At 38.2% G+C, this 52,075-nt stretch carries 52 protein-coding genes, 10 pseudogenes and 1 other annotated feature; of the genes and pseudogenes, 8 read left to right on the top strand and 54 right to left on the bottom strand.

The genetic code is table 11. The features are described 5' to 3' along the window. From C1G57_RS09070 to C1G57_RS09030, 8 genes are all read right to left on the bottom strand, one after another. Nucleotides 1–241, bottom strand: a 241-nt coding sequence (locus C1G57_RS09070; RefSeq protein ID WP_161941143.1) for a DNA cytosine methyltransferase, incomplete at its 3' end; no start/stop codon positions are given. A 148-nt stretch (nucleotides 242–389) separates the two neighbouring features. Then, nucleotides 390–1,208 carry a replication initiator protein A gene (locus C1G57_RS09060; RefSeq protein ID WP_105114623.1) on the bottom strand — a complete coding sequence of 273 codons (819 nt, stop codon included), beginning with the start codon at nucleotides 1,206–1,208 and terminating at the stop codon, nucleotides 390–392. Between the two features lie 2 nt (nucleotides 1,209–1,210). Further along, a complete protein-coding gene (locus C1G57_RS11280) occupies nucleotides 1,211–1,378 on the bottom strand; it encodes a hypothetical protein (protein WP_105114622.1) in 168 nt (55 codons plus the stop codon). A gap of 198 nt (nucleotides 1,379–1,576) precedes the next feature. After that, complete coding sequence (gene rplL, locus C1G57_RS09050) at nucleotides 1,577–1,942, bottom strand: 50S ribosomal protein L7/L12 (protein WP_105114621.1); 366 nt, start codon at nucleotides 1,940–1,942, stop codon at nucleotides 1,577–1,579. Between the two features lie 67 nt (nucleotides 1,943–2,009). After that, nucleotides 2,010–2,504, bottom strand: coding sequence for a 50S ribosomal protein L10 (gene rplJ, locus C1G57_RS09045; protein ID WP_024532817.1), 495 nt, complete (start codon nucleotides 2,502–2,504; stop codon nucleotides 2,010–2,012). Nucleotides 2,505–2,530: 26 nt separating this feature from the next. Further along, nucleotides 2,531–2,665: a sequence feature (ribosomal protein L10 leader region), on the bottom strand. A gap of 112 nt (nucleotides 2,666–2,777) precedes the next feature. Then, nucleotides 2,778–4,871 carry a type I DNA topoisomerase gene (gene topA, locus C1G57_RS09040; RefSeq protein WP_105114620.1) on the bottom strand — a complete coding sequence of 698 codons (2,094 nt, stop codon included), beginning with the start codon at nucleotides 4,869–4,871 and terminating at the stop codon, nucleotides 2,778–2,780. 92 nt (nucleotides 4,872–4,963) lie between these two features. Beyond that, nucleotides 4,964–5,806, bottom strand: coding sequence for a DNA-processing protein DprA (gene dprA, locus C1G57_RS09035; RefSeq protein WP_105114619.1), 843 nt, complete (start codon nucleotides 5,804–5,806; stop codon nucleotides 4,964–4,966). Between the two features lie 60 nt (nucleotides 5,807–5,866). Beyond that, nucleotides 5,867–6,424 (bottom strand): sugar O-acetyltransferase, encoded by a 558-nt coding sequence (locus tag C1G57_RS09030; protein ID WP_105114618.1) that lies wholly within the window; start codon nucleotides 6,422–6,424, stop codon nucleotides 5,867–5,869. Nucleotides 6,425–6,547: 123 nt separating this feature from the next. Here C1G57_RS09030 and C1G57_RS09025 point away from each other — a divergent pair, with 123 nt between their 5' ends. The 3 genes from C1G57_RS09025 to trhA all read left to right on the top strand — a co-directional run bounded on the left by C1G57_RS09025 (nucleotide 6,548) and on the right by trhA (nucleotide 8,295). Further along, nucleotides 6,548–6,859 (top strand): rhodanese-like domain-containing protein, encoded by a 312-nt coding sequence (locus C1G57_RS09025; protein WP_105114617.1) that lies wholly within the window; start codon nucleotides 6,548–6,550, stop codon nucleotides 6,857–6,859. A 349-nt stretch (nucleotides 6,860–7,208) separates the two neighbouring features. Continuing rightward, nucleotides 7,209–7,655, top strand: a complete 447-nt coding sequence (locus C1G57_RS09020) for a DUF1836 domain-containing protein (RefSeq protein ID WP_105114616.1) — start codon at nucleotides 7,209–7,211, stop codon at nucleotides 7,653–7,655. Beyond that, on the top strand, nucleotides 7,645–8,295 hold the full coding sequence (gene trhA / locus C1G57_RS09015; RefSeq protein ID WP_105114615.1) for a PAQR family membrane homeostasis protein TrhA: 651 nt from the start codon (nucleotides 7,645–7,647) through the stop codon (nucleotides 8,293–8,295). The genes C1G57_RS09020 and trhA overlap by 11 nt, the downstream gene beginning before the upstream one ends. Before the next feature lie 34 nt (nucleotides 8,296–8,329). On the opposite strand, the gene C1G57_RS09010 is transcribed toward trhA, so the two are convergent. The 6 genes from C1G57_RS09010 to C1G57_RS08985 form a co-directional block, all read right to left on the bottom strand. Next, nucleotides 8,330–9,340: a YdcF family protein gene (locus C1G57_RS09010; protein ID WP_105114614.1), complete on the bottom strand. Its 1,011-nt coding sequence runs from the start codon at nucleotides 9,338–9,340 to the stop codon at nucleotides 8,330–8,332. Between the two features lie 2 nt (nucleotides 9,341–9,342). Further along, entirely contained in the window at nucleotides 9,343–10,116 is a 774-nt protein-coding gene (locus C1G57_RS09005) for a ribonuclease HII (RefSeq protein ID WP_105114613.1), read from the bottom strand. Further along, complete coding sequence (ylqF, locus tag C1G57_RS09000; RefSeq protein ID WP_105114612.1) at nucleotides 10,103–10,954, bottom strand: ribosome biogenesis GTPase YlqF; 852 nt, start codon at nucleotides 10,952–10,954, stop codon at nucleotides 10,103–10,105. The genes C1G57_RS09005 and ylqF overlap by 14 nt, the downstream gene beginning before the upstream one ends. A gap of 346 nt (nucleotides 10,955–11,300) precedes the next feature. After that, complete coding sequence (locus tag C1G57_RS08995) at nucleotides 11,301–12,452, bottom strand: iron-containing alcohol dehydrogenase (RefSeq protein ID WP_105114611.1); 1,152 nt, start codon at nucleotides 12,450–12,452, stop codon at nucleotides 11,301–11,303. Between the two features lie 184 nt (nucleotides 12,453–12,636). Further along, on the bottom strand, nucleotides 12,637–13,185 hold the full coding sequence (locus tag C1G57_RS08990; protein WP_238597136.1) for a hypothetical protein: 549 nt from the start codon (nucleotides 13,183–13,185) through the stop codon (nucleotides 12,637–12,639). A gap of 10 nt (nucleotides 13,186–13,195) precedes the next feature. Next, a complete protein-coding gene (locus tag C1G57_RS08985; protein ID WP_105114609.1) occupies nucleotides 13,196–13,669 on the bottom strand; it encodes a hypothetical protein in 474 nt (157 codons plus the stop codon). Nucleotides 13,670–13,799: 130 nt separating this feature from the next. On the opposite strand from C1G57_RS08985, the gene C1G57_RS08980 reads away from it, so the two are divergent. After that, nucleotides 13,800–14,600: an XRE family transcriptional regulator gene (locus C1G57_RS08980; protein ID WP_105114608.1), complete on the top strand. Its 801-nt coding sequence runs from the start codon at nucleotides 13,800–13,802 to the stop codon at nucleotides 14,598–14,600. A 574-nt stretch (nucleotides 14,601–15,174) separates the two neighbouring features. Here the strand turns inward: C1G57_RS08980 and mutY are convergent. The 10 genes and pseudogenes from mutY to C1G57_RS08935 all read right to left on the bottom strand — a co-directional run bounded on the left by mutY (nucleotide 15,175) and on the right by C1G57_RS08935 (nucleotide 24,165). Then, nucleotides 15,175–16,320, bottom strand: coding sequence for an A/G-specific adenine glycosylase (gene mutY / locus C1G57_RS08975; protein ID WP_161941142.1), 1,146 nt, complete (start codon nucleotides 16,318–16,320; stop codon nucleotides 15,175–15,177). A gap of 185 nt (nucleotides 16,321–16,505) precedes the next feature. Beyond that, nucleotides 16,506–16,946, bottom strand: a complete 441-nt coding sequence (locus C1G57_RS08970) for a VOC family protein (RefSeq protein ID WP_105114606.1) — start codon at nucleotides 16,944–16,946, stop codon at nucleotides 16,506–16,508. A gap of 81 nt (nucleotides 16,947–17,027) precedes the next feature. After that, nucleotides 17,028–17,639 carry a TIGR01906 family membrane protein gene (locus C1G57_RS08965; protein WP_105114605.1) on the bottom strand — a complete coding sequence of 204 codons (612 nt, stop codon included), beginning with the start codon at nucleotides 17,637–17,639 and terminating at the stop codon, nucleotides 17,028–17,030. Next, nucleotides 17,629–18,402 carry a TIGR01457 family HAD-type hydrolase gene (locus C1G57_RS08960; RefSeq protein WP_105114604.1) on the bottom strand — a complete coding sequence of 258 codons (774 nt, stop codon included), beginning with the start codon at nucleotides 18,400–18,402 and terminating at the stop codon, nucleotides 17,629–17,631. The genes C1G57_RS08965 and C1G57_RS08960 overlap by 11 nt, the downstream gene beginning before the upstream one ends. 9 nt (nucleotides 18,403–18,411) lie before the next feature. Next, nucleotides 18,412–18,741: pseudogene (locus C1G57_RS08955) on the bottom strand (NUDIX domain-containing protein); the annotation flags it as partial. Between the two features lie 104 nt (nucleotides 18,742–18,845). Then, the gene (locus C1G57_RS08950) at nucleotides 18,846–20,282 is read right to left on the bottom strand and encodes a recombinase family protein (RefSeq protein WP_105114603.1); all 1,437 of its coding nucleotides are present in this window, start codon (nucleotides 20,280–20,282) and stop codon (nucleotides 18,846–18,848) included. Then, nucleotides 20,275–21,879, bottom strand: a complete 1,605-nt coding sequence (locus C1G57_RS08945) for a recombinase family protein (RefSeq protein ID WP_105114602.1) — start codon at nucleotides 21,877–21,879, stop codon at nucleotides 20,275–20,277. Before C1G57_RS08945 ends, C1G57_RS08950 begins: the two co-directional genes overlap by 8 nt. Continuing rightward, complete coding sequence (locus C1G57_RS08940; protein WP_105114601.1) at nucleotides 21,879–23,453, bottom strand: recombinase family protein; 1,575 nt, start codon at nucleotides 23,451–23,453, stop codon at nucleotides 21,879–21,881. The genes C1G57_RS08945 and C1G57_RS08940 overlap by 1 nt, the downstream gene beginning before the upstream one ends. A 100-nt stretch (nucleotides 23,454–23,553) precedes the next feature. After that, nucleotides 23,554–23,694 (bottom strand): hypothetical protein, encoded by a 141-nt coding sequence (locus C1G57_RS11275; protein ID WP_165865314.1) that lies wholly within the window; start codon nucleotides 23,692–23,694, stop codon nucleotides 23,554–23,556. A 267-nt stretch (nucleotides 23,695–23,961) separates the two neighbouring features. Beyond that, complete coding sequence (locus C1G57_RS08935; RefSeq protein WP_105114600.1) at nucleotides 23,962–24,165, bottom strand: helix-turn-helix domain-containing protein; 204 nt, start codon at nucleotides 24,163–24,165, stop codon at nucleotides 23,962–23,964. Between the two features lie 190 nt (nucleotides 24,166–24,355). Between C1G57_RS08935 and C1G57_RS08930 the strand changes: the two are divergent. Together C1G57_RS08930 and C1G57_RS08925 are read left to right on the top strand one after the other, a co-directional pair. After that, a pseudogene (locus C1G57_RS08930) lies at nucleotides 24,356–25,698 on the top strand (IS3 family transposase). 75 nt (nucleotides 25,699–25,773) lie between these two features. Beyond that, nucleotides 25,774–26,636: pseudogene (locus tag C1G57_RS08925) on the top strand (IS982 family transposase). A gap of 363 nt (nucleotides 26,637–26,999) precedes the next feature. On the opposite strand, the gene C1G57_RS08920 reads toward C1G57_RS08925, so the two are convergent. Both C1G57_RS08920 and C1G57_RS08915 read right to left on the bottom strand, forming a co-directional pair. Further along, complete coding sequence (locus tag C1G57_RS08920) at nucleotides 27,000–27,935, bottom strand: glycosyltransferase family 2 protein (RefSeq protein WP_105114599.1); 936 nt, start codon at nucleotides 27,933–27,935, stop codon at nucleotides 27,000–27,002. A gap of 1 nt (nucleotide 27,936) precedes the next feature. Further along, entirely contained in the window at nucleotides 27,937–29,643 is a 1,707-nt protein-coding gene (locus C1G57_RS08915; protein WP_238597133.1) for a hypothetical protein, read from the bottom strand. 49 nt (nucleotides 29,644–29,692) lie between these two features. On the opposite strand from C1G57_RS08915, the gene C1G57_RS08910 reads away from it, so the two are divergent. Together C1G57_RS08910 and C1G57_RS08905 are read left to right on the top strand one after the other, a co-directional pair. After that, the gene (locus tag C1G57_RS08910; RefSeq protein ID WP_330847346.1) at nucleotides 29,693–31,315 is read left to right on the top strand and encodes an ABC transporter ATP-binding protein; all 1,623 of its coding nucleotides are present in this window, start codon (nucleotides 29,693–29,695) and stop codon (nucleotides 31,313–31,315) included. 1 nt (nucleotide 31,316) lies between these two features. Continuing rightward, on the top strand, nucleotides 31,317–32,114 hold the full coding sequence (locus C1G57_RS08905; RefSeq protein ID WP_105114597.1) for a hypothetical protein: 798 nt from the start codon (nucleotides 31,317–31,319) through the stop codon (nucleotides 32,112–32,114). Nucleotides 32,115–32,253: 139 nt separating this feature from the next. Here C1G57_RS08905 and C1G57_RS08900 read toward each other — a convergent pair whose 3' ends face one another. From C1G57_RS08900 to C1G57_RS08750, 28 genes and pseudogenes are all read right to left on the bottom strand, one after another. Beyond that, nucleotides 32,254–34,131: an SAG1250 family conjugative relaxase gene (locus tag C1G57_RS08900; protein WP_105114596.1), complete on the bottom strand. Its 1,878-nt coding sequence runs from the start codon at nucleotides 34,129–34,131 to the stop codon at nucleotides 32,254–32,256. Beyond that, nucleotides 34,118–34,483, bottom strand: coding sequence for a MobC family plasmid mobilization relaxosome protein (locus C1G57_RS08895; RefSeq protein WP_105114595.1), 366 nt, complete (start codon nucleotides 34,481–34,483; stop codon nucleotides 34,118–34,120). The genes C1G57_RS08900 and C1G57_RS08895 overlap by 14 nt, the downstream gene beginning before the upstream one ends. A 2-nt stretch (nucleotides 34,484–34,485) precedes the next feature. After that, complete coding sequence (locus C1G57_RS08890) at nucleotides 34,486–34,848, bottom strand: SAG1252 family conjugative relaxosome accessory protein (RefSeq protein WP_105114594.1); 363 nt, start codon at nucleotides 34,846–34,848, stop codon at nucleotides 34,486–34,488. 343 nt (nucleotides 34,849–35,191) lie between these two features. After that, a complete protein-coding gene (locus C1G57_RS08885; protein ID WP_105114593.1) occupies nucleotides 35,192–35,434 on the bottom strand; it encodes a hypothetical protein in 243 nt (80 codons plus the stop codon). A gap of 53 nt (nucleotides 35,435–35,487) precedes the next feature. Continuing rightward, nucleotides 35,488–36,555, bottom strand: coding sequence for an Abi family protein (locus C1G57_RS08880; protein ID WP_105114592.1), 1,068 nt, complete (start codon nucleotides 36,553–36,555; stop codon nucleotides 35,488–35,490). A 177-nt stretch (nucleotides 36,556–36,732) separates the two neighbouring features. After that, a complete protein-coding gene (locus C1G57_RS08875; protein WP_161941140.1) occupies nucleotides 36,733–37,029 on the bottom strand; it encodes a hypothetical protein in 297 nt (98 codons plus the stop codon). 49 nt (nucleotides 37,030–37,078) lie between these two features. Then, nucleotides 37,079–37,468 carry a DUF5945 family protein gene (locus C1G57_RS08870; protein WP_044675506.1) on the bottom strand — a complete coding sequence of 130 codons (390 nt, stop codon included), beginning with the start codon at nucleotides 37,466–37,468 and terminating at the stop codon, nucleotides 37,079–37,081. Continuing rightward, entirely contained in the window at nucleotides 37,465–37,692 is a 228-nt protein-coding gene (locus C1G57_RS08865) for a DUF5965 family protein (protein WP_105114590.1), read from the bottom strand. The genes C1G57_RS08870 and C1G57_RS08865 overlap by 4 nt, the downstream gene beginning before the upstream one ends. Before the next feature lie 53 nt (nucleotides 37,693–37,745). Next, on the bottom strand, nucleotides 37,746–38,822 hold the full coding sequence (locus C1G57_RS08860; RefSeq protein WP_105114589.1) for a toprim domain-containing protein: 1,077 nt from the start codon (nucleotides 38,820–38,822) through the stop codon (nucleotides 37,746–37,748). Nucleotides 38,823–38,861: 39 nt separating this feature from the next. Then, nucleotides 38,862–39,500 (bottom strand): hypothetical protein, encoded by a 639-nt coding sequence (locus tag C1G57_RS08855; protein WP_014636296.1) that lies wholly within the window; start codon nucleotides 39,498–39,500, stop codon nucleotides 38,862–38,864. A 94-nt stretch (nucleotides 39,501–39,594) separates the two neighbouring features. After that, complete coding sequence (locus C1G57_RS08850) at nucleotides 39,595–39,885, bottom strand: DUF5966 family protein (RefSeq protein ID WP_000893083.1); 291 nt, start codon at nucleotides 39,883–39,885, stop codon at nucleotides 39,595–39,597. 13 nt (nucleotides 39,886–39,898) lie between these two features. Next, nucleotides 39,899–40,198 carry a DUF5962 family protein gene (locus tag C1G57_RS08845; protein ID WP_014636295.1) on the bottom strand — a complete coding sequence of 100 codons (300 nt, stop codon included), beginning with the start codon at nucleotides 40,196–40,198 and terminating at the stop codon, nucleotides 39,899–39,901. A 70-nt stretch (nucleotides 40,199–40,268) separates the two neighbouring features. Next, nucleotides 40,269–41,228: pseudogene (locus C1G57_RS08840) on the bottom strand (hypothetical protein); the annotation flags it as partial. Then, nucleotides 41,195–41,542 (bottom strand): annotated as a pseudogene (locus tag C1G57_RS08835) (DUF4368 domain-containing protein); the annotation flags it as partial. The pseudogenes C1G57_RS08835 and C1G57_RS08840, both read right to left, overlap by 34 nt. Nucleotides 41,543–41,687: 145 nt before the next feature. Beyond that, nucleotides 41,688–41,828 (bottom strand): annotated as a pseudogene (locus C1G57_RS08825) (zeta toxin family protein); the annotation flags it as partial. A gap of 76 nt (nucleotides 41,829–41,904) precedes the next feature. Next, nucleotides 41,905–41,973: a 23S rRNA methyltransferase attenuator leader peptide ErmL gene (locus tag C1G57_RS08820; protein ID WP_011100846.1), complete on the bottom strand. Its 69-nt coding sequence runs from the start codon at nucleotides 41,971–41,973 to the stop codon at nucleotides 41,905–41,907. Between the two features lie 63 nt (nucleotides 41,974–42,036). After that, nucleotides 42,037–42,120, bottom strand: a pseudogene (locus tag C1G57_RS11610) (MLS leader peptide); the annotation flags it as partial. Nucleotides 42,121–42,408: 288 nt separating this feature from the next. Then, nucleotides 42,409–43,536: a dihydrofolate reductase family protein gene (locus tag C1G57_RS11535; RefSeq protein ID WP_269088240.1), complete on the bottom strand. Its 1,128-nt coding sequence runs from the start codon at nucleotides 43,534–43,536 to the stop codon at nucleotides 42,409–42,411. Nucleotides 43,537–43,664: 128 nt separating this feature from the next. Further along, nucleotides 43,665–44,410 (bottom strand): annotated as a pseudogene (locus tag C1G57_RS11420) (helix-turn-helix transcriptional regulator). Nucleotides 44,411–44,485: 75 nt separating this feature from the next. Further along, nucleotides 44,486–44,617: pseudogene (locus C1G57_RS11415) on the bottom strand (HTH domain-containing protein); the annotation flags it as partial. A 275-nt stretch (nucleotides 44,618–44,892) separates the two neighbouring features. Beyond that, nucleotides 44,893–45,687: an aminoglycoside O-phosphotransferase APH(3')-IIIa gene (aph(3')-IIIa, locus tag C1G57_RS08785; RefSeq protein WP_001096887.1), complete on the bottom strand. Its 795-nt coding sequence runs from the start codon at nucleotides 45,685–45,687 to the stop codon at nucleotides 44,893–44,895. A 92-nt stretch (nucleotides 45,688–45,779) separates the two neighbouring features. Beyond that, a complete protein-coding gene (gene sat4 / locus C1G57_RS08780; protein WP_000627290.1) occupies nucleotides 45,780–46,322 on the bottom strand; it encodes a streptothricin N-acetyltransferase Sat4 in 543 nt (180 codons plus the stop codon). Continuing rightward, a complete protein-coding gene (locus C1G57_RS08775; RefSeq protein WP_001255866.1) occupies nucleotides 46,319–47,227 on the bottom strand; it encodes an aminoglycoside nucleotidyltransferase ANT(6)-Ia in 909 nt (302 codons plus the stop codon). Before C1G57_RS08775 ends, sat4 begins: the two co-directional genes overlap by 4 nt. A 32-nt stretch (nucleotides 47,228–47,259) precedes the next feature. Next, complete coding sequence (locus C1G57_RS08770; RefSeq protein WP_000662263.1) at nucleotides 47,260–47,994, bottom strand: class I SAM-dependent methyltransferase; 735 nt, start codon at nucleotides 47,992–47,994, stop codon at nucleotides 47,260–47,262. After that, nucleotides 47,975–48,853, bottom strand: a complete 879-nt coding sequence (locus C1G57_RS08765) for a nucleotidyltransferase domain-containing protein (protein ID WP_027974273.1) — start codon at nucleotides 48,851–48,853, stop codon at nucleotides 47,975–47,977. The genes C1G57_RS08770 and C1G57_RS08765 overlap by 20 nt, the downstream gene beginning before the upstream one ends. A 29-nt stretch (nucleotides 48,854–48,882) precedes the next feature. Then, nucleotides 48,883–50,802, bottom strand: coding sequence for a tetracycline resistance ribosomal protection protein Tet(O) (tet(O), locus tag C1G57_RS08760; RefSeq protein WP_014636291.1), 1,920 nt, complete (start codon nucleotides 50,800–50,802; stop codon nucleotides 48,883–48,885). A 366-nt stretch (nucleotides 50,803–51,168) separates the two neighbouring features. Further along, the gene (locus C1G57_RS08755; RefSeq protein ID WP_001140406.1) at nucleotides 51,169–51,543 is read right to left on the bottom strand and encodes a TnpV protein; all 375 of its coding nucleotides are present in this window, start codon (nucleotides 51,541–51,543) and stop codon (nucleotides 51,169–51,171) included. A gap of 41 nt (nucleotides 51,544–51,584) precedes the next feature. After that, nucleotides 51,585–51,845: pseudogene (locus tag C1G57_RS08750) on the bottom strand (topoisomerase DNA-binding C4 zinc finger domain-containing protein); the annotation flags it as partial. Nucleotides 51,846–52,075: the final 230 nt, after the last annotated feature.

The following is a 52,075-nucleotide window of genomic DNA, read 5'->3' as shown; positions in this document are numbered from 1 at the left end:
AAAATGCTTGGCAAGGAAATCCCCCGCAGATGATGTCCACTTGCCCTCTAAATTGTCTAAAGTCATGGTCTGTGACCTCTTTAATGTCATGGTATTCTATTTCCCCTTCTGTGATAAACATAGCTTTATAAGATGTTCTAGCGAATTTATCAATTTCACAAAAGCCCAGGCATTTATGACCCTGTGATTCCATCCCTAGCCTAAAACCGCCTATCTCAGCAGATAAATCTAAAAATTTCATTTTTCCTCTCTTTCCAACTAAAAAAGAGCCTTACACTTGTAAAACTCTTGCTTATATATGATCATCCATTTCTGGTGCACGGATGATTTCAACAATCAAAATGACGATAGAAATCAGATAGATTCCACCTAGTATCCACCAAATCACCTTATTCACCTCCCTTTACTTCTTGTCGTCTCAGTTGCTTGGTCCACTCTGACAGCACACCATTAAATACGTATTCAGCTATTACTTCCGCTGACCGAGCAAATCGCATATGTTCCAAAGCATACTGATAACGGTCACTAAAATAAATCATGGCATAGTCACTAGCTGACTGAGATAGACCCGTCTGTCTTAACTGGTCATGAACCAAACCCCAAATATAGTCTCGATCGTACTTGGTCACGTCATCGACTTTTGAAGTGAAGTTCTCTTCTTGTTTCTCATCTACTAGCTGCCTCTCCTCCTCGTCCTCAATAAGGAAATCACTCCCTTCAGTTTCACTATATTCAGTTTCACTTCCTTCAGTCTCACTAGGGGCTGAATTTAAGACCGGCCCCGTCTTTCTTTGAGCCCCCCCTAGTGTTTTTTTAACACTAGCCCCGTCTGTATGTAAGACTGGGGTAGGCATATGTTCTAATTCCCCCAAGTAAATTTTATTTGCCATTCGACCTCTTTCACTAGAGGACTGTTGGACTTCATCGATTAAGCCATATTCGCGTAAGGTTTTCTTGATAGAGAGTAGTTTTGACTTTGAACAGCCTAAAAGTGCCATCAGATTTGAATTGGAATAAATCAAGTAAATTGCTCCATCCTCATCAATCCAGCCCTTACTCAAAGACAGCTCCAACCTATCTTTTAAAACCGCGTAGGCTACCTTAACTTCCAGCTTCATATCCTTATAACGTTCACTCTCAAACAAGACTTTTGGGAGTTTATAATAACGCTCTGATGTCTGATATTGATTAGCGGTAATACGTTTCATGATTATCCCTCCAAGACTAAAAGTCCAACATTTCCGAATTCATCAAATCGGATTAAACCTACTTGTTCCATTTCATCAATTAGCTGAATTGCTTTCTCAATATCAACTCCCAAGATAGTCACGAGATGACACATCACCATTTGACGTGATGATTGTTCCTTCTTTTGCATAATTACCTCCAAAACGCAAAAAAGGGGTAGACAATTTAATGTCTACCCCCGATAATTTATTAAAACAAAAATCCTGCCAAAGAAATTTTGGCAGGATTTTTGGCAGGAAACCAAATCAATTTATCAGTTTCTATCAATCGCTTATCGCTCTCAAAGACTGGTAAATAGGGATTCCGCAATCTAATTATGATGTGACTCTTATTTAAGAGTAACTGAAGCTCCAGCTTCTTCAAGTTTAGCTTTGATTTCTTCAGCTTCTGCAGTTGCAACGCCTTCTTTAACCATAGCTGGTGCGCCGTCAACAAGTTCTTTAGCTTCTTTAAGACCAAGACCAGTGATTTCGCGAACAACTTTGATAACGCCAACTTTTTTGTCGCCAGCAGATGTCAATTCTACGTCGAATGAATCTTTAGCTTCTTCAGCAGCAGCACCAGCTGCAGCAACAGCTACAGGAGCAGCCGCAGTTACACCAAATTCTTCTTCGATAGCTTTTACAAGGTCGTTAAGCTCAAGGATAGTAGCTTCTTTAATTTCAGCAATAATGTTTTCAATGTTCAATGCCATTGTGATTTTCCTCCAATTTAGGTTTTTTTAAATAGTTTGTAGCACTAAGCAGCTACGCTCTGACGCATTAAGCAGCGTCTTCTTTTTCTGCAACAGCTTTGACAGCGTATGCAACGTTGCGAACTGGCGCTTGAAGTACAGAAAGCAACATAGAAAGCATGCCTTCGCGGTTTGGCAATGTAGCAAGTGCCTCGATTTCTTCTTTAGAAGAAACTTTACCTTCTACAGCTCCACCTTTGATTTCAAGAGCATCAGCAGTTTTCGCGAAATCGTAAATTGTTTTAGCTGGAGCAACTGCATCGTTTGAGAATGCAACTGCAGATGGACCTACAAACAATTCTGTAAGACCTTCAAGACCAGCTTGCTCAGCAGCACGACGCAAGATTGAGTTTTTGATAACTTTGTACTCAACTTCTGCACCACGCAAGTTACGACGAAGAACTGTATCTTGTTCTACTGTCAAACCACGAGCGTCTACTACAACGATAGATGTTGCAGCTTTCATTTGCTCAGCAACGGCATTTACTAATTCCGCTTTTTTAGCGATAATAGCTTCACTCATTTTTTTACCTCCGTTTTTATTTTGGGCTAGGCACAAAAAAATCGCACCTAAACCTAGACACGAAAGTACAAATACGTTTATCTCAATAATCGTTTTGTGCCTCGGTAGGATGTTTATGAGTCCAGCTCCCCTACTGTCTTAGGTCAGTTTTTTCAAACCTCAATTATCATAACACAGTATTTTTTAGAATGCAAGACTTTTCTCTTATTTTTTTAAAATTTTTTTCTCAAGATGAAAAATAACTGCCATTCCCTTGAGAATAGCAGTTTAATCTTATTTAATCTTGTCTTCTTCGTAGTCGCCATTTGGGCAGACAACTTGTTTCCCACCACCACGAACTTTTTTCTCAACTAGATAATGGTCACATTTTGGACAGGTACGACCGACTGGCTTATCCCATGAAGTAAATTCACACTCTGGATAACGATCACAACCATAGAATAGACGATTGCGTTTGCTCTTGCGTTCAATGACCTGACCTTTTTGGCAAACCGGACAAGTCACACCAATTTCCTTTGTGATTTGCTTGGTATTGCGGCAATCTGGGAAATTGCTACATGCGTAGAATTTTCCAAAACGACCTAGTTTAATGACCATTTCATGTCCGCAGACATCACAATCAAAACCAGCTGGCTCATCCTTGATTTGGATTTTCTCCATCTGGTCTTCAGCCTTAGATAATTCCACCTTGAATGGCTGATAGAAACCGTCAATGACTTTTTGCCACTGCTCTTTACCAACCTCAACGTCATCCAACTTCTGCTCCATTTCAGCCGTAAAGGTGACGTTGACGATGTCTGGGAAGAATTCGACAATCAGTTTGTTGACAATCTCGCCCAATTCTGTCGGTTCAAATCGCTTAGCAGCAAGCTTAACATAGTACCGTTTTTGAATGGTTTCAATGGTTGGTGCATAGGTTGACGGACGACCGACACCATTCTCTTCCAAGGTCTTAATCAAGGTTGCTTCCGAATAACGAGCCGGTGGTTGCGTGAAATGTTGTTCAGGATTGGTTGAACTACGGATAACGGTGTCCCCTTGCTCCATATCTGGCAACATCTTATTCTTATCAGAGTCGTTGTAAACCGCCATATAACCATCAAACTTGACTTGGCTACCATTGGCTGCGAAAATCACCCCATTCTGACCTAGGCGGACACTCATGGTATCAAAGATTGCCGCAGTCATCTGACTAGCTACAAAACGATTCCAAATCAAGGTATAGAGACGAAGTTGGTCCTTATCCAAATACTTGGCAATGGACTCTGGTGTCAAGTGAACATTTGACGGACGAATGGCCTCATGGGCATCCTGGGCTCCTGTCGCATTCTTGACCTTGCTACCATGTTTTGAATAGGTTTCGCCAAAACGCTCCGTGATAAATTCTGCTGCCTGAGCCTGTGCAACAGGGCTAATACGGGTTGAATCTGTACGCATATAGGTAATCAAACCTTGAGTACCGCCTGTTCCAAGACTAACTCCTTCATAGAGCTGTTGGGCAACCATCATGGTTTTACGGGTACGGAAGTTGATTTTATTGGCCGCATCCATCTGCATGGTCGAGGTTGTATATGGAAGTGGTGCATTACGCTTCCGTTCCTTCCGCTCAACCTGTTCTACCAAGAAATCATCTCCGTTTAGACGTGCCAAAATCTCCTTGACTTGCTCATTGTTTTCAACCTTGACTTTTTTACCGTCTAGCCCATAGAAACTAGCTTGGAATTTCTTGCTTCCTTTTTTGAAAGTCGCATCGATTGTCCAGTATTCTTCTGGTTTGAAATGATTGATTTCATTTTCACGGTCAATAATCAACTTGAGGGCAACGGATTGCACACGTCCTGCTGACAAGCCCTTTTTGACTTTCTTCCAGAGAATTGGTGAGATGGAATACCCTACAATACGGTCCAAGACACGACGCGCTTGTTGGGCATCAACCAAATCATGATTGATAGCACGTGGTTCCTTAAAGGCATTTTTTACAGCATCTTTGGTGATTTCGTTGAAAACAACACGGTTTTTGTCATTTTCATCCAGTCCCAAAATATGAGCCAAATGCCAAGAAATTGCTTCTCCTTCACGGTCCGGGTCACTCGCCAGAAAGACTTGTTTGGCATTCTTTGCCTCTTTCTTCAAGGAATTGATGAGCGGTCCTTTTCCACGGATGTTGATGTATTCTGGCGCATAGTTGTTATCAAAGTCAATAGACATACTAGATTTCTTCAAATCACGAATGTGACCAACTGAGGCAACAACCTTATAATTTTTACCAAGATATTTTTCTATTGTTTTTGCCTTAGCAGGCGACTCCACAATGACAAGATTTTTCTTGCTTGTTGTTTTTTTCTTACTAACTGTTTTTGTAGCCATTCTATTTCCTTACAAGTATGTTTAACCTCACAAAGAATATACTATTTTTCAGTCAGTGTCAAGATTTTTATTTTCCTATAGGAAAACTGATTTTAAAATTGATAGTCAGAAATGATGTCCAAGCCCGATGTAATGCACTTTGCCCCCTCTTGAATTAGATGATGACAACCATCTGATTTTCCGTCCATAATGGAACCTGGAATAGCATAGACTTCTCTCCCTTCTTCCAAGGCACGTTCGCAGGTAATCAAGCTGCCAGACCGCATTTTAGCCTCACAAACCACCAAGCCCTCTACCAAACCAGCGATAATGCGATTCCGCTCTGGGAAATGGTATTTGAGTGGCTGGGCACCCGGTTCATACTCTGTCAGTACCAGATGGTGTTTGCCAATATAGGTCTGCAAATCCTTGTTTTCTTTAGGATAGACCTTGTCCAAACCTGTTCCGATAACGGCGATGGTCTGTCCACCATTTTTTAGGCTGGCAATGTGGGCTGCAGTATCAATTCCTCTTGCCAAACCACTGACAATGACAAAGCGATTACTCAATTCCTTGATAATCTTCTGAACTGACTGAACACCGTTTTTACTGGCATTTCGTGTACCAACAACTGCCAGCTTTGATTTTTCTAGCAATTCTAAATCCCCTTGATAAAACAAAAGTACAGGTGGATTGTAAATCTGCTTGAGCGCCAAAGGATAGATGTCATCTAAAATTGAAAAGGAAGGATACTTGTTAAATTCCTCTCGACAGGCTTTGACATCCAAATTCTTATAATTCTCCATAAAGAGAATGGGATTTTTGCATTCAGATACCACAGCGATATTGCGTAAGGATAGCTTTTTACCAAATGTTTCTTGGTAGGTTAAAACCTTATTGATATTGAGATTGGTCAAGCCTGCTTTTTTCCATTTAAACAATTCAAAATTATTCATTTTCTTCACCTCACTATTATTATTCGCAAGGGAAAGAAAAAACTCTTCCAAATGGAAGAATTATTTTTGAGGTATTTCTTTGATGACACGCGCAGGATTACCCGCTAAAACGACATTATCGCCAAAAGATTTAGTAACAACGCTACCTGCACCTACAACGACATTGTTGCCCAAGGTCACGCCTGGTAAAATTGTCACACCACCACCAGCCCAGAAATTATCACCAATTGTAATAGGAGCCCCATATTCCAAACCAGAATTGCGTTCTTCAGGGTCCAAGGGATGTAAGGGTGTTAGCAGTTGCACATTGGGACCGAGCATAGCATTTTTCCCGATTCGTATCGGACAGACATCAAGCATAGTACAGTTGAAATTAGCATAGAAATCCTCTCCGACATGAATGTTGCTTCCGTAATCACAATAGAAATTAGGTTCCATGTAAATGCGCTCACCTGTAGCTCCAAACCAGTTTTTCACGATTTGAGAACGCATAGAACCATCTAATTCATTATTGAAGTCCCGCATATTTTGGCGAGCTATCGTTCTCATTTGTCTAAGTTCTGGATCGGCAGCTATATATAATTGCCCAGCAACCATCTTTTCTTTTTCTGTCAGCATACATCTGCTCCTTTTTTCTTCTTAATACATATCTTAGGTTTTATTAATCTAAAAGTCAATCCTTCTTGACAAATCCAGTCAAGATTTGATATTGTTCTTTTACATTCAAGAAAAGAGGGAATTATGTTAGAAAATCAAGAACAAACACGAACCTTGTCTGCTGCAGAATTGCTTGACTTATTGCAAACTGAAAGTGTTCAATTACTAGATGTTCGTGACCCAGAAGAATTTGCATCTGGCCATATAGATGGTGCTATTAATTGTCCTATGGATAAGATTGACACATTTGAGGGACCAGTCGACCAACACTATCTCCTGATCTGTAAGAGCGGAAAACGCAGCAAGCAGGCCAGAGAAATCCTGTCATCTAAGGGATATAAAGCAAATGATATTGCAGGTGGCATGGATGCTTGGAGAGGACCAATCGTAAAATAAGGGAGTGGGACAGAACTCGACCAGTCTAAAAAGAGTTCCCCTCACTTCCAAACAGTAGGTTCGGGCTAAAATAGTCCACTGGACTATTTTACTCCCACCTCCGCACAGCTCCAAAGGTTCGGGGAACCTTTGGAGGTTGGAAATAAGGCGAACTCTGTTCGCAACAATAGTAAAGGTCAGATTTAGAGTGTGAGACACGAACAAAGCTGCCAATCAACCACTGCGCTGAGATGTTGACACGAACTCTGAGAATCGAGGCTGGACTTCTGCCCAGCCCTTTTTCTTTACTTTATTTTTTAGAAATTATATAATCTAGTTATCAATACTAGATAAAAAGAGGTGGATAATCGTGAAACAAACTCTCCCCTACTGGCATGAATTACCTGACTTAGATTTGTATTTGGACCAAGTTCTGCTTTATGTTAATCAGACGACCAATTCATCAGAGCTATTGGAACAAAAAAGTTTGACTGCTGCCATGATCAATAACTATGTCAAACACAAACAGCTTGAAAAACCAATAAAGAAAAAATATCAGAAGCAGCAAGTGGCCCGCCTGATTGCCTTGACTATCCTAAAAAATGTTTTTTCCATTCAGGAAATCAGTCAAACCCTACATCTTCTTCTCCAGTCGAGCAATTCAGAAAGCCTATACAATCATTTTGTAGATTGTATGAGGGATAAAGAGAACGAAAAAACACCTGATATTATCCGATTTGCTTGTCAGTCCGTCAAACTTTATTATAAAACCCGCCTACTCACCATGGAGTTAGAAAGGAGTCACCATGAATTCTAGTTTGAAATTAAGCCTACAACTTTCCTTTGGTGAAGAAGTTGCTAACAGTGTCACCCATGCAGTCGGAGCCCTGCTTATGTTGGTCTTACTCCCCATTACTGCAATCCATTCCTTTCAAGATTATAACCTGACCGCTGTGGTCGGCATGACTATCTTTGTCATCAGCCTTTTCCTTATGTTCTTGTCCTCTTCCATCTACCACTCCATGCCCTATGCTTCTACCCACAAATACATCCTAAGGATTATCGACCATAGCATGATTTACATTGCTATCGCTGGAAGCTACACACCTGTTGCCCTATCCTTGGTCGGTGGTTGGTTGGGGTATCTAATTGTTGGCTTGCAATGGGGATTGACTATTTTCGGCATTCTCTACAAAATTTTCGCCAAAAAAATCAATGAAAAATTTAGCCTTTTCCTCTATCTCTTTATGGGCTGGCTTGTTGTCTTTATTCTGCCAGCTATTCTTCAAAAGACTGGACTTGTTTTCGGAATTTTGATGCTGGCTGGTGGTTTATCTTACACCATTGGCGCCCTCTTCTACGCCAAGAAAAAGCCCTATTTCCATATGATTTGGCATCTCTTTATCCTACTGGCTTCAGCACTGCAATATATCGCCATTGTCTACTTTATGTTATAAGAAAACAGCTTCTAGGAACCTAGAGGCTGTTTTCTTATAGCATTAAACTGATAATCATTCCAATCAGATAAAGGATTGACACGATGCTCAAAAATACCAAATGCGTCTTTCGACTCATGACCACATAGCCAACAAATTCCCGAATAAAGGCATTTAGGCTAAAGTAAAATTTTGTCTTTGCTCCGTAGCCGATACACTTGATTTTCAGTTTTCGTGCCAATAGCAGAGCTCTGAAAACGTGATAGTAATTGGTGACAAGGGCAAATCGACTGCCAGGTTTCATCAGGGCATAGGAAAATTTCAAGTTTTCCTCGGTATTGGTTGATTGGTTTTCTATCACAATATCTTCCACAGGAATCCCCTGTTCCAAGGCATAATTAGCCATAGCCTGACCTTCTGCCAGGAGTTCATCAGGACCCTGTCCGCCTGACATGATGAGCTTGCTGCCAGGATGTTTCTTGTAGATCGCTATGCCTTTTTCAATCCGCGAAGCCAAAAGTGGCGTTACCTTGTCACCAATCAAGCCAGCACCTAAGACCACCACATAATCAAGCTTGCCTGGAAAGAGATTGACCAAATTGACAAAGCTAGACGTGGTATAGAGCATGCTGATGATAATAGCATATGACACCAAAAAACTAACGTAGAGGAACAGCATGATGAAAAAGCTGATGCCTGAAAGGGATTGAACCACAAAGGGAGCGATGAAGAGATAGTAAGTCAGGGCAACCGCCAGTCCCATGGATAGGAAATTATGGAAGCGAACCCCTTCTCTCTTCAAAATCTGAAAGCCATTCAGATAAAGTGTGAAAAGCAAGACAAATGGACCACTTAACAAGGCTAAAAAGAGCACCATAGCCATGTTTATAGCCAGCAAACGTAAGATTTCATTGTTTTCGAGAATGCCTGTTGAGATAATCCATGCCAAGGCCCAGACGAGGATGTTCAAAGCAAACAGTGAGATAAAAATCGACCGCCGCTCCCAGAAATAGACAAGAGCAAACAGACCGATAGCCGCTAAAAATAACCAGAAAAAGAATGTCAAGACTAGTTTCCTCCTGTTAGCATAGACTTAATGGGCTCAAAGGTCTTTCGGTGAATGGGCGTGATGCCTAGCTTGCTCAAGCCTTCCAAATGCTCTGCCGTTCCATAGCCTGCATTCTTGGCAAAGCCGTAGCCTGAGAACTCCTTGTCATAATCCGCCATCATCTTGTCCCGCGTCACCTTGGCAACGATAGAGGCCGCTGCGATAGACAGGCTATTGGCATCTCCCTTGATGATAGAGGTTTGCGGTATTTCAGTATCCAACTTCATAGCATCTATCAAAAGGTGTTCAGGCTCTTGGCTCAGTTTGCCCAAAGCTTCCAACATAGCTAACTTGGTCGCCTCGTAGATGTTGACCTGGTCGATGACAGCTGCATCTTTGACGCCTACGCCGACTGCCACTGCTCTCTCCATGACTTCTTGGTAGATGGCTTCATGTTTGGACTTAGGGATTTTCTTGGAGTCGTTGAGGTAGCGGATTTTGCACCCTTTGGGCAAGATAACCGCTGCTGCCACCACAGGACCTGCTAGAGGCCCCCGGCCGACTTCGTCGATGCCAGCGATTAACTCCACCCCATTTTCATAAAGTGCTTTTTCGTAAGATAGCATAGCTTCTAAGCGAGCGTCTTCTGCTGCTTCTTTTTCCAGCTCCTTACGGCGTTTCTTGATAGCAGACTGGACCCCTGCTCGCTCATCCTGAGATAATTCCGACCAGACAGGACTGTCAAGACTGTCCACCTGAGCCAGCAGAGCAGTCACTTCCTTAATCGTTGCCATCTAAGTCACTCACCCTGTCTAATGTATAGGTGCCGAAACGACCGTCCCGAACGTCCTTGACAAAGAGATTGTAAAAACGGTCATAATCATCACGGAAGCCCAATTTCTTGGTCCAATCCATGATGAGTTCAGGCGTTTCCTGCTCCAAATCCATGCCCTTGAACCGCTCTTGTAGACGATCTGGATAGTTGGCCTTGAAATAGTCCAAACCAAAAATAGTCACTTCATCCATTGGCAAGAGCTGGTCCTTGATAGCTCCAGTCAGAGCTAACTTCAGTCCAACTTCTTGGTCCTCAAACTTAGGCCAGAGAATACCTGGTGTATCAAGGATTTCGAGGTCTTTATTGGACTTGAGCCATTGTTGCCCCTTGGTCACACCTGGTTTGTTGCCAACAACGGCGATTTTCTTTCCAGCCAGACGGTTCATAAGGGTGGACTTTCCAGCGTTTGGAATACCGATAATCATGGTCCGCAGGGTTTCTTTTTGAATTCCTCTTTCGCGGAGGCGTTCAATCTTGTCTTTCATCAGACTCTTGGCTGCGTCTGTCACCTTTTTCACCGTCGCTTGCTCTTTTGAGTTGATGGCAAGGGTACGGATGCCTTGACCTTCAAAGTAGCTCTGCCATTCTTTGGTCCGAACAGGGTCAGCCAAATCGACCTTGTTGAGAATCATGAGCTTGGGCTTGTCACCAACAATCTTGGTCAGCATGGGGTTTTGGCTGGATAGGGGTAGGCGGGCATCGACTAAAATGGTCACGAAATCAACGTGCTTGATATTCTCCTGCACCTGCCTGCGAGCCTTGGACATATGGCCCGGATACCATTGAATTGTTGCCATGAGTGTATAATTCCTTTCCTAGCAAGGGTTTGAGGTACTTGCTGTCTTTATTTTTCATCTAGGCACCAAATAGGCACCAAAATTTCGATTACCATGACATTTCATAAGCCAACACTTTATCATTGGATTATTGCCATAGGATACTCCTTCATCTTACTTCATTGAAAAAAGCCGTAAAAACGGCTTGGTTTGTTTCCATTATAGCAAAATTTAAACAGTTTGTCATATTCATTGATAAATGAACATGAATAGTTCTTTATTTGAATTAGGAAAGAGTTCAAAAAATACCTACAACCTTTGTTTGCCTCAATAGATTGCAGGTATTTATTTTTTTGAAGTTTATTGATTAGAACAACTCTTTATAGAAAGCAATCGTTTCTTCAAGGGTTGGCATAAATGGATTACCAGGCGCACAGGCATCAATCAAGGCATTCTTAGAAAGGTATTCAAAGTCGAAGTCTTCTTCTTTGATATCCAATTCTGTTAATTTCTTAGGAATACCAACTTTTGCTGACAATTCTTCGATTTGTGCAATAGCATAGTCTGCACACTCTTCATCTGATTTGCCAACAATATCAAGACCCAAAGCTTTTGCAACATCACGGAAGGCTGCTGGTACACGTTTGGCATTTTCACGTTCGATGATCGGTAAAATCATAGCACAGCACACACCGTGTGGCAGATCGTAAACAGCACCTAGCTGGTGAGCCATAGAATGCACATAGCCTAGACCAGCATTGTTGAAACTCATACCGCCCAAGAAGATAGCATGGACCATAGCTTCTCGAGCTTCGATATCTTGTCCGTTTTCAACAGCACGTGGCAAATATTCTTTGATAAGTTCAATAGCACCCATTGATAACTTTTTAGTTACTCCATAAGCACCCGGAGTTACCAAAGCTTCGATAGCATGGGTCAAAGCATCCATACCAGTTGCTGCTGTTAAGGCCGCTGGCTTAGAAAGCATGAGTTCAGGGTCGTTGACTGACATCACTGCCAAGCTATTCTTATCTACCATTACCATTTTTACCTTACGCTCTTCATCGGTAATAACATAGTTGATGGTAATTTCAGCAGAGGTGCCCGCTGTTGTGTTGATAGCTACAACAGGCAAGCCTAATTTTTCAGACTTATGCAAACCTTCATAGTCTTGTGGCTTCCCGCCATTGGTTGCCATAATAGAAATACAGCTTGCAGCATCTTGAGGTGAGCCACCGCCGACTGAGATAATAAAATCACATTCATTTTCTTGAAGAGCAGCTAAACCATCGTAAACATTTTTACAGGTTGGATTAGGATCAACCTGGCTAAATACCACGTAGTCTACTCCTGCTTCATCAAGAGGCTTGGTCACCTTTGGAAGAATATCACTGGTGCTAATGAATTCATCTGTGACAAGAAGAGCTTTCTTGTAGCCCAAATCCTTAACATACCCACCAATTTCATTGACACAACCGCGACCAATCAAGTTGACCGCTGGGACGTAAAATGTTGCCATAGACAACCTCCTTTTAGATTTATATGACGTATTATGTTATTGATTACTTATCGATTTCTTTTATATTATTATACTATATGCAAATGATTTTTACAAATAGTATGTGATATTTTAAACAAAATACAATTCTATAGGGAAGGCCTAGACTTATTTAATTACCCTGTCAGCTTGAATGCCCATCCATTCAACTAGCCACTTGGAATACTCCTGTCCAGTTTGTAAATGCTTCTTTACGCATTTTTTCAATTTCCACTCGGAATGCTTGGGCAAGGCTGGCACGATTGAATGATGGTGACTTCTTAGGAATATCTTTCATCACTTTTTGAACTAGGATTTCTACCTCTTCTCCATCCCTAATCCCCATATTCCAAAGTTCTTGAAGGACACTTGTGTGAAACTGCTTCTCGTATTCTTTCATAGCCGCAATGGTCCAGTAATATTCACTACTTTCATCTTTTAACCATTTCCAAACAACATCAGCTTGCTTGGTCTTTGGCTTCTCTACTTCACAGGCCTGGCACAGCAATAGCTGATTGGACAAACTTTCTGCATGAAACCATTGCCCTGAAACAATCGAAACATTTTTTACTCCATAACTGGTGTGGCAACGCCAACAAGAAGGACTTAACATTTCAGAATCCTTTAAAATCCCCAAGGCAAGCAAGCGATCTGCCCAATATTCTACAACTGATAAAAGATTTGTCGTTTTCTTATTCCAAATAAACATGTTCATATCTACCTTTCTATATTCTTTCTAACATTTGGGCTTGTACTAAACTAGCTTGTATCATAGCTAATTCTACAAGACATGCAAGATTGGTTAAGTCTATACTCTCAAACAGACGATGGGAGATAAACGATTTTGGCTGCAATCTTGTGAGCGGTTTTGCCCAAGCTTGAACACCGACATCAAACTGTTTGATCGACTGAAAATATACTTGACTAACCATCATATAGGCTTTGCTATTTAACAAATAGGCATAATCCTGCATTAAATCACGACAAAATGACGCCAGCCAAACTGCTGCATACTTTACTTCATCATCTTGATAATGCTTTAATAACTGAAATGTTAGCTGGCTACCTCTACTCATTTCAGTACTGGCTACTTGAAATTTACTCTCTTTGCTCATCACAGGATGCAAATGGAAATGTTCTGCATAGACTTCCCATTCTCTGTAAATGTCTGCCCAAGTAATCTCATGTTCTTGTTTCATTTTCTTCACTCTCCAACTTTAATGTGATACCATCATAACACCATTTTTTATTTTTGTCAAACACGTTAAACGAAGCTTGTCAAAAAAATATGCTTATGGTATAATGTGTTAAACAAAGCGAGGTACTAGCATGATTCTAGGTGATATTTTAAAAGAATTCCGAAGCCAAAATAAGCTCTCTATGGATAGATTTGCAGAACTATCTGGCTTAACAAAGGGGTATATTTCGATGCTGGAAAAAAATCAGCACCCCAAAACAAAAAAAGCTCTCCTACCCACCATGGAAACACTGGAGAAAGTTGCCAAAGGTATGAACATAGCTGTTATAGATTTGATTCAGAAACTTGATGACAACCAAGCCATCGCCCTAACGCTTACTCCTGCTCAATTTGGACAATTTAATCAAGCCATTTCCGAGCAGGCACAGTTCTTAGATCAAACACTTGAAGGAGAATTTCATGACAGATGGATTGCCTTTGGACAAGAACAAATGACAATCATGCAGACTGTATCTACTCCTCAATCAGCCAGCATACTACGTTTAGATGACTACCGTGAACAAATTGACTTAGCTGTTCCAGGAAAGGTGTCGGCTGGTACTGGTTACTGGCAGGATAGTGATTTCGACAACCTAGTGTCCTTTTATAGCGAGGATATCCCTGATAGTCGGCAATACGATACTATCGCTCAGGTTGTCGGTGATTCCATGGCACCTACTATCCAGGATGGAGACTACCTCTTCATTCGTCTGACACCTGATATCCCTCTGAATAGCATTGGAATTTTCTCAGTCAACGGGGAAAATTTTGTTAAGAAATACAAGGGGACCTACCTGCAGTCCCTCAATCCAGACTATGAAGATATCTACCTTAGCGAAGAGGACCATATTCGCCCTATTGGTCGAGTGGTAGATGTCTATAGTCCATCCTAATAGCAACAATCCATAGCATGACGATACAGAAAAGGAGGCCCCTCAGCCTCCTTTTTGTCTTTAAAATCGGAAAAGTCCATTACCAAAGTTACACGACAATTAGTTAATGATTAAATAATTATTCTGCTACCCTTATGTCTTTGATTGTCCTCTTATTTTGTTGTCTAAGTGTGGAGATTGCTTATTATGATGAAAATCACTAGAGGTTTTCTGATTTTCTTGGTTGCTAGCCAAGGACCTACCTTGACCATACAGTATTACGACACGAATAAGGATTAGCCTACTTTTGATTGAACTGGGTAGCAAGGCTAAGTGTGAGTGAATGCTATGCATTTTGCCAACAGATGCCTTAGGCATCAAAGTAGGGATAACGGACTTTTCCCCTATTAGCCATCATCCTTTGGAGGAAGTGGCTAGTAGTTAGCACCATCAGGTGAACGCTGGTATACTCCTTTCAAGCAGGGTAGATGGCGTTCAGCATCTAACTTCATTATCTGATTTCTTCTAAGAGTAGTATAACACTTTTAGAAAACGCTATCAAATAATTATGTGCTCGAAAGTCTATTTTTTATTTCTATTTCGCTTTTACATAGGCTTCCCACATTTTTTGTTGGGGTTTGGCAAAGGGATAGGTAGGAAAGTCTTCTACGGAAACCCATTTTAATTCCCTATTTTCTGGAAGTTTGGTTGTTTCTGCAACTCCTTCAATCAATTCTATCTGCCATTTACGGTGACTGAAAATATGCTGAACGCTATCAAATTCTTGCTTTTGCCAATCAACAGTCATGCCGTAAAGTTCCGTAAAGCTCTGCCGCATATCGGATTGCACAACTTCTTCTGCAACTTCAAAGAGTGAAACTTGTTTGGCTACGACAGCCCCTTTTTCCAAAAGAGGAAAGGACCAAAAACCTGATAAGAGCCCTGCTTCATTATTTTTTTCCAATAAAAATTGATTATCGTTATTGCGGATAATAAAGCCTTGATAGGCTACAGGAACGGGCTTTTTCTTCGGTGCTTTGATAGGGTACTTATTCATGGTGCCATTTAGATAAGCTGCGCTAAAGTCTTTGACGGGGCTATCCTGAGGGCGCGGGTTGGCTGGTGATTCAATATCCGACCCCAAATCCATCAAGGCTTGGTTGAAATCTCCTGGTCTGTCAGGGTCTATCAAGATTTCCATCATAGCTTGGAAAATCTTGCGGTTACTTGGAATACCAATATCGTAATCCACCTCAAATAATCGACTAAGAACCCGCATGACATTGCCGTCTACTGCTGGCTCTGGCAAATCAAAAGCAATGCTTGAAATCGCCCCTGCTGTATAGGGACCGATGCCTTTTAGGCTGGAAATGGCTGCATGAGTGGTAGGAAATTGTCCATTAAAGTCTTCCACCATTTGCTGGGCTGCCTTTTGCATATTTCGAACACGTGAATAATAGCCCAGTCCTTCCCAGAGTTTGAGAATAACCTCCTCTGGAGCTTGAGCCAGGTCAGTAATGGTCGGCAAGTGATGGAGAAAGCGTTCATAGTAAGGAATGACCGTATCTACTCTGGTCTGTTGAAGCATGATTTCTGACACCCAGATGGCATAGGGATCTCTAGTTCTTCTCCAAGGTAAGTCGTGTTTATTGGCATCATACCAATCTAAAAGAGCTTTTCGGAAAGAGATGATCTTTTCCTCTGGCCACATGTCAATTCCATAATCTTTTAAATCTAACATACATCTAGTATATCACAAAGAAAAGGAGCTAGCTTTTGCTAACTCCAAAGAGTATTCTAAACGGTCTAAGCTACACATATCCAATCAATATATTCATTCCAGCACCATCAAAATGATTGAATCTTTGGAAGTCTCAACATTCGTCCCTCTTCAATATGCAGCAACATTCATTGACTAAAATAGAATTATTCTGCGTAATATTCTTGACCATAGCCTACTACTTCAGCATTGACTTGCCAGTGGATACCGAATTTGTCTTGCAAGGAACCATAAGCAGGTGACCATGGCACAGCTTGCAAGTCCATTGTAATTTTCATAGCACCCTCAGATAGTTTTGTGAACAAATCTTGTGCAGTTTCAGCGTCGTCAGTAATCAAGGCAACTGTAATGTTGTCACCGATTGAATATGGCATTTCTGGGTTATTGTCAGAAAGCATAAACCGTTGTCCGTTTAAACGGAATTGGGCATTCATGACATGGTTTTCTAATTCTGCTGGACAGTCTGGCAAGAAATCTTTGAATAAGTTTACTTGCTCTACCTCTGCACCAAGTGCATTTTTGTAGAATTCAATAGCTTCTAAACCATTGCCATTTGTTACCAAATATACTTCCATTGCTTTAAGCATGGGATACCTCCAAAGCATTGATAGCCCATTATATCACGAATTAGTTGTACGGACAATTTTTTTGATTAAGAAAAAGTTTTTTCATCTTGTATTCCACAACCATATCAAACAAAACAACTCATAGAGGATAAAGAAAAGAATAAAGCAATGAAGGAAAAATTCCTGGGGAAGTATATAAATGACCGGATCTTTCAACGGGTCAAAGAGCCAGGTTGAATCACCAGGAAAGAGCAGATGGTGGAAGAGGACAAAGAAGCTATCAAAACCAATCAGCACCCCCACCAGCGCAATAAGTAAAGGAGCTAGTGCCATCCACATAAAAACAGTTCGATAGAGCTTGCCATAGCCTTTTCGCACCACTTCTTTCCAAAAATAGAAAACAGCAGGCAAACTAATCAGGAAAATAAGCTGTGCCAGATGAAAGAGACCTTTCACATCCGCAAAATGTTTCAGACCATCAGCTGAAGATGAAAAATTTGGCATGTCTAAAACACTTGCAAATGGATTGGTCAGATAGTTCATCAAGATATTAAAGTTATAGGAAATATCCGCCGCCTTCATGTAGACAACATTTTCCAAGCCTAAGAAAGAAATTTCTAGTGGAAAAATTAACCAAGCAAGATAAATGGTTGCTAAAACGGCTGACGACAGGGTAAAAAATACTGTTCCAACAAGTTGTAACTTAGTTCTCATCAAAACTCCATTCATCTAAACTATCGAGGACATGGGTTGGAGCAAGGGGCAAGTCTGCTACTTCTTCTGGCTTGGTGAAGCCAGTCAGGACTAAAAGAGTTGGAAATCCATTGTCAATCCCCGCACGAATATCCGTCAGGTAGTTATCTCCCACCATAACCGTTTGGCTGCGTTCTGTCCCTAAAATCTCCAGGGCCTTGTCCATGATAATAGCTTCAGGCTTGCCGATAAAGGTCGGCTCCAAACGGGTCGCAGCTTTCAAAAGCGCAATAAGTGAGCCTGCTCCTGGCAGATGACCTCTTTCAGTCGGAATGTTCAAATCAGGATTGGTACCGATGAAGGTCGCTCCCTTTTGAATAGCCAAGGTGGCAATGGCCAGTTTTTCATAGGTCAACTGAGTATCCAAACCGACAACAACATAGGCTGGATTTTCCGTGTCTTCCACATAACCTGCCTCAAAAATGGCAGACTTGAGCCCGTCTTCTCCAATGACATAGACTGTCTTTTCCTTGCCCAAATCATTCATATAATCTACTGTCGCCAGACTGGCTGTATAGATGGTTTCAAGTGGTGTCTCAATGTTAAAGTTTTCAGCCAACATAGCCTGCACCATCTCAGGACGGCGGGTGGTATTGTTGGTCACGAATAAATAGGGAATCTGACGTTCTTGCAAGCGATGAATAAACCGCTCACCAGCAGGAATCCGCTTTTTCCCTTCATAAATCGTACCATCCAAATCAATCAAATAACCTGTATATGTCATTTTTCCTCCTTAATCAAATCGTGTTTCCCAATGCTCAGACCAACTAGCTTCCAAGCAAAGTGCTAACTGCTCAGCTGTATTTTTCGCAAGTGAGAGCGGTGGTAAGTCATCTAGACTGAAAAAGCCACTGGCAAGAGTTTCCGAATTGGGCTGAAACTCCCCGCCAAGGAGACGACATAGAATGAAGACCTTGGTCACGCGGTGGGCTGACTTGGCAGGATTGTTCTTGTGCTTGTCCAAAATTGCCACCACACGCTGAGCCTCCACATCCAGCCCCGCTTCTTCCTTGACTTCCTTAACAACATTATCCTTGACGGACTGGTCCACATCGCACCAACCCTCTTATGTCAAGGAATTGACGAAAATTTTATTCATTTTTCAATTGATTATATCACATTTTCTAAATGCAAGAAAGAGACTTGAATACCAAGTCCCTTCTTAAGTTATTTATAGATAACCTCAAAGAAGCCCAAACAGTCGACGATGACTTTCTCAACATGAGTTTCTATTACTTCTCTTGATAAGGTCTGGCCACTAAATTTATCAGCTACTTTAGTCGTTTGTAAGTTCTCCTCTAAATGTACTATTTTGTCATCTAACTCTTGCTTTTTAGCGATATAATCATCACGAGTGATACGATTTTCCTTATAATCTTGGAAAGCGGCCAATTTCTTTTCCTTTAGCTTCTCTATGTCATGGAGTAGATTAACTCTCAATAGTTTTCTTGGTTCTTGAGATTTATTCTTCAAATCCTCAAAAATAACCTTCTCAATCTTATCTACTTTACAAGAATGCATCGAATGCCCTTGACTTTTACAGTAGCGACAATAAAAATAATGGCCTTGATTATGATTTCTAATTAGAGACAAACGATGTTGGCAGTGTTCACAGAAAACAAAACCACGTAAAACAATATCTTCTGTCGAACGAGATTTCTGCTGAGACTGATGAGTTCTTCGTGACTGTCGAGCTCGATGTGCCTGCTCGAATTCTTCAGGAGTAACAAGAGCCTCATGGTTATTTTCAATTCGCTCCCATTCTGATTGAGGGCGTGTAATATGCTTGCCCTTAATATAGGTCCTCGTGTTAAAGAGGTAAGTGCCTTTATAAGCTTCGTTTTTCAGTATTTGTCGGACGGTATTTGAGGTCCAAATATTACGTTGTTGCTCATCAGTTAAAATAATTGACTTCTGATATTTGGCTTGACTGACTTGCATTTTCCTCTCAGCTGGAGTAATGGTCTTCTCCTCATTAAGGAGTAATGCAATCTTTTTATCCCCCAGTCCCTCAATACTTAATCTGAAGATTTGTCTCACGATAGGTGCTACAGCCGCATCAATGATAATCTTAAAGCGATCTGTAGGGTCTTTGAGATAGCCAAACGGTGGTAACCAACTCATATTCTTGCCTGAACGCTTCATAGTATTCATAGCACTTTTGACTTTCTCAGAAACATCCTTGGCATAAAATTCATTAAGTAAATTCTTAAAGGAGACATCAATCTCAACACCATTATTCTCTGAAGTAAGACTATCATATTGGTCATTTAGAGCAATGAACCTCACTCCTAAAAAGGGGAATATGTTTTCCAAGTAGTTCCCTAACTCCAGATAATCACGCATAAATCGTGAGAGGTCTTTAACAATAATATGACGAATCTCGCCGGACTTAACTCTTGTCATCAACCGCTGAAAAGCTGGGCGATTGACGCTTGTCCCTGAGAAACCATCGTCCACAAATTCTTCTCGCTGAAAGTTTTGGAAGTCAGAAGAATTATCAAGAAAATGATGAAGTAGATGTCTTTGATTGACAATGGAATTGCTTTCATCAGTTCCAGCCTCATCGACAGATAGTCTAAGGTATAAAGCCACTTTAGACATTCTCCACACCTCCTATCTGACAGCGAAACGTAATCGTCACCTGTTTATTCACACCAACTTCGATGCGTTCGATGATTGCCTGTAATAGTTCCGAGGTTAGGCTATCTGTTCCTTGGCATTGAGTTAGCGATTTGATCCAATTTATCTGCTTCTGATGTTCTTCTTCCAGTTGCCCGATAGCCGTCTCACAATGTCTTATTTCCTGTGAAAGTATCCCTATTTGAGCTTCCTTCTCTGATTTTTGAGTGAGATAGGCTGTTTTTTCAGTTCGTACCAAACTATATGAAGCATATAAATCACTTATTTCTTCTCGTAAGCGCATGATAGCTTGTTGGTGCTGTCTTTCTTGCTTATGATAAGTATTGATACAATCCTCTTTTCTGGTTCTCAACCTTGATGTTAGCTGTTTTATTCCTCCTAAACGATTCAGTTCATCTTGAATGAACTCCGAGATAATTCTATCTAAAGCCTTTTCACTAATATAAACGGTCTGCTTTGTTACATGATCCGAATCATAGATATAATCCATAAATGTATAATAATCTTCATTCTTAAAATGCTTACAGTATCTAGGTAACTGGGTATACTTTCCATGTGCATAAATCAAACCCTTATAACGATTCGGAGTTCGTTCCCTAGTAGAAAGTTTTTGCGATTTTCGGCTTCTTGAATGTTGTAGAATTCTGCTATAATCCTCTTGACTGATATAGGATTTATGAGCATTTTCATAACGAATCGGCTGACTCTCTAACAAATTCTTACTGCGTGTTCTCTGAAGCAATTCTCCACGATAAACTGGCATTTTAACCAGGCGAAGTAAATTGCCCGATTTCCAAAGTCGATGATCACAGTCAATTCTATAGAGATCTCCAGTTTCCCGATATGCCAGCGGTACTGCAATTCTATGCTCATTCAAATATGCAGCTATTTTCGGCATTGATTGGCCTTCAATCGCTTTTCGAAAAATAGTATCAAGAACTGGCTTTACTTGATGATCAATAATTAATCGTGTTCCTTGTTCCTGTTTATCTAATTGATAACCATAAGGCGCTGATGTACCGATATAATAACCCTTACTAGCTTGATGAATATTGTAGGATGTCAATTTTTTTGAAATCTCTTTAGAATAAAGGTCGTTAACTAAATTCTTAATTTCTACCTCAAACGACTTCTTTTCTCCAAGTCCGTTAAGGGTATCAAGGTTATCATTGATAGAGATGAAACGAACGCCCAAGAAAGGGAAAACTTTATCAATAAGACGCCCCATCTCAATATAATCCCTACCTAGACGTGATAAGTCTCTAATCAGAATACAATTGATAAGACCCTTTTTGACATCTCCCATCATTTCTTGAAAGGCAGGGCGATTAAACTTCGTGCCTGAATACTCATAGTCAGTATATGTTTTGGCAACCATTAAGCCCTTAGCTTTGGCGAATGTTCTCGCTAAGCCTTCTTGAGTCTCTAATGACTGTGATTTATTTCTCCAAGTTTCTGTTCTTTCCTTCGATAATCTAATGTAAATACCAGTTCGATAAGTTGTAACCTGAATGGTATCTGTTTCTTCTGTACAGTAGCGGTTCTTCGTGCGAGCCATCAAACCACCTCCGTTTCCAGATGTGAAAACTGTTGGAGCATATCCAACTCTTTCATATCATGAATGACTAGCGTAATCTCATGGTCTTCTCCAATATCAATCCGATCTAAGAGAGAAACCAATGTCAAGCGGTTTAAGTAGTCTGTCTCTCTCAACTCACTTAACTGCTTCAACCAAGCTTCCCTATCTTGAAGCTTATGATAGAGTTCCTGAGCTAATCCTTTTTTTAGAGCAATGGTTTCTTCAACCTGCTTCAGCTTTTGGCGATAATGTCGCTGAAATTCCTGATACTCCGACTCATTGATAAGACCATCATCTAGGTCCACATACAGGGAGTGAAGTAATCGCTCATACTTCTTGCGTTCGGTCACTAGTAGCGTAAAGTCAATTTCAAGAAATGACTCTTCTGACAGATAGTCAGGGATACGTTCAATCAGATAGGACTTCCACTCTAGGTGTTGAGCTATCAAGGTTGAAATGACTTCCAGCAGACTATCGTGCTTAATAGCGTGACGGCTACAACCTTGTCCCTTGTTGTATGTACTACAAATGTACTGATTAGTCTCTGTTTGCTTGTAACGGACTTTTCGCTGTATCATCTGCGATTGACAGTCTTTACAAAAGAGTAAGCCTACAAACAAAGATGGCTGACCTTTTCCATTCTTGACATCTCTAAGTAATAAGCGATTGGCAATCTCAAAGGTGCTTTCAGATACAATACCTTCATGTGTTTTATCTACCCGCACCCAGTCATCTGGACTGACCTTTAGAGACTGTTGCGATTTGTAATTCAGTTTCGTATGTTTTCCCTGCTCCAAAGTCCCTGTATAAACTCTATTGACCAGAATACGATTAACCAATTTGGTACTCCACTGATTAGAGGTACCATAAAATCCCTTGAAATTTTCTTGACAAGATTTCTTATGTTGAAGTGGGGTTGCGATGCCAGCTTTATTAAGATAAGTAGCAATCCTATTTGAAGAATACCCCTCTAGCTTGAGCCTAAAGATTTTTTCAATGATAGGACGAATACTCTCATCCACTACTAGGTGGTTCCTCTCGTTATCGTCTTTGCAATAACCGTAAGGAGCAAATGCTCCTATAAATTCTCCGTTCTGGCGCTTAGCCTTTTGTGTGCTACGGACTTTCATGGAAATATCCCGACAGTAGCTATCATTGATAAGACTTTTAATCGGCAGAACTAGGTGTGTTTCATTTGTATCCGCAGTCAAGCTATCATAATGATCATTGACCGAGATAAACCTCACACCAATGGAAGGGAAAATCCTTTGAATATACTTCCCAGTCTCAATATAGTCTCGCCCAAACCGAGATAAGTCTTTGACGATAATTGTATCTATCCTTTTCTCATTAACCATTGTCATCATGCGGTTGAAATCAGGACGATTAAAGGTTAAACCACTAATACCATCATCTACAAATTCTTCTAAAATGATAAGGTCATGCTTTTCAGCGTAGTCTCTTAAAAGTGAACGCTGATTGACAATGGAGTTACTTTCGATATTATCTCCATCATCTCGTGATAGGCGTAAATAAATACAGGCTTGTGTCATTGTTTTCTCCTTAATCGATATTCTTAGGTGCGGATCGATCAAGGATTAAAGTTCTACCATTCTATTTTACATAATTTACTGTTAATTGTCCGCTAAAAGTTTATATTTTCTCTAACTTTTTGCCAAGTAAATCATCTAAAATATCCGTTAGACATAGTGGCTTATCGGTGACTTTTACAGTTACCTTATAGCCTTCAATGACGACCTGCGATGTCTCCTTTTCTGTTGTTGTTTTTGTCATACTATATTATTCCTTAAATTTAAAATAATGACCTCCGTGGGAACGACTGGTTAGGTCATTCATGGGAATCTCACCCGCTGTCCTTTATCGCTGGCAGCCTGAACGTGCAGAAGTATCATTGTCCTTAGTTTGTATCTTGGCAAATAGAGTACCATTCTATTTTATAGCTGATTATTGTCGCTCATATCATGGCGAACCAGACTAAACTGCTCAACAAATAAGAAAGTCCCACCTTGGTCTATTCAGTTGTCAAAGGACAAAGGATTATTAATAATTAGATTTTTCCATTTCTAAAATATAATCTGTAGTTACATCATACAATCTCGCTAATTGCTTTAGATATAGAGTAGGCACATCCTGTCTCCCACTCTCTATTCTGGAATAAGCCGATTGTGAACAGTGAAGATACATAGCAATCTGATTTTGAGATAAATCGTTATCCTCTCTTAAATTCTTTAATCTAATATACATTATCAATCCTCTTACTAATATTGTAAGTGAGCGATAATCAAATTAACTAATTTATGCAAAATATGCATAATTTAATTTTAAATAAAATATTACTCGTGGTGCTAGTTAATCTCAAAATACAATAAAAAGCCCAAAATGAACTGCACCCCAAAAGTTAGATTTTGTATCTAACTTTTGGGGTGCTTTTCTGATGAAATTAAGTTATGAAGATAAACTAGGTATATACAAGTTGAGATAGAGAGGTGAATCATGGCCTCAGTTAAGTCAGCGATATGGAATCTGTACTTCCAATCTCAAGTACATGGTTAAACTCATGGATAGATATGGTGTTGAGATTGTTGATAAGGGTAAAAATCGGTATTATTCACCCGAGTAAAAGCAGGAAATGATTGATAAAGTCTTGCTTGATGGTCAGTCCCAGCTCTCTGTTTCTCTTGATTATGCACTGCTAAATCAAGGCACTCTTCCAAATTGGATAGCGCAATACAAGAAATACGGGTATACTATTGTTGAGAAACAAAGGTGGAGACCGAGTAAAATGGGGCGCAAACATAAGAAAACCTGGGAAGAGATGACAGAAGTTGAACGTCTTCAGAAGGAATTAGAATATCTTAGAGCGGAGAATGCTGTGCTAAAAAAGCTGAGAGAATACCGCTTGAGGGACGAAGCAAAGCGCAAAGAGCAACAGAAATCAGTCAAGCATTAACGCATCAGTTTTCCCTAGTGACTTTACTTGAAATCCTTGATTTACCACGTTCCACCTATTACTATCAAGTGAAGCGACTAGCTAATCCAGATAAGGAGAAATCTATCAAGGATGAAATACAATCTATTTATGATGAGTACAGGGGCAATTACGGCTATCGTCGGATTCATTTAGAATTACGAAATCGTGGCTTTATCATCAATCACAAGAAGGTGCAGCGCTTGATGAAAGAGTTAGGCTTAGCGGCTCGCATTCGTCGTAAGCGCAAGTATGCTTCTTACAAAGGTGAGGTGGGTAAGAAGGCTAATAATCTGATTAAACGTCAATTTGAAGGCTCTAAACCTTACGAGAAGTGTTATACCGATGTGAAGGAATTTGCCTTACCTGAAGGGAAACTCTATCTATCGCCTGATCTTGATGGCTATAATAGTGAGATTATTGATTTTACCCTGTCTCGGTCACCTGATTTGAAACAAGTTAAAACCATGCTTGAGAAGGCTTTTCCAGCGGATTCATACATCGGAACCATTCTTCACTGTGACCAAGGCTGGCAATACCAGCACCAGTCTTACCATCACTTTTTGAAAACCAAGGGCATTCGTCCATCCATGTCTCGCAAGGGAAATAGTCCAGATAATGGGATGATGGAGTCCTTCTTTGGCATTCTCAAATCGGAAATGTTTTATGGATTTGAGAAGTCTTATCAATCCCTTGATGACCTTGAGCAAGCTATCACAGTTTACATTTTTTACTACAACAACAAACAAATCAAAACTAAACTAATAGGACTTAGCCCTGTCCAATACAGAACTAAATCCTTTCAGTAATTATTTGTCCAACTTTTAGGGGTCAGTACAAAAGAACTATACTGTAAGTGCCGAAACAAACAGGAGGTAGTCGAAATGAGCCACTTACAGTATACTGTTAAATCCCATCACTTACAATGGAATTTGAAGCAATTATCAAAAATTTGCCACCAGCTCTATCGTGATTATTGTCCAGATGGCTTAAAACACCGTCGTAACATTAGCTTGTCCAAGGTATCAGACGAATCTCTATTAGTCTTGCTTCTTTTGCAAGCTGAACTAGGATTAAGTCAAAACGGCATTTCTACCGTATCTGCCAACTCTTTCATTGCAGCGAACTTCTTTAAAGAAGTCGCTTTAATCGACGAGCAAGACAGTTGATTTGGTTAGTTCAAGTCATTAGAAAAGCAATGAATACTCAAATCTCACCTGTTTTCATTGTTATTATAGCTAGCTTTCCCTTGCCACTTTACCAACCTGTCCGTAACTATAGAACACGTATTTTTAACGACGCAGCAGATATTGGCTACAACGCTTCCAAACATCTGTGGTTCTATGGATTCAAAGTACACATGCTGGTAACTTTATCAGGCTATATTCTGAATTATGTTGTGACACTTGCATCAGTCCATGATAGTAGGGCAGTTGATAACTTACTAGAAAATTGCCGACAACTTTATATTTTGGCAGATTTAGGCTATCTTAGTAAGGTACTTAAAGATCATTTGACCCTAAAAGGCTATCATCTATGGACTGCCTTACGCCAAAATATGGCAGGAGCTAAACAACATAATCATTGGAAACTGATGGCTATGAGACGAACCATTGAGACTTGCTTCTCAGAGATTTGCGGTCTTTTTGATATAGAACACACACTGACTAGAGGTTTAGCAGGTCTGCGGTTAAGGCTGGAGCAAATTATACTGGCTTACAATCTGAGATACTTCAAGATTAACTAGCACCATGAGTAAAATATTGAGTAAGTTGCTATTGTAGTATAATAGTAACTATACTTAGTTTTTTTCCACTATAAACCTTTGGCAATAGTCTAAATATTTAAAAGAAAGTAAGTAATCTTTCTTGGCAATTTCTATTCCATGAACTAGAATAATTCAATTTTTATTGAAAAAAATCATTTAAAACATATTTTATCTTATGACACCTCGACCAAAAATCAGATAGTTTTTAAATTAAGTTCTTACTATTTAAGGATAAGTCATTACTATATCAATTTTAGAAAAACTGCGAGATACGGTGTAATTTTATAAAGAAAAAGCAACGGCATCAAATCCGTTGCTTTGTTTAATAGAGTTTGGCACAAACTATAAACTCTTCTCTTTTATGATATATATTGGTCTTCTCTTAGTTTCTAAAAATATTTTTGATAAGTATTTACCAATTATTCCAAGTGCCATCAACTGCAATCCACCTAAAAATAAAATAACTGTAACAAGACTAGCCCAACCAGATACACTTCCGTCAATTGTTAGCTTTCTCACAACAACAAACAAAACACCTATTAAAGATAAGATAAAGGAAAATGTCCCGGCCCAGAATGCAATATTTAAAGGCGCCTCAGAAAAATTAACAAGACCCTCCAACGAGTAACGAAGTAAACCCCAAAAACTCCAAGAAGTTTTTCCTGCTACACGTCCTCTATTTTCATAAGGCAAATAGGTAACATTATATCCAACCCAGGAAAAAATACCTTTAGAAAAACGATTAACTTCATTAAATTCTAGGATACTGTCGACAACCTGCCGAGTCATAAGACTAAAATCACGAACTCCATCAACTAATTTCGTATCAGATACAACATTTATCAACTTATAAAAAAGTTTTGCGAACAAGGATCTAATAATCGGCTCACCTCTGCGATCAATTCTTTTAGTTCTAACTATATCAAAACCATGTTGGATTATTCGGTACATATCAGTCAACATTTCTGGTGGATCTTGAAGGTCTGCGTCCATTATCGCTACAAAATCACCTTTTGCTTCTTTTAAACCTGCTAAGAGCGCTGCTTCTTTCCCAAAATTTCGAGAAAATGAAAGATAGTGGACATTTTCAAACTTATCGGAAATTTTTCTAAGAACATCTAGAGTTTTATCTTTGGAACCATCGTTAACAAATATATAATTAAATTGCAAGTTTTCTTTCAACTGTTTTTCTACTAATTTTGTTGTAGTTATGAAAGAAGGTATTGTCTCCTCCTCATTATAACACGGAATAATTATTGAAAGTTCTTGTTTCGACATATTAACTCCTTAGGCAAATTATCATTTTTTTTAACAAGATAACTACTATCAGTAACCATGTCAAAAAAGTTATAACTAAAAATATTGTAAACTCCCTTGGTATTTTATATGAAAGGGTTATGCGATTTTCCTTATAAGGAATTTGACTAATTTTTGGTGTACCTATTTGACTCAAAGATATTTGGTCGTGTGGTATTATTTTTTCATTTATTTCTAAAATGGTATTTTTGTAAACGATGATTGGTAATTCTACTTCCTTGTCTGCATTTGCCGTCCACTCAATAATCAGTTTCCCATCCTTAATAGATTTTTTTATTTTTTTCTGATAAGCAATCTTTTCTAAGTACATGTCATAGTAATTAATATTCTCATCTTTTTCACCATAGAGTGGTAGATAATCGGGAGTTCCCTTGGCAACCATATTCAGAGCTTTCTCCTTATTAGCATCATAAAATGACTTTTTGATATTAGCACTATCGCTCAAAAAATGTACTTTATACTTTGAGGGCATGAAATTACTGCTAGAATCCCAATTATTCGTGGTAATAGCAACTAAGGTAAGTGTTTGAAGTAAGGATAATGCAAGGAATGAAATGAGAAGCATTTTTTTATGATATATAAGGAGTTGCTTAGATTGAACCAATTTTAGAAAAAGATAAATAATAATAATAGAAACAGGTACAAAAAATCTGAACGGATATTGAATTAACTCTGCGAAAGGATTTTTTATCTTTACCAAATAAGACCATGGTATTAAACTAGATGATAGCACTAAAAACGCCGTCATAACCCAAAACCATATTTTTATCTCTGCATTATTTATCCTCTTCCATTTTAAAAAAAATATATGATAAATTGCTACTAACATGAAAAACAGAATCGCAGGATTTAATAGCCAATAATAGCTATTTTGATTAATAGTATTCAAACTCATATTAATATTGACACTTGGAGGTATTAGGCGATTACCTTTTAATACAATAAAATAACTACCCCAAATATTCAACGTTAAGCAGAAGAACAGACATATTTCAATAAACAAATCCTTTAAAAAGACTATTTTTTTATTATTTTTCAAAAAAATATAAATAAAAAATGGAATATACATCAGTATTAAAATGAATGCTGACAACATATGGATTTGTGATACTAAGGCTGTTAAGATTCCCAAATACCACTTTGGTATTTTCTTTGTTTGATAAAACTTAAACAATATGCTCAATGCTAGAGGAAGTAAGGCAGCTCCCCAAGAGGTAAACCCCTGCCTAATTATCCAATATTGAATAGAATAAGTTGATAAATATAATATAGCTCCAATAAGTGTATACTTCCTTTCCAACTTAGCTTTTGTTAAAAAAATATACATGGAAAATCCTGCTAAGTTATACAAACAGAAATTGGAAAATAACTGATATATAAACCAATTCCTACTGATTAAAACTAATATTCCTTGAAAATAAGCAAAAAAAGGACCATATAAGGCATTAACAATACGACCAGATTCTTGAAAGCCATATAATGAAATAAAATAATGAAAATCTAGATTTTTGAATTGTTGAGACGTGTCATAAAATCGATTGAAATGAAATATTGAGTCCGAACCTAAAATCATTTTTCCTGATATAATTTGAGGTAAACAAAGAATAAGGGAGGCTAAGCCTATTAAAAAAAATGAGTGTAGATATTTATTATTTGTTTTCGAAGTCAATCATAATTCTCCTTGGAATTTATTAAATAACAGAAGAGCATATTAGTATATTCAATATTTTTTAAATTATGAGTCTAAAAAAGAATTTATTAAAATACAAATATATATACACTACCAAAAAGTTAATTTCATTCACATTGGAAATAATAATAGTATTACAGTTTTTAATTCAATACTAATAGAAAAAAATATTTTCTTCTCAATGTTGGTAGGCTTCTATTTCTTTAAAAATATTATATCCTATATAACCTCAAATTTGCTTACTAAAATTGACATAAAAATTCAATTACTATTACAAAATGAATTTTTTGAAAAGTTCATCTCATTACCTTCACAATTTATCAAATCAAAAAAAGTAGGTGACTCATTAACAAGACTTGATGATATAAATTCTTTAAGTGGTTTTATCTCTAAAGTTATTACAACATTTTTATCAGATATTATTATGATTATTGTTATTGGAACGACATTGATTAATATTCGGGTAGATTTATTTCTGATTGTAATCATAATTTGTCTTCTCTATCTTATCACTTGTTTATATATGATTCCGAAATTTTCTCAAAAGCAAAGAGAAACAATGGAGTATGAAGCTAGAGTAATAACCAAATTTAGTGAAAGTATAGATATATTTGAACTTATAAAAGTTCAAATACTTGAAAAAAATTATTTACAAAAATTGTCAATAGCTACTAAAAAACTTATGGATATTAGAAGAGTTGCCAATTTACTAGAAAATCAGTTTAATTTTATAACCACTAACATAAAAGAACTAGGTATGTTGTTGATTACCTGGTTCGGCATAGGTCTAATTCAATCGAATAGACTTTCTTTAGGAAACATGATAGTTTTCCAAAATTTAACCGGTATGTTTCTTTCCTCTATAGCAAGCTTGTTTATTTTACAAAAAGAGCATCAACAATTTGTAGTATCTTTTGAACGACTTTTAGAATATAAAGAAGTAGAATCTGAGAACTATGGACAAAACCAACAATTGGATAGTTATAATATAAAAATTAATAACCTGACTTTTTCTTATGGTTCCAAAAATCTAATAAATAATTTATCTGTTCAATTTAACGAAGGCGATAAAATATTTATAAAAGGACCTAATGGAAGCGGAAAAAGTACATTTGCTAAAATTTTAATAAAATTAATTGATAATTATCAAGGTGAAATTTACTTAGATGGTAAAAATTATCAAAAATTATCAGTAGATACCATAAGGAACACCATCGGTTACTCATCATCTGAAAATAAAGTTTTCTCTGGTTCCTTGTATGACAATCTATTTGTTAACGGAAACTCATCTGACCAAACCAAACTATTTAATAAAATGGTAAGATCAGGGATATTCGAAAATCTTCTTAAAAATTTAGACTACGGTTTTGAAACTAGTATATATGAAAATGGTAGCAATCTATCTGAAGGACAAAAACAAATTATTTCATTTTGCAGAACGATATTGAGTAGTAGGAAAATATTAATTTTCGACGAAGGCTTCTCCAATATAGATTCTGACACAGAAAATAAGTTATTAAAATTTATGTTTGAAAATCTCAAAGATAATATATTATTGTTTATTGATCATGGGAATAAAGTCGCTGATGTATGTGATTTCATACTCGATATCGAGACAGGTAAACTAGTACGTAAAGAAAGGGAAAGCTAATATGATGAAATTATTGATTATTTTACTTGCTATATTCACTTTTACTGGCTGTTCAAGTCAAAAATCAAATGACAAACCAACCTCATATGATGGTGACTACTCTTCTTATGCCGCAATTTTGGAGGGTAATGACGAGATTTCATTTACTATAGAAAATGGTAATGTAAAAGGAAAAGCAGCTACTGGTGTAGTTGATGAAAGAACTATGACTTTCACAGATAAGGATCAGCTAAAATCAACTTTTACTTATGATAAAGGGGAGTTGATAATAAAAAAATCAGAAAGTGTAGTAGCTTATCGAAAAAATTCTCCGGCATATAATTACATTAATGAAGTTTATGCAAAATACTACCAAGAGATAGAGCCTCAGTTGATTAAGATAATAAATCAAAATTATCTGCAATTCCTTGAAGGAAACTATATAAGTCAATATCCTGATTTAGAGGTGAAGCAAATAGTTATTGATGATAATCAATTCTTAATTCAATACATTAACAGTAAACCAAACAAATACATAGACTTCATTTTTGATAGTGTTACAATTGATGAACCAAATTGGGATAAGGACCAAATCTTAAGTATTGATAAAACTTTATTGAAAACTTACGAAAATTGTTCAACTATTGAAGATATAATGGCAATTACTAATTTTGATATAAAATTAACAGGTCACGATAAAGAGGGTGAACGCTATAAAATTATTGTATCATATAATAATGGAAGTAGAAATATCGTTTTACAAAAGCAAGGTGATTCAAAGAATAATTGGATTGACAGTGATTTTGATTACATAAAGTAGATTATTATATATAAAGCTGAGTCTCAAAAAATATCTTAGCCCGCCTAAAATTGAAAATATGAAACCAAAAACTAACAAATGGAGTCTATGAAAATTTAAAGAGTCCGTTTGTTAATTTTTCTATCCATCTAGTTGGTGACTAAAGTGGAATAGTTTCATTAAATTTAATCTCAACATTCCTATTATTTATACCAATATTATCTAAAATTTCACTAAATTTTTCTAATTTTTTAACTAGATATTCATATTCATCTATGCACTTACTAAGTTCATTTTGAAAAACTTCAATCTCTTTCTCAACTTCTTCTAGTTTTATAGCTGCAGTAAGATTCATCTTGGAATAATCATATCTGGCCAAGCGGCGGTTCTCTATATCGTTGTTGTTCAGATTAAGCAAGACTTCCGCAACCTTGTTGAGATGAGCTATATGATCCTGCAAATCTGTAGTGGTTAAATCTAATTGAGCAATATCCTTAATAATCTCATCTTTAACCTCTTGATAAGACTTATTCTCCGTATCCAAGTCAATAAGGAGATTTATCTCTTCAATCTTTTTCTTAAGTGTATCAATGGTTGGTCGTCTTCTTGGAATACTCTTGCTATCATTGGTTAACTGACGAATGAGTTCACGCCCTCGCATATAGCGATTGAGTTCGGACGCCTCCTTGTTGTAAATGAAGAATTGTGCGGTCTCACGGATAAAAACATAGTAGTGTTTGCCACTCTCTGTCTCTTTAATATCTAAATTACGGTTTGGGATAAAGACCAAGCCGTCTTTTTTTACGCCATAATTCATCCTAATAAAAAGACCGTCTTTAACTAATTTATCAATCTGATGGTCAGCTAAAACAACCTCAAACTCCTGAACCTGGTCTCGTTTCTCCTTAAATGCTTGATAGGCCTCTTGTAAGTCTTCATAAGCTAGCTTGTCCTTATCTTGCTCCTCACAGTATCCCTCAAAGTCAAAAATAAGTTGCGACTGGTCAATAGCAGGAACTTCACCGCGTTTCTCAAAATAGCTCTCGAAAAATTGAACATCATAGATATTTGTAGAACTAAGTTTTTGATTATTGACTGTAATGCTATGGCCATTTTCTGTTAGAGTAAAAGCCACATGCTTTTGTTTCATCGAAATAGTGAGGTTGAGTTTTTGTGCAAATTCCAAAAGCTGTGAAAGGTCACAAACTCTGGGTAAGAGGAAATCCAAGCGTTTCTCAATCGCTCGCTTGGCAAATTGCTCTCGAAAATATTCCTCGGTATAGGGTTGACGCTTATCTAACTGCTTGCCTCGGATGATTTGCTTCATAGGCATATCAGTCATCAAAAATCGAGCATGCTTTCTTGAAAAATCAATCTGAGCATTCAAGGCTTCTGCCTTAGATATAAAGTCACCAAAGTTCTTACTATTCTCCATCAGAAAATAAAGACGTTGCTTCAACTCAAATTTGTGATTACTCTTGCGATAGGTCACAAACTTCTCATGAGAATAGCGGTTCGGTGTGATAATTTTGGCACCTGCTTCTTTGGCAAGGCGGTCAGAAATCATCCGTAAATTTCTCTCCTGGGCATAATCCCATTTGAGTTTCTTATGAGAATTGAGGTCAACGGAATTGATGAGGATATGATTATGCAGGTGATGTTTGTCTGTATGGGTCGTCACAATAAAGCGAAAGTTTCCTCCAGTCAACTCCTTTACCGTCTCATAACCAATACGATTGATTTCTTCAGGTGTTAAATTATCTTCGGGCGAGAATGACTGGATAAGATGATGAGCATGAATTTTAGTTTGCTTGACCTGTTGTCGGTCATTTCTAGAATTGTAAAGCCTATCATTATTGACAAGATTGGCCTGATACATCTCAACTATTTCTTCGTAATTTGGGAAGTCTAGGTAGTTGCTCATTCCAAAATCTGAAACCAATTTGAGTTGGTCAGTCTTATCTGGATTCAGAATATACTTGATAAGACTTTTACGGTATTTGTTGCCATGAACAGCAAAATGCTTAGTGACTACCATAAAATGCCCTCAACTTTTGGCACTTGACATCGAAGTCCTTATCGACTTCCGCAATCAGTTGACCTATGCCAGATTTCAGATTATCTCGCTGCTCTACCGTCAGAAGTTTTGTCTGATTGACGGTTCTGGCTATCTGGTTAATATTATTGCCAATTCGGCGTAATTCAAAAATCAAGTCTTGATAGTTGCTAGTGTCAATTGTTAAAAAGGTCATATTGGGATTAAGTAGAACTTTTCTGGCATAAGCAGAAAAATTTGTGCAAGAACTTTGACTGATATGATTGTTCAAGGTCGCAAGTTCCTGGTCTGTTAGAAATACTTTTTTGAGATTAGTTCGGTAACGATTTTCCATAGCTAACCTCTCATATACTTATCTCGAAATTCTAAACTGAGTGGTACTGTCTTCTCCACTTCTGCCATCAGTTCTTGAACACAAGTCAATATAATTCTTAAGTGTTCTGATGTGACTTGTTGGTCTCGTTCTGCTAGAGTTGCTACTTGTAAAATATCTCTACTGATTTGTTCGATTTTTTGAGATTGCCAAAGGATAAACCAATCTCTGATATCATCCTTGTTATTGACAAGGTCCAACAGCTTTTGTCTGACAAAGGGAGAAAACTGCTCCGCATTCTCTTTCATCATCAGTTGTTGAATCTGCTCAAATTCCTCAAGCGTCAAGTTGATTTCCTTACGAATTGTCCGATAAGTCTCTGTCATGATGATTCACTCCTTCTTACATTTCCCTCTATCGGGTTAGCACCGATACCGTATCTGATACGGGAACTTCCTAAAAGCCTCAAAGTTTCCTTTTTCGGCTTTTGCGAGCTCAGTTATTGTGTCCACAATAACCCAAAATCTAATCGTCAGCTGACCCCAAACCTTACAGGTTGGTCAGCCGACGATTAGAAAATGTGGTGGCTTCGCCCCCAAACCCCCAAGAAAAAGTCAAGGGTTGATTTTCTAAAACTAGATAGAGTGTAACAAGAGAGAGCTGAAAAAATTATCACAGGAAAAGAAAAAGAGCCATTTGGCTCTCGAAAAATTTCTGAAATGAAATAGCTTAACCTAAAACTTCAAAATCATCACTACCATCGGCTTCACCTGTTAGACACGTGAAGCACATGTAGCTCCCTACCAGTGCACTCCCTGCTACCCAAATAGGAGATCCACAATTCATACACCTTGCCCCTCCTTCTTTTTCTTCAAGTACTGCACGCAAGGTTTCTTCAAGCTCTTTGGGATTGATGTCTGGATTATTATTGATAGTCAATTCGACAAATTCTTTGATTGAAATAATATTCAATACTTTACCTCCGTTCTAATCTATTTTTTAGTCCGTGTCCATCTAAGCACTTATCATATCTTTATCGCCAATAAATCCATCCAATTTTTTGGAAAACCATAGTGTCTCAAATCCACTTGTTCTTGATTACTTTCTTCCAGAAGCTTTTGTAATTTTTTATTCCAAAAATTCTTAGTTTCTATGGACATTGACAAGATAAGATGTCTCATTGCTATAAAATAGATAAATAGTGTCTTGCTATCATTCTCTGAGTCTGTCACTAGCAACTCTCTGTCAGAATGATGAAAAACTGGCAGTGTATGGTGTAAGCGACCATATAATCTGCCATTGTGTGAGCAAATATTCCTAAGATAACGAAGAGCGTTACACCAAGACAATAAGATTTTAGCTGGAATGTTATCATCCTTGTCCAAGGGAAGACTAATATAGGCAGCAACCTTATTTCGATATTCTGGTTGTAGGGCAACGAGGAAGGACGCTATATTTCCAAATGTCATTAAACGAAAAACGGTCCAAGGTAACACGACCCCATATTGGTTAATCTGATTCTTGATTGTGGCATCATCTTGTTTTTCCAAAATCAATCGTGACAAATGATATTTTGTTTTCAAAACAATATCCTGCCTCTTAAGATTTTCTTTTCGGTATTTAGATTGTTCTGAATAATAGAGAGCATCATCTTCAAAAATATAAGAAGTTTTATTGTATCCAATCGTCAGAGCATCAGCTGTACTCTTCTTCAAAAAAACTTCGATACGCTCCAATATCTCTTGAAGAAAATTTCTAAAGTAGCTATCAAATAAGTAAACTCTTTTTGCTTCTTTGTATTTTCTGTCCACCAACTTCCCATATTGAGAGAATGATTGGAAGTCTATATCTCTTAAAAAGTCAATACAATCCTGTTTATAAAAATCATCATTCCCATTGTATTTGAAAGACCAGTTAGAGTTTTCTTTCATATGGGCATATAACTGTTCTTCAGTTAAAGCCGGCTCAAGAGAACATTTTAATTGAGTTGGTGCTAATACTGGTCTATAAACCAACCTAGTTTTATCAGTAATATCTAAATCTAACGGCAAATAGTCCTTAAAATTTATTAATTCAAATACATTATTAGGCATAAAATATCTCTCCGCAATATGAAAAAAGGCCACCTAGTTATACATTGCTGTACCTTCGATGACTTCTAATCTAACTAAATTATACCACAACACCTCCTACTAAGCAAGAAATATTTTTACTTCGTTTGATTCAACTATAACACATATTTCAAAAAACAGGCCAAAATAATTGGTCTGTTATTTGTTATTATTGCTCTCTCGCCTACCTTGTCTAAATCTCTCAATATTTTTTTCGAATTGTTCCGTGTTAAGTTTATTTTTCGCTTCTTGAATTGACTTATCAAGACTTTGTTCCTCATCGGTTATAATGTCCCTAGATATTTCCACTCTCTCACTAGACTTGAAACTAGAATCAAAGACCACATCTAGGAGTTGTAATACTTTGGTTAGTTCAATATCTGACATCTCAGATAGTCGATGAATCAGTCGTTTAAATTGATCCTGGTTCTGTTTTTTCTTTTGAAAAAATTTCATTATCATCTCCTTCAATTGTAAAAAGGTAGCCCGCATAGGACTACCTGACTTATAAATCATCAATGGCTACTGAAATAGCCTGCAACTTTTTATTTTGGATTTTCTTTTCATCAATCAATTGATGAAGTTCTTCAATTTGCTTCTGACAGGCGGAAATATCCTTGTTGTTTTGTGCAATGGTATCTGCCAAGTGCTGTTTGTAGTCACTTGTGATATTTTCTTTCTTCGGCTGACTTTGTTTAACTTTTGATTCAGGCGTTTGCTTATCTTTAGATTCTGACTCCTTTTGTTGCTGTTCAAAAGCGGCCACATAATCTACTTCTTCAATTGGTTTTTCATCCTGTCTATGGAAGAGTGCTGCGATTTTAGCTCGTTCTTCATGGGACGATGTTGGTCTCACATCGTCTAGTGGCTGATCAAAATTCCATGTTTTACTCATTCTATATCCTCATTTCTGTAATTTGGGTGTAGTGCGGTTTCTTTACCAAAGGCTTGCTCTAGTGCTTCATGAAATGACAACTGACTAGATTGTTGCCGTTTGATAAAGGTACTGTACATAGCTGTTTGTAGTTGGTCTCGATAGTTTTCCAATTTCTCCGTCTCACGTGAGACTTTTTCTTCTTGTCTAGCTACTTTTTCAGCCAGACGTTCAATCACACTCATAAGGTGTCCTCCTTGTCACATTCTAGATTATGATAGCGGACTTGATTTTGTTATCACAATTCTAAAGCATGCCCCCATTTAGGTGGAGGATGATACTTATTGACTTGTGCTTGGGCTGTTTGGAAATAATCACTTAAGGATAGTTCACTCTGCTGTTTCACAATATCATTCCAATCTGACTTTGTTTCAAGTCTTTGCAATGGTGGTAAATCTTGAGAAATCGGAAGTCCTTTATCTGACAGTTTCTGACAAAATTCTCTTCCTGCATCATCGTTATCAACAGCCATTGTTATGACGTTTGAATGAGTTTGAAAAAAGGTTGTCGTCTCTTGTATTGCCTGAAGATAATGGCTAAGTCTACTTGGTTTTACTGTATCTAGAAAGGCCAATTTCCCCTGTTCCTCTGTTGCTAGACGCAAGGTCTGATAAGCAATCACTGAAAGTTTTAATCCTTCCATTGACACCAGGCGAACATCTGATATCTGCTTTTGGTGAAGTTGATAATAACTCATCATATCGATAACTGATTCATAAAAAATGAGTCGCTTGGGATTCCCAATATCGAAACTAATACCGACATAGCCATGAGATCCTTTCATGATTTTTTTGAGATAACCTCGATCGTGTTTTTCTTCATTTTTGACGAGACCTTGAAGGCTTGCGGCCTGTAAGGTCCCGTTGTGGTCATAGCTTTTTAACACTAATACGGGCTCCGATTGATAAGTAGCGTGAGCAAGCAATCCTTGTCTGCCAAAGGTATTAATAGTCTGATCACTTAGGCCACGGACGACTTGCAAGTAAGTACGTGCTTGCTGAAAGGGTTCTTCATGCAAATAGTATTGAAATGGTTGATAAGTTTCTTCTATCAACTTAGCTTGTTCAAAATCTCCAGTTTCAAGATAAGATACAGCCTCTTTGAAAGTAACGCCTGCTACTAATTGAACAAAGTCAATTACATCCCCTTGTATATCTCTTGAAAACCATTTGAAAGTATTGGTATCGGCAAAAATCCGAAAGGAATCATGGTCTGGGTGTTCATAAATGTGTCCTGATAAACGTCTGAAGGAATAACCCAGACTTTCAGCCACATCTAAAATGGCCTTTTGTTTTACTGCTTTAATTCGTGTCATTTTGTCTCCCTATCAAAAAAAGCAGAAGACTGTCTCCTGCTAGTTGTTCTCGCTTGTCGTAGTTCCTTGGATCGTTGGTATGCTGGAATTTGCACCATCTGTGGCTTCTTTCATGTCCTCTAGTTTTCCATTCCAAATGGTCAACTGATTAACCAGGAGCTTGTCGGAAACTTTGGAGTAGGATAACATAACCGTCTTGGTTTCTGTTTGAGAGGTTCGCTGTTGTTGCTCACTCAAATCAGATACATAGGTCACTTGATAGGTAACTTCCGCAAGTGCAACATTACTTTCTGTATTGACATAGATACTGGCTGATTCAAATCGGTAGTCAAGCATATAGTCTTTATAAACTTGATTGATCGCTTTATTCTGATTTGCTTCCTCTTCTGAAAATGCCGAGTCCGTCATGTAGGGTTTGATACGAGCGTTATTTTCACCCAGCTGGACCTTGGTGAAATATTGAGTGAGAAATTCATTGACAAGCTCATCTGATAGGACTGTCGCTCTTTCCTCCTGCTTTTTCTTTGACACAAGTTTATTGGCTTCTGCTCGTATTTGGTTCTCTGTTTGCTTTGAAATGGTTTGTGAGCCAATCGTGTAGCCAATCATGACCATAAAACTGACTGCGATTAAACCTCCTAATCCAATCAGAAATCGAGCTTTCACTTTATTTAACATGGCTTACTCCTCTATTAGTGATAGCTTCATCATATCAAGATTAGCTTGGAGATTTTATCACAAGAAAAAGGACTACCAGTAGGTAATCCCCATGTTAAACGATTCTATTTCTCCACCACCTCATACTTAAGCTAATAGCAAGAAATAAATTCAATGCAATATAAAATCCAGTGAAACTCCATATGCCATTAGCTGCTAAATCTTCTGAATATAGGTGTCTTTCTGTGAAGAATAGGTAAATTCCATATATTTCAATAAAGACTAATCCACTGATGAGTCCGATAAGAAATAAAGCACCTGAAACTTTCACAATCCGATAAAGGACAAACAACATCAGTCCTATTGCTGCGATAATCAAAAGGCTTTGTAGAATTTGCTCCAACATCTTACACCTCTTTCTAGGCTAATTGCTTGCGATAATAGTCAGCCTGTCTCTTGTCTAAATCATCAAGTTGGGCAACCAAATCAAGGTATTCTGCCTTCGTCACCTTATCTAAGCTTGGAAAATCATTCTCACGACTTGTGATGATGATTTCCAGCTGTCCAGTAATTTCACGCCTTGAAAAACTGTAATCAAAGGTCTCATCTTCATACTGTTCCTTTAAAGTTTGGTAGTTTGCCCTATCTTCTGAACTCGTAAAGCCTTGTGACAACCATTCTTCTAGTTGATAACGCATTTCTTCTACTGTTTGGCCCATGATCTATTCTCCTTATGTGATTTCTTAACTTCATTTTACCGCGTTCAAAATTATTTGTCAGCCTTTTTTCTTATATCTCAAGTGCTATTTGTTGCTTCTTTTGGGGTGTTGTATCTTCACTAAACTTGGCCAAAGCTGCATCTATCTCCTCAATCTCTGCTTCTTTTTCAACCAAGGGAGCTAAAACATCATACTTAGCCTTTACAAGCTGATAGTCCTCTTCCTTTGGAAAGGCTTTTTCAACTTCTACTTTGGCTACTCGTAGCTTATCTTTTAAATCCTTTACCAGCTCGTGCGTCTTTTCTTGGTCATCTATAATATGGTCAATGGCATTGCTAATCCGTTGAATGGTTCCCACGTCTGATTTCAAATCAAGGGCGACAGTATACTGGTTATCTCCTACAATCATTAAAGAGACAGTCTCTGGCATGGGCTCACTAGCACCTCGTGTAGTCATTTTCAAATCAAATCCTCTAAAGTTGGCCAGAGTCCGAACTTCCTTAGTTTCTGAGCGGTTATAGGTAATGAGTTTTCGCAGATAGTCCCCAGCTTCAGCACGATTATCCATTGCTTGATTGTCAAATCGCATGACAAAATCTTGCGCCTTTGTTGCCAAAGATTGGGCAATATCTTTATCGTATTGACTCAACCGTTTTTCCATAGTAGGGATGTGCTTCTCGCAATAGGAAACTGTGTGGCGGTATTCATCTTTTGAGCGATTAAAAGCTCGTTTTTGATTTTCTAAAACTGTCAGTTCATTTTCCAATTCCATTTTGAGTTTGAGATAGGGGTTTCCAGTGGCTAAAGCCTTAAAGTCAGAAGCTGTCATGGTTTGTTCATCAATGTCTTCTGCCGACCGCACAGGGTCTTTTGAGGTCATAATCTGAGTGATATATTTGAGCTTATTCTCCTGTGTCTGCCAGAGGTAATTGTCAAAGCTCCCTTTAGTGATATAGTGATAAATATCCACCTCCTGGTGCATATTCCCTTGTCGAATCAGTCGTCCATTTCGCTGGACAATATCAGTCGGTCATTTTTTGCGGACAGTTCAATACATGCCCTTCGGTTCCTCTCCCTACTCCTGCGTTTGCTCTCGTTTGATTTCTCCCTCTGTATCCTCTTAGCACAAGCGGGACAATACTTTGATATTCCAGAGCTGGGGACGTATTCAACACCGCACACCGTACAATTTTTAGGCTTTAACGCCGTCCACCGCTTTGTGGGTGTGATATGTAATTCACCGACAAAGCCGATGAATTTATAGTAAATCTTGATTTCCTGCCTTACTGTCCCGTCCGCAAGTTTCTCACGTTCCGAAACAAGTATCTTGTCTATGAGTGCGTTTTTTTAATTGCTTTAATATTTCATTTACTGATTCTATATCCAAATCGTACCAATCACCAAAAGCGATAATATCACCTGATACTTTTTTTCTATAAAGTCAACTGTTAAAGTTATTTCTCTTGTTGACATTGGCGAACGTGCTTCTAGGGTGCTGTTGTTTGAACGTATCATTATCAATGATAACAACATTTCCTTGTGTCTCTTCGGAAATTGCCGATCGCAAACTAGTTTTACCTGATCCTGGTTGCCCACCAAGTAAAAAAGCGGTTGGCGATTCAACCGCTAAACGATTTGTTTGTAATTTTAGTTATCTGTTTAAAAAGTCATAAGATTAGTCACTGGTAGGAATTAATCTAACGTATTTATTTATCTGCGTAATCACTGTTTTTAGTCTGTTTCAAAACAGTAGATGTTTTATCTACATTACGCATTTAGAATACCAACATGACGAATCCCTCCTTCTTAATTACAAATTTTTAGCATCTAATTTAACTTCAATTCCTATTATACAAAATTTTAAGATAATGCACTATCAACACACTCTTAAGTTTGCTTCTAAGTCTTATTTCCATAACTTTAGGGTTAACCATACGCAAGACCAATCACTCTCGGACAATACTCATGATTTTAATGATAAAATCCATGTTAAACCCATAGATAAGAAATACACCTGCAATAACCGTTACCTGTTTGTGCCAATTTAAAAATGCACTACTTTTTTATGATTAAAACGGTTGAAAACTGTACCACTAATAACTCACAATAGAGAGATGTCACCGTCAAGTTAAATGTACAAAATAACAGCGAAATTTTTAAATCTATTTCTTATCGATACAAATTCCTCGTAGGCGCTCGGGACCCCTTAATTAGATTCTCTTTTTAAAAATGAATGCTGATCCTAATACCATTAATGAACCTAGGACAGACAATGCAATATTTTCTGTTTCTCCTGTTTTTGGTAAAACTTTCATTTTTCCGTCTGAACCTTTAACCGTTACTGTTCCGTCTTTTTGAACATCTGCGCCAATTTCTTTAGCTTCAACTTTTTTTGTTGTTCCGTCTGCTAATTGAATGATTGGTTTACTATCTTCAACTGCAACAATCACAACGCCTGTATCTGTATTAACTGGGTTTTCGATTGGGTTTGTGTCTACTGGTTTACTTGGTTCTGTTGGCTCTGTCGGCTTGCTTGGTTCCGTTGGCTCCGTTGGTTCCGTTGGCTCTGTTGGTTCCTTTGGCTCTGTTGGTTCCGTTGGTTCCGTTGGTTCCGTTGGCTCTGTTGGTTCCGTTGGCTCTGTTGGTTCCGTTGGCTCTGTTGGTTCCGTTGGTTCCGTTGGCTCTGTTGGTTCCGTTGGCTCTGTTGGTTCCGTTGGCTCTGTTGGTTCCGTTGGCTCTGTTGGATCAACTGGATCGACTGGATCAACTGGATCAACTGGATAAACTGGATCAACTGGATCAAATAGTTGTTTTTCTTTATTACCTACAAAACATGGTGATATCACAAGACTGATTTCATCAATAAGTCCGTTTTCTAATAATTTGTTGGTTAATCCACCGCCACTGTCTGTCCGCATGTATTTACACCCATATTGCTCATGCAGGATCTGAAAGGCTTTTTCATAGTCCACATGATCATTTCCTGACACAATATATGGGTAATGCCTTTCCTCCAAATAATTCAAATATTCCTTCGGAGTGGCAGTTGATACCAGAATGACAATTTCCTTCAGATATCCAAGATTTCTTAAGCAATGAAGACTTCTCAAGATACCTCTGCTGTCAGGTATGACTCCTATTGGTCTGGGGTCCTCCGGGCTTGTTATGATTTTCTCAAAATCAGCCTCTGTTTCAGCAGGATATTTTTCAAATGCAGTAAAAACAGTATTGGACCCAAACAGCACCGCATCCGAATGAATTCCCCCGGCAACCTGGTAGTAAACTTCCGGATTATCAAAGCCTTTAATGCGGCCATCAAGGCTAATTTGTGTGTGCATAATTATCTTTGGTTTCATATTTTTCAATCCTCCTTTTTGATAGTAGAATATCATAATACACTGACAGCTGTATGTCAGCAGGGGATATGAAACCTTACAAAAAATACATAACAGACCAATCGCTTTCTCTAAATCAAGTTTAGGCAGTGATTCGTAATTTGTGCCAGGTGTTTACGGGTTATGCATTTTAATTCATCAGGTTGGACTATTTCAATGCCTGATCCATATTCAATCAGCTGCTTGCTCAATATCTCAAAGGAATCTGTCTGGAATTCGATTTCCATTTTACTTCCCAAATCGGTTTCTTCAAGGAAGCCGAGAGAATACCTGTTCTTGATAGAATTGTATGTCTCCCCTTTTTCAGCTCTAAGAATTACATTATATAGTTTTTTATATGAAAGCATTTGTTTTAATATTTGTTCCAAAGAGCCATCATGGCTTTGACAGAGCTCTTCTTCTATGCAAATGCTTTTAATCCGATCCACACGAAAATTCCTATATTCATTTCTTAGCCTGCAAAACCGATTAAGTACCAGTTCTGTTCATAAAACCCCAGTGATATAGGCTCTATCATTCTGCTTTCCGGTTCTTGCCCTCCTGATGCAGGATATTGAATTGATATTACCCTTTTATTGCAGATTGCAGTCTGAATTGCTGCAATAACGTTATCCGCCAATGTATTTTTCTGTCCAGATGTGCTGTACACGTTAATACTGTTCTCCAACTCCTGTGCATAGTTTTTTTCACCATGCTTCAAAATAGATTTGATTTTATACATAGCTGAATCAAAATCCTTTATAAATGATTCATCTCCATGGCAATTTAAAAATTTCCCTGCTGTAATCAATGCACCCACTTCCGCCGCTGTAAACATTACCGGCGGAAGTAGGAAGCCCTCTACAAGAAAATATCCTTTTCCGGCCTCAGATCCAATTGGTATTCCGGCTTCTTCAAGTGTCCGGATATCTCTGTAAACTGTCCTTAAGCTTATATTAAATCGCTGTGCAATTTCTTTGGCAGGAATTATTTTTTTTGATTGCAGCTGAATAAGAATAGAGGTTACTCTGTTAATCCTGTTCAAATTTTATTCCTCCTCTGTGACTTCCATAAAAAGTATATCCTATGCGTTCTTAAGCTAGCTGCTGTTAGTGCTTCTCATTGCACCCTGGTTATAAAAGCCATACTCACAAACCTCTTCACCAAAACTCTTTACATCTCTAATATAGAACTCTATCTAGCGAACTTTTAGAAAAGATATAAAACATCAGAGTATGGACAGTTGCGGATGTACTTCAGAAAAGATTAGATGTCTAAAAAGCTTGTAGTTAAAGCTTTTTAGACATCTAAATCTAGGTACTAAAACAATTCATCCAGTAAAATATAATATTTTATTTTCTCCCAATCAGGCTTGATCCCCAGTAAGTCAAAAAATAGCTCGACATACTGTTCTTCCCCGATATCCTCCCTGATCGACCGGACGCAGAAGGCAATGTCATACCACTTGTCCGCCCTGCCGCTTCTCCCAAGATCAATAAAGCCACTTACTTTGCCATCTTTCACAAAGATGTTGCTGTCTCCCAGGTCGCCGTGGGAAAAGACAAGTTCCTCTTCGGGCTTTTCCGTCTTTAAAAAATCATACAGCTCGCGCGGATCTTTAAATGGAGTGTCTTCTTCCCAGTTTTCGCAATCCACATCGGCCAGATCGTTATTCAGTAAGTAATCCAATTCGGCTAAGCGGCTGTCTAAGCTATTCGTATAGGGACAATCCGATATGTCGATGGAGTGAAAGAGCCTGATGCACTCCGCATACAGCTCGATAATCTTTTCAGGGCTTTGTTCATCTTCATACTCTTCCGAGCAAAGGACGCCATCGGCCTCACTCATGAGCAGATTGCTCCAGCCATCATGCCGTTCAAAGTGCAGGACCTTTGGAACAGGCAGCTTTCCTTCCAGCCATAGCATCATGTCCTTTTCCCGTTCCACATCATAGGTGGTCCCTTTATACCGGCTGTCCGTCATTTTTAAATATAGGTTTTCATTTTCTCCCACCAGCTTATATACCTTAGCAGGAGACATTCCTTCCGTATCTTTTACGCAGCGGTATTTTTCGATCAGTTTTTTCAATTCCGGTGATATTCTCATTTTAGCCATTTATTATTTCCTTCCTCTTTTCTACAGTATTTAAAGATACCCCAAGAAGCTAATTATAACAAGACGAACTCCAATTCACTGTTCCTTGCATTCTAAAACCTTAAATACCAGAAAACAGCTTTTTCAAAGTTGTTTTCAAAGTTGGCGTATAACATAGTATCGACGGAGCCGATTTTGAAACCACAATTATGATAGAATTTACAAGCTATAAGGTTATTGTCCTGGGTTTCAAGCATTAGTCCATGCAAGTTTTTATGCTTTGCCCATTCTATAGATATATTGATAAGCGCGCTGCCTATGCCTTGCCCCCTGAAATCCTTACATACGGCGATATCTTCTATATAAGCGTACCGGTTCCAATTTTTTCGCAGTTTAACTTTTCCGACGCATTTATCGTCTTGGTAGTAAAGATATATTATCTTATCAGTATTGTCAATATATTCAAGGCAATCTGCCTCCTCATCCTCTTCATCCTCTTCGTCTTGGTAGCTTTTTAAATATGGCGCTTCATAGAGTAATTCTGTAAAGGTCCAATTCTCGTTTTCATACCTCGGTATAATCTTACCTATCACCTCAAATGGTTCGCTGGGTTTATCGATATCTTTCAGGTGCCCTGCTTTCATTTCTGTAATCACTGTTCCCGCCTCTCTTCTATATCAGCGGCATATGTGCTATCCAGGCAGCCGGTTTTACCAGTGTATTTTTTATACATGTCCCTGGTATATTTTGTTATATTCCTATCATACTCCGGATAGGCATAATGAAGCCTTTCCGCCACCTCACCGGATACCGCCCTGAACAATTGATGGCATAGAAATAATGCTTCCCATATGTTTTCATAGGAATCCATCCGGTAGGTGGACAAAAGTTTCTCCCACAAATCCTCGGATATATACCTTTCAATAAACTTATAGTTCTTGCCTACACTTAATTTAAAGCCTGTTTCGATGCCGACCTTCCATGATATCATTCTCAGCAGCTCATGGCGAACAATCTGATTAAAATGATCAATAGCAAATAAAATTTCCTTACGGCACAATCCTTTAATAACATAAGGTGTTACATTCCAAAATTCATTGCAGCAATCATCATACTCCCTTGCGCTTGGCTTTCTTACATGATAATCTATATCAGTCGGAACTATGTCCCTTTTAATTCTACAATCTTTATCAATTAGAACCTTTATTAATTTATCGCCCTTTAGGTAATTATCTAACTCTTCCAAGGGCAATAAGGTAAGATCAATTTTATTGTAATCATCAAATAGCATAAGATAGGAAAATCCCTTTTCTTCAGGTGGGAATAATTCCATATCCTCCGGCTTTTGCATCATTATTATATTCCCAAATTGATTAAGCCAGTCATCATTAGATATAAACGGTTCTATATCACTTACAAAATATGTAATATCATAATCCTGAAATTCATCTTTAGGTATATTAATATTTGCGCGTGACCCCTCAAGGGTCACAATTCGAATACGTTCATCCTGTTCTGCTAAAGAAAGTACTAAATCCATCATTTCTTTTTCTGATCTCATTTACATACTCCTCGTTTATTTTTTCTATATTATTACATCTTCTTTTTTGCCGATACAATCAGCATCATTGGGCGTCGCATTTCATCCGCCATCCCCGGAATATCCATCATGTTCTCTGGCGGCTGTGGCTCCACAATCTGATTTATTATAAAACTATTTGAAAGCAGTGTATTTAGATATGTGGTCAGTGTTCTATGATATTTTGTAACCTTTTCTTCCAAAAACATAGCTGTCCGTTTGCCCTCATAATAATAATTGTCCACCGGGAAATGCAGTATTTCTCCTTTTTCGTTATAATACCAGTCTTGTGTTCCATGAGCAGTAAAAACAGGATGTTCAACTGTAAAAACTAAATTGCCACCAGCCTTCAGCATCCTATATATCTTTTTTATTAAATTCTCATAGTCTGCTACATAATGAAACGCAAGCGAACTTAGTATTACATCAAAGCTCTCCTCTGGGAAATCCACATCTTCTATGGCACAGCATTCATATTCAATCTGTGGAAAATGGGTTTTTCCTTTTGCTACTTCGAGCATTTTATGAGAAATATCAACACCTACTACAGAGGAAGCACCGTTTTCCATCGCATATATACAGTGCCATCCATAGCCGCATCCTAAATCAAGCACACGCTTACCCTTAAAATCAGGTAGCATCTTTTTCAAAGTCTCCCATTCTCCCGCACCAGCCAGTCCTTTCTGCGAGCGACTCATTTGACTGTATTTTTGAAAAAATATATTATCATCATATTTGTTTTCTTTCATCTGAACTCTCCTCGTTTAAAAAGTTATTTATCTCCGATACAATTTCATTCACTTCATTATAAAGCTTCTCGGTCATGTCGTAGCATTCAAAAAGTGAGATACCGAGTACTTCAAAAATATGATTTACCTTCTCGGTATATTTTTCAGGTTTATGTTCAAAAGTTTCAAGCAGTTTTATAGCTTTCTTTTCGTTGATACAATAAGCATTATTACATGCAAATAACACTTGATTTAAACATGAAACTATACGAAAAACATGACCCGCAATATAATATTTATCGTCTGTTCCCGAATTTGCTTTTACAAACATTAAAGAGAACCCTGCTTCAAACATAAAAAAGTTAACTAAACTTTTCTGCAAAGCATTGGGATAAGTTTCTGCCTGTTTTTTTAATTCGCATAAGCTTTCATTCTTAGCATATAGTATTTTGCTAATCGCTAATTCTCCTCGATACATTGCACTAATATAACCATGGGGATGCCCAGTCTGATAATTGGCAGTAACAATTCCGTGCTCTGTATCTTTCATTATTTGTTCCACACGTTTAATATCACGTAAAATTAAATCCACATGATACCCGTTTATGACTAACCATCCGCCGCCATTAATCCAATCACCCCATGCTCCGGGAGGTACAACAAGGTTATTTCTATGCTCATCATCCAGCTTTGTAGCGAATTGATTAATAGTATTTATGTCAAATGATTCTGAATTGTAATAGATGCCGATATCTATATCCGAATCCTCTGTATGGGTGCCCCTTGCACGTGAACCACCTAAAACAATACCTTCTATATAAGACAGAGAGGATAATTTCTCTGCTACTGATTTAATAATATTAGTCTCTAATCCTTTCAAATCTCATTTTATATGACTTTTGCAAGCTGTTAAGCTAACTTGTGGAACATATGCCGAACCTTATCTATACGGCTATTCGGGCGGCGGGGTTGGCAAATAAATTTACCAATAGCTGGCTGGTATCCTTTTAACTCTGTCAAGCAGACTCCCTGCCCATTTGTGAAATAAGTTAAATCGTTCCTGTATTCTTGAATACATCTAGCAGGGATTTCTCCTTTCAGAATGACCTCGTCATTCTTTATCTGAGTACTTACAATATCTGCACAATACCTTGGAGCATCATGATACGCCCGTGAGAGATATTCCTGCGGTGCATAAATTTCAAAGTGGAGATATGGCTCTAATAGTTCTGTCCCTGCTTTTTTTAAAGCCTGCTCCAATACGATAGGGGAAAGCAGCCGAAAGTCTGCGGGGGTACTTACAGGACTATAATACAATCCATATTCAAAACAGATTTTACAGTCTGTCACTTTCCATCCATACAGCCCCTGCTCGCAGCCATAAAGAACCCCCTCCATAACCGCATTTTGGAACGATTGGTTTAAATATCCAAGTGAAACTCTGCTTTCATACTGCACTCCGCTTCCAATAGGGAGCGGCTCTATGGACAACCCGACAGAAGCCCAGAAAGGATTTGGCGGGACTTCTATGTGGATGGTATATTCTGCTTTTCTAAGCGGTCTTTCCATATATATAACAGTAGGCTCTTTTATTTCTGCCTCCACATGGTATTTTTCCTCAAGGATGGCACAAATGACTTCCATCTGCACATTCCCCAAAAAAGAAAGTATAATCTCATGCGTTGTAGTATCCACATAATATTTTAAAAGAGGGTCGCCATCTGAAATTTCTGTAAGTGCCCCAAGCAATATTTCCCGCTGTTCAGATTTCTTTACTGCAATCGTTGTTTGGAGCATAGGGAGAGGATTTTCAATAAATTTTCTCTGCGGCAACAGCATTTCGTTCCCCAAAATACTGTTTAGCTGCAAAACATCATTTGGTAAAATTACAATATCACCAGAGCAGGCTGTATCGGATGAATATAATTCACCGTTTGTCGGAACACACATCTCTGTGATTTTTATTTTCTCTTTTTCAGATATTTTAATAACATCCCTCAAATGCAATGTTCCGCTATATATACGCACATAAACAAAACGCCGCCTTTTCTCTGAATATTCAATCTTAAAAACCTGCCCGCATAGTTCAGATTGACCTTCAGGCGTTGATGAATAAAACTTACTGGCAATCACTTCTATAAGCTGCCGAATCCCCAGATTGTTTTTAGCACTTCCGTGATAAACGGGAAATAACGTTCCGTTTTGGAATCTCCTGTTTTCTTCCTGTTCCAGTTCTGACATTTTAAACGGTTTCCCTGACATATATTTCTCTAATAGTTCATCGTTTCCCATAATTACCGCATCCCACTGTTCCATATCGTCATTGTCCGTTACATTTATATGGGGATGCTGCCCAACCTTTTGCTTCACTATAATTTCCGAAGAAAGCTTTGCTTTCATTTCTTGATATACCATTGGCAAATCAATCCCCTCTTGGTCAATTTTATTGATGAAAAAAATTGTCGGAATCTTCATTGTCTGTAGTGCATGAAACAGTATACGGGTCTGTGCCTGTATGCCATCCTTTGCAGAAACTAATAATACTGCTCCGTCTAATACGGATAAAGAACGGTATACTTCCGCCAAAAAATCCATATGGCCTGGCGTATCTATAATGTTGACTTTTACATCCTCCCACTGAAAAGATGTCACTGCTGTCTGGATAGTGATTCCCCTTTGACGCTCCAAATTCATTGTATCTGTCCTTGTTGTGCCTTTATCTACGCTCCCTGGTTCTGCAATTGCACCACTGGTATACAATAAACTCTCCGTTAATGTTGTCTTTCCTGCGTCAACGTGAGCCAGAATGCCTAAGTTAATTATTTTCATGTGATTTTCCTCCTATCAACACCCAAAAAAGGGCATAAAAATACCCAGTGATAAATACTCCTATCACTGGGTAAATAACTCCAATAGCCCCAAAACACTTATATGTTTTCGGGCATATAAAATTACATGATAAAAGTATTCTTAAACTGGGTACAAAAAACTAAGCCCCATATTAAAAGTGAAACGGGACTGCTACTTTTTGTTCCCACTATCAAATTGACAGTTTATTTAAGAATACCTTGCCGCATATTTATCAACTCCTTGTATAATACTGAATCTAATTATATTCCTTAACCCTTTATTTGTCAAGCTGACAAACTAAAGCAGAAAAAGCGGCAGGATTTCCCCCTGCCACTAATCATCTGTTTATGCAAAAATAATTTCCTTTTCCACAATCTCCCTCGCACAAGCCCTTATGTTATTGAGGCATCCTGTCCATTCTAAGGCGTTTTCTGCCTTTAGCTGTTCCGTTATGCCCTGTGCCTGTTTCATACCCTCTATGAGCCTTTCAAAGCGTTCCTGTGCCTGTCTGTCAATGTCGGCAAGGTAAGCGTTAAGTCTGCCGCTTGTAAGAAGATTGGTGTATGTAACTTTGCAGTGATGCTTCAGATAATCCAAATGCCGCTGTCCCCAGATGCCTATCGGCTGTTCTTCTTCGGCGGGTACAGTTAAGCACGGTATTAAATAATCGCCTTGCCTTTCGTATTTGCCGCCCATTTCCTCAAAAATTGTCTTTGCCATTGTCTGTTACCTCAAAAGCCCTCTTTAAAGGGCTTTTATGTTTATTTTGAAAAAGAGATAAAATCAATATATCCCTTTTCCCCAATTTTTACAACGGCATTGTAGGGCTTTTTCTCTTTGTTTTTGATTCCTTTTACCAGGGTTTCTTTTCCCTCCAGTAATTCTTTTACATTCGTTTTGGTTAGTTTTTTCTTTCTAAAATGTTCAGCTAAAGTAAACTTACATTCAGGATAATTTGAACAACCATAAAACGATTTTTTTAATACAATATTGTTGCCACACTTAGGACATTTTCCTACAAGGGGTCCCGAGCGCTTAGTGGGAATTTGTACCCCTTATCGATACAAATTCCCCGTAGGCGCTAGGGACCTCTTTAGCTTCTTGGAAGCTGTCAGTAGTATATCTAATAATTTATCTCCATTCCCTTTAGTAACGTGTAACTTTCCAAATTTAAAAAAGCGACTCATAGAATTATTTCCTCCCGTTAAATAATAGATAACTATTAAAAATAGACAATACTTGCTCATAAGTA

The organism is Streptococcus suis, from assembly GCF_002960425.1.
GTDB classification, from domain to species: domain Bacteria; phylum Bacillota; class Bacilli; order Lactobacillales; family Streptococcaceae; genus Streptococcus; species Streptococcus suis_S.
The sequence above is the reverse complement of the archived record's forward strand: the minus strand, read 5'-3'. Positions and strand labels throughout refer to the sequence as shown.

Excerpts from the sequence above, each read along its gene's own strand:
- C1G57_RS09060 (WP_105114623.1), bottom strand. The coding sequence starts at position 1,208 with ATGAAACGTATTACCGCTAATCAATATCAGACATCAGAGCGTTATTAT.
- C1G57_RS11280 (WP_105114622.1), bottom strand. The coding sequence starts at position 1,378 with ATGCAAAAGAAGGAACAATCATCACGTCAAATGGTGATGTGTCATCTC.
- rplL (WP_105114621.1), bottom strand. The coding sequence starts at position 1,942 with ATGGCATTGAACATTGAAAACATTATTGCTGAAATTAAAGAAGCTACT.
- rplJ (WP_024532817.1), bottom strand. The coding sequence starts at position 2,504 with ATGAGTGAAGCTATTATCGCTAAAAAAGCGGAATTAGTAAATGCCGTT.
- topA (WP_105114620.1), bottom strand. The coding sequence starts at position 4,871 with ATGGCTACAAAAACAGTTAGTAAGAAAAAAACAACAAGCAAGAAAAAT.
- dprA (WP_105114619.1), bottom strand. The coding sequence starts at position 5,806 with ATGAATAATTTTGAATTGTTTAAATGGAAAAAAGCAGGCTTGACCAAT.
- C1G57_RS09030 (WP_105114618.1), bottom strand. The coding sequence starts at position 6,424 with ATGCTGACAGAAAAAGAAAAGATGGTTGCTGGGCAATTATATATAGCT.
- C1G57_RS09025 (WP_105114617.1), top strand. The coding sequence starts at position 6,548 with ATGTTAGAAAATCAAGAACAAACACGAACCTTGTCTGCTGCAGAATTG.
- trhA (WP_105114615.1), top strand. The coding sequence starts at position 7,645 with ATGAATTCTAGTTTGAAATTAAGCCTACAACTTTCCTTTGGTGAAGAA.
- C1G57_RS09005 (WP_105114613.1), bottom strand. The coding sequence starts at position 10,116 with ATGGCAACGATTAAGGAAGTGACTGCTCTGCTGGCTCAGGTGGACAGT.
- ylqF (WP_105114612.1), bottom strand. The coding sequence starts at position 10,954 with ATGGCAACAATTCAATGGTATCCGGGCCATATGTCCAAGGCTCGCAGG.
- C1G57_RS08995 (WP_105114611.1), bottom strand. The coding sequence starts at position 12,452 with ATGGCAACATTTTACGTCCCAGCGGTCAACTTGATTGGTCGCGGTTGT.
- C1G57_RS08990 (WP_238597136.1), bottom strand. The coding sequence starts at position 13,185 with ATGAACATGTTTATTTGGAATAAGAAAACGACAAATCTTTTATCAGTT.
- C1G57_RS08985 (WP_105114609.1), bottom strand. The coding sequence starts at position 13,669 with ATGAAACAAGAACATGAGATTACTTGGGCAGACATTTACAGAGAATGG.
- C1G57_RS08980 (WP_105114608.1), top strand. The coding sequence starts at position 13,800 with ATGATTCTAGGTGATATTTTAAAAGAATTCCGAAGCCAAAATAAGCTC.
- mutY (WP_161941142.1), bottom strand. The coding sequence starts at position 16,320 with ATGTTAGATTTAAAAGATTATGGAATTGACATGTGGCCAGAGGAAAAG.
- C1G57_RS08970 (WP_105114606.1), bottom strand. The coding sequence starts at position 16,946 with ATGCTTAAAGCAATGGAAGTATATTTGGTAACAAATGGCAATGGTTTA.
- C1G57_RS08965 (WP_105114605.1), bottom strand. The coding sequence starts at position 17,639 with ATGAGAACTAAGTTACAACTTGTTGGAACAGTATTTTTTACCCTGTCG.
- C1G57_RS08960 (WP_105114604.1), bottom strand. The coding sequence starts at position 18,402 with ATGACATATACAGGTTATTTGATTGATTTGGATGGTACGATTTATGAA.
- C1G57_RS08950 (WP_105114603.1), bottom strand. The coding sequence starts at position 20,282 with ATGTCTAAAGTGGCTTTATACCTTAGACTATCTGTCGATGAGGCTGGA.
- C1G57_RS08945 (WP_105114602.1), bottom strand. The coding sequence starts at position 21,879 with ATGGCTCGCACGAAGAACCGCTACTGTACAGAAGAAACAGATACCATT.
- C1G57_RS08940 (WP_105114601.1), bottom strand. The coding sequence starts at position 23,453 with ATGACACAAGCCTGTATTTATTTACGCCTATCACGAGATGATGGAGAT.
- C1G57_RS11275 (WP_165865314.1), bottom strand. The coding sequence starts at position 23,694 with ATGACAAAAACAACAACAGAAAAGGAGACATCGCAGGTCGTCATTGAA.
- C1G57_RS08935 (WP_105114600.1), bottom strand. The coding sequence starts at position 24,165 with ATGTATATTAGATTAAAGAATTTAAGAGAGGATAACGATTTATCTCAA.
- C1G57_RS08920 (WP_105114599.1), bottom strand. The coding sequence starts at position 27,935 with ATGTCGAAACAAGAACTTTCAATAATTATTCCGTGTTATAATGAGGAG.
- C1G57_RS08905 (WP_105114597.1), top strand. The coding sequence starts at position 31,317 with ATGATGAAATTATTGATTATTTTACTTGCTATATTCACTTTTACTGGC.
- C1G57_RS08900 (WP_105114596.1), bottom strand. The coding sequence starts at position 34,131 with ATGGTAGTCACTAAGCATTTTGCTGTTCATGGCAACAAATACCGTAAA.
- C1G57_RS08895 (WP_105114595.1), bottom strand. The coding sequence starts at position 34,483 with ATGGAAAATCGTTACCGAACTAATCTCAAAAAAGTATTTCTAACAGAC.
- C1G57_RS08890 (WP_105114594.1), bottom strand. The coding sequence starts at position 34,848 with ATGACAGAGACTTATCGGACAATTCGTAAGGAAATCAACTTGACGCTT.
- C1G57_RS08880 (WP_105114592.1), bottom strand. The coding sequence starts at position 36,555 with ATGCCTAATAATGTATTTGAATTAATAAATTTTAAGGACTATTTGCCG.
- C1G57_RS08875 (WP_161941140.1), bottom strand. The coding sequence starts at position 37,029 with ATGAAATTTTTTCAAAAGAAAAAACAGAACCAGGATCAATTTAAACGA.
- C1G57_RS08870 (WP_044675506.1), bottom strand. The coding sequence starts at position 37,468 with ATGAGTAAAACATGGAATTTTGATCAGCCACTAGACGATGTGAGACCA.
- C1G57_RS08865 (WP_105114590.1), bottom strand. The coding sequence starts at position 37,692 with ATGAGTGTGATTGAACGTCTGGCTGAAAAAGTAGCTAGACAAGAAGAA.
- C1G57_RS08860 (WP_105114589.1), bottom strand. The coding sequence starts at position 38,822 with ATGACACGAATTAAAGCAGTAAAACAAAAGGCCATTTTAGATGTGGCT.
- C1G57_RS08855 (WP_014636296.1), bottom strand. The coding sequence starts at position 39,500 with ATGTTAAATAAAGTGAAAGCTCGATTTCTGATTGGATTAGGAGGTTTA.
- C1G57_RS08850 (WP_000893083.1), bottom strand. The coding sequence starts at position 39,885 with ATGTTGGAGCAAATTCTACAAAGCCTTTTGATTATCGCAGCAATAGGA.
- C1G57_RS08845 (WP_014636295.1), bottom strand. The coding sequence starts at position 40,198 with ATGGGCCAAACAGTAGAAGAAATGCGTTATCAACTAGAAGAATGGTTG.
- C1G57_RS11535 (WP_269088240.1), bottom strand. The coding sequence starts at position 43,536 with ATGCACACACAAATTAGCCTTGATGGCCGCATTAAAGGCTTTGATAAT.
- C1G57_RS08775 (WP_001255866.1), bottom strand. The coding sequence starts at position 47,227 with ATGAGATCAGAAAAAGAAATGATGGATTTAGTACTTTCTTTAGCAGAA.
- C1G57_RS08770 (WP_000662263.1), bottom strand. The coding sequence starts at position 47,994 with ATGAAAGAAAACAAATATGATGATAATATATTTTTTCAAAAATACAGT.
- C1G57_RS08755 (WP_001140406.1), bottom strand. The coding sequence starts at position 51,543 with ATGGCAAAGACAATTTTTGAGGAAATGGGCGGCAAATACGAAAGGCAA.